This is a genomic window from Clostridium sp. AF12-41 (assembly GCF_003461685.1).
Taxonomy (GTDB): Bacteria; Bacillota; Clostridia; order Lachnospirales; family Lachnospiraceae; genus Otoolea; species Otoolea fessa.
Genome location: NZ_QTXO01000003.1, coordinates 288,357 through 346,027, shown reverse-complemented (window position 1 = coordinate 346,027; position 57,671 = coordinate 288,357). Strand labels below are relative to the sequence as shown.

Below are 57,671 nucleotides of genomic sequence, written 5' to 3'. Positions count from 1 at the left end.
ACAGCGACACTGCGATTGTCGTGCCGGAGCAGGAGACATTTAAGATTCAGGAGCTGCATCTTCCGGTGTACCATGCACTGTGCCTGATGCTGGAAGAATATTTCTTTTAAGATATATTTTGTTTCATGGAAAGGAAGTAATGATTCAGCAGGTTCATGAAGAAAACTGGATGATTACAAGGGAAAAGTATGTTATTTGGAAACAGGCCGGCAGACAAAACGGCAAAATGGAGAGTCAGTACCCGCAGTTTTGCAGTGCTGCTTGCCTATACGCTTTTTATCTGGTGGCTGGAAGTGCTGGATCTTCTGGCATGGCTTTTACATGTACCACAGGGAACGATTTTGTCGCGGGCGGCAGCGCTCGTTTTATGCGGTGCAGTCATGGCGGCAATCGGAAGATTTGAACGGGACCATGCGGGAGTGAGTCCGTTTTTTATAGCGGGAAGTTTGTTCATCCTGGCATTTTTTTCGGTCAAGGGATTTGCCCCGGATCAGAGCTATGATACGCAGAACTATCACCTGCTGTCGCAGATTCCCGGATTTGTGGACAACCTTCATTATCATGTGATACCGGGACGGTTCCAGATGTTCGGTTTCCGGCTGGGCGACCGGATGTTTTATCCATTCCGGGCGCTTCTGGGGCTTCGGATGGGGACATTGTTAAATGCGCTGGCGATGCTTGTGATTTATCGGCAGGTAACGGTGTTCCTGAGCATGGAGGCAGGCCGGCTGGAAAGAACATGCAGCTGGTTGAAGCATCTTGCGCCGGTACTTGCATTTCTGATTGTCAGCCGTCTGGAGCTGATTCAGGAGAGTGGCAGCTACATGGTCGAGCTTCTGGCACTGCCGTTTCTGCTGGAAATGGTATTTCTGCTTCTGCGCGGTCTGGATGAGGCGAAGTGGGAGCGCGAGGCGGTTTTATTCTGCCTGTTTGGCGGAATCCTGTTCTGCCTCAAGATGACGAATATCGTGTATCTGGTACCGCTTCTGCTTCTGTATCTGTGGAAAATCCGGAAGTATCTGACGCCGAAGCTGTTTCTGGGATGCCTGGTGACGGGGATGATTCCCGTCAGTGTGTACCTGATTTACAATGGGATAGCGATGAAAAATCCGGTTTATCCTTATTACAACAGCCTGTTTCATTCGCCATATTTTGGGGAAATGGACTTTAAGGATCCGAGATGGGGACCCAGCAACATAAAAGAGTTCCTTTTGTGGGCATATTCGATGATCCGGCATCCAGATTACCGCCTGAGTGAGCTCCCGGCGAAATACAACCTGGATCTGGCGCTGATGTATCTGGGAGCGGCGGGAGCCGGGCTCTGCTGGATTTGGAAGCGGGTCAGCAGCAGGACGGGAACCCTATTTCTGCTGTATGCCGCATCCTTTATTCTCTGGGCGGCAACGACGGGACACAGCCGCTATTTTATGGGCGGAATCTTATTTGCCGGAATGCTTTGCGGGTGCCTGGTGCTGCAGGGAATGGCTTCCATTTCTCCCAGGCTGACAGGCGGCGTTGTATTTGCGATTATGTTTATAGTTGTTTACGCCGGGCGCGCTTACGATGCTTATACCTGTGTCTGGAACGGCGGGGAATGGGCGATGCGGGCGGTGAGCCGTGAGAGTATCCGCAGCAACCTGCCTTACGTATTTCACGATCATCAGCTGTTTACACCGGAAGAACGTTCCAAGATTGACCGCATTTTCCTGACCTGGTCGGATGTGGGAAGTTATGCGCGGCTTGCGGGCGAAGATGTGCCGGTCTGGAACCGGTATTCGATCGTCAATGAGCTTTCGGAGCAGAAAGACGCCTATATCGATGAAATCGAGGCGGCGATGGAGGCAGGCGAGGGCGTCTATGACATGATCCCGCAGGGACTTGAGACGTTGGAAAGCTATCTGGAATGGATGAATGAGGCGGGATGGTACGTGCATGATATGGAGTATCAGGAAACAATCCTGCAGGGCAGCCAGTCCTTTACGCTGGCAGGGCTTGAGATGGCGCATGGACGCGAAAACTGCTGGTACCGCACACAGGAGATTTTCATGGATGCACAGGAATCGGAAAAAGAAGTACCAGAATGGCGCTGGGAGAATACCAGCGGGGACGATCATCCGACTATTCGGGCGGTTCTGTGTGATCCGGACTACTGGGTGCTGAAGCAGCCATTTGAAGTGGAAATCATCGCCTCGGATGGGACAAACAGCCGGACGGCTGCTGTGATCCAGGCGGGACAGAAGGAATATGAACCGATGGAAGTACAGCTTGATCTGACAGGGCTTCAGAGAGAGATAAAATTGGAATTGGTAAGTACAGCTGAGACAAAACGGGCTGTTGTGATCAATCCGGAATGGTCCGCCAAAACGGTGGAAGAGTGAAAACGGGAGGAGAAAAATGGACAAGATAGCGGTATTAATTCCGTGTTATAATGAAGGCCAGACGATTGCCAAGGTGGTCAAGGACTACCGCGAGGCATTGCCGGAGGCAACGATCTATGTATATGACAATAATTCATCGGATCACACGGATGAGATTGCCAGGGAGGCAGGCGCGGTTGTGCGCTATGAATACCAGCAGGGCAAGGGAAATGTCATCCGCAGCATGTTCCGCGATATTGACGCGGAGTGCTATGTCATGACGGACGGCGATGACACCTACCCGGCGGAGGACGCGAGAAAGCTGGCAGACCAGATTTTACAGGGAAAAGCGGATATGGTCATCGGCGACCGCCTTTCTTCGACGTATTTTACCGAAAATAAGCGTCCGTTCCACAATACGGGAAATCGTCTGGTGCGTGGGCTTATCAACCTGATTTTCAAGAGCAATATCAAGGATATCATGACAGGCGCGCGCGCATTTAACTATGAATTTGTCAAGAGCTTCCCGATTCTTTCAACCGGATTTGAGATTGAGACGGAGATGAGCATTCATGCGCTGGACAAGAACTTTAAGCTGGTGGAGATCCCGGTTGGATACCGTGACCGCCCGGAGGGAAGTGTGTCAAAGTTAAATACGTTTTCGGATGGATTTAAGGTGCTCCGCACGATCGCGAGACTCTTCCGGGATTACAAGCCATTTGCGTTCTTTGGATGGCTGGGACTCATTTGTTTTGCGATTGCAACGGCATTTTTCGCGCCGGTGCTCAGCGGCTATCTGGCAACCGGCATGGTGCCGAAGTTCCCGACCCTGATCGCGTGTTCCGGGCTTTATGTGATTTCGTTCCTGCTGTGGATCAGCGGTGTGATTCTGGAGGTTATCACGAAGAAACACCGTCAGTTATTTGAACTTTACTTGAACCAGCTGAGCATTTTAAAGAGGAGAGACGGATGAAACGCCGTGTATTTTTAGGGCTTCCGGTTATTTTGGGGATTTTATTTTATATCTGGTATATATTTCATGCCTCAGACAATGTGGCGTATTCGGATTATATCCGGCTGATCAATTCATATCTGCCGGATGTGACAAATCCGGCGAAATTCTTTGTACCGGATATCCTGACGCGCGTTCCGATCACGTATCTGGGGCGCATCATCAATGTGAAACTATTTGGCTATAATGCGTATTTTGACATGATTCTGGGTGTTTTGAGCCTGGGTGCGGGCGCGGCGGTGCTGGCGCTCTACGCAGAGCGGAACCGCTCGGTCGGCTATCTTTCCTTCCTGTTGATTCAGTTTGTATATTTCAGCCTGAATAAATGGGAAATGATGACGAACGGGACCGGCTGGGTCTGCACTCTGTCGATCTCCGGATTTTTATTCCATTTTGCAGTCCTCGACCATGCAGCGGCGACCCGGTGCCGGAATATGTCTGACCGGGTGCTTCTGGCAATTCTGCCGATCCTGCTGGTCGTGCTGGTGGCAGGACCGTACAGCGGCGGCTATGCGGTGATTCTGGTGCTGGCATACGGCGCACTGTGGCTGGCGGATGGGCGCGGGGGTGCTGAAACAAGCAGCCGCTCCTGGAGCCGAAAGTGCCGGAGAACCTGGTGCATCGGGGCATTGACAACGGTTCTTGCGATGGTATTATATCTTTGGAGCAGTTCACAGGCAGTTTACGTACACCGTGGAGCAGTGACTGATGTTTCAATCGCTCAGGAATTTGCCGCCCAGCCGTTCTTTTTCCTGCGGTTTCTGCTGAAAGCGGTGGCATCGTCGGTGATCGGCGTGGCGCAGATTCAGGAGCTGGAGGCAGGAAGCCCCTGGTTTGTCCGGCTGCATCTGGTGTATCTGCTGGGGCTGGCAGTGTTTGTTTCGTATCTGCTGGCACTGTATCTGAATGTGCGGTTTCAGCTTTATAAAAAGACTATTTTTCCGCTTTTGCTGGTTCTCAGCGGCGGCTGTAACCATCTGCTGGTGCTGGCGGCGCGGTGGATTTTCCTGAAGGACGAGTACGGGATGTCCTCGCGGTACGAGATACAGTATCAGATGGGAATTGTAGGAATTCTGCTTACGTTTGCACTCGTCTGGAGTATGTGCCGGGAAAAGGCGCAGGAAACAGAGGCAGATAAGGCGAAAACACGCGTGCCGGAGAAACGGGCAGCCCGCACACTTTTAAAGGTCTGTATGCTGGCATTTACCGTGCTGACGGTCTTTGGAAATGCATGGACAACCCGGGCAGAAATCCGGACAGCGCCGTACCGGAAAGCATATTTACAGGTATCAAGGGAGCTGGGACGGAATTACCGGACGGCAAGCGATGAGGATCTGGAGACCTACCTGCATAACGACCCGGATGCAGTGCGGGATGCGATGAGAATTTTGGAAGAAAACCATTTGAATATATTTCGATAAAAACGATGGACAGAAGGAGAAGTGCAATGAAAGTTGTAATATTAGCGGGTGGATTCGGCACACGAATCAGCGAGGAAAGCCATTTAAAACCAAAGCCAATGATCGAGATCGGAGAACAGCCGATTCTCTGGCATATCATGAAGCACTATTCCCAGTATGGGTTCAATGATTTTGTGATCTGCCTGGGCTACAAACAGTATGTAGTAAAAGAGTATTTTGCTGATTATTTCCTGCATACGTCGGATGTGACCTTCGATCTGGCGAAGAACGAGATGCAGGTGCATAACAACTATTCCGAGCCGTGGCGCGTGACGCTGGTCGATACCGGACTGCACACGATGACGGGCGGTCGTATCAAACGTATCCGCGATTACATTGGGGATGAGACGTTCATGCTGACCTACGGCGACGGCGTTTCCAACGTGGATCTGGACGCGCTGGTGGCATTCCACAAGCAGCATGGCAAGATCGCGACCCTGACCGGCGTCAACATCGGACAGCGTTTCGGTGTCATGGATGTTGACAGCGACGGACACATCCGCGAGTTCCGTGAGAAGAACGATGATGACGGCAAGATCGTCAACGGCGGCTTCATGGTACTCGAACCGGGCGTCTTTGACTATATCGAGGGCGATGATACCGTCTTTGAGAAAGCGCCGTTGGAGCAGCTTGCCAAGGACGGACAGCTGATGGTATACCGCCACGACGGTTTCTGGAAATGTATGGATACCCAGCGTGACAAGATGCAGCTGGAACAGATGTGGCAGGAAGGCAATGCACCCTGGAAGCTGTGGAAATAATATGTTACTGTACACGCATACGTGCCCAGTAACGGAATGTGCCGTGGCTTCGCATTTAAATACGGCAAATTCCTGCTGCCACCACGTTTTCTTACGGCACTTTCGGTTCCAAAAGTGCCTACCCGTGAACAGTAACAATAATATACTGTAAGGGAAAATTCAAGGAATATACACAAATCCTGTAAGAAAGTATGGTATAATGAGCGCAGAAGAAAAGAATGCGGCTGCGAAGCAGACATATTCTTTTCTTGCGGCATTAACGAACGAACACGAAATAATTAAAAAGAGGAAAAACATGGAACTTCTTGATTTTTATAAAGGAAAACGGGTCCTTGTGACCGGTGACACAGGCTTTAAGGGAAGCTGGCTGGTCCGCATCCTACATCTGGCGGGGGCGGAGGTGACCGGCTATGCGCTGAAAGCGCCGACCGAGCCGTCGATGTTTGAGATCCTGCATCTGGGGGAGACGATTCACCATGTGGATGGGGATGTGCGCGATTTCGCCCATTTAAAACAGGTGTTTGATGAGACGAAGCCAGAGATTGTACTCCATCTGGCAGCGCAGCCGATCGTGCGCGAGTCGTACCGGGATCCGGTCGGCACGTATGCGGCGAATGTCATGGGTACGGTTCATGTGCTGGAATGCGCCAGACAGTGTGAATCCGTCCGCTCTCTCGTCAATGTGACGACGGACAAGGTTTATGAAAATAAGGAATGGGAGTACGGTTACCGCGAAAATGACCCGCTGGACGGCTACGATCCGTATTCCAATAGCAAATCCTGTTCGGAGCTGGTGACACACAGCTATAAGCAGTCGTTCTTCACGGACGGCCGCTGCGCCGTCTCAACCTGTCGTGCTGGCAATGTGATCGGCGGCGGTGATTTTGCGGCGGACCGGATCGTGCCGGACTGCGTGCGCGCAGCGGAAAAGAAAGAGCCGATCATCGTGCGGAATCCGCATTCGACGCGCCCGTTCCAGCATGTGTTAGAGCCGCTGTTTTTGTATCTGACGGTGGCAAAGGCGCAGTGGGAAAATGCGGAGCTGGCGGGCTGCTATAACGTCGGACCGGATGACTGTGACTGCGTCAATACAGGACGTCTGGCGGATCTGTTCTGTGAAACATGGGGCGGCGGGATGCATTGGATCAACCGCTATGATGGAGGTCCGCATGAGGCGAATTTTCTGAAACTGGATTGTTCCAAAGTGAAAAAGGTATTTGGCTGGAAGCCGCACTTCCATGTAGAAGAGGCGATGGCTGCGACGGTGGAATGGTCGAAGAAGTGGCTTGCCGGAGCGGATATGCGCGAGGTGACGGATGAGCAGATCCGGGCGTATGCGGCTCGGTTTGAAGAAAAACAGATAGATGCAGGCGGCTGCACGAAAGGTGTGTCTGGCAGCAGGCAGATCTGATACGGCTGCGGCAGAGAACGGTAGCAAAAGCAGGAGGAGAAACATGGCAGAAGAAAAAGTAACCCTGTCGGACGGAAAAGAGGCTGCGCGTCAGCAGATTCTCGATCTGGTGGCAGAGTATTGTGATAAATATCATAATCAGAAAAAAGAATTTACCGAGGGACAGCGGATTCCGTATGCGTCCCGCGTTTACGATAACCATGAGATGGTCAATCTGGTAGACAGTGCGCTGGAGTTCTGGCTGACCTCCGGACGTTACACCGATCAGTTTGAGGCGGGGCTTGCGAACTACCTGGGCGTCAAATACTGTTCCCTTGTAAACTCCGGTTCCTCCGCGAACCTGATCGCATTTATGGCGCTGACTTCCCCATTGCTGGGAGAGCGCCGGGTGTGCCGCGGCGATGAGATTATCACGGTTGCGGCAGGTTTCCCAACGACGGTAACCCCGGCGATCCAGTATGGCGCAGTTCCAGTGTTTGTGGATGTGACGATTCCACAATACAACATCGACGCCGATAAGCTGGAGGCGGCGCTTTCAGAGAAGACGAAAGCGGTTATGATCGCCCACACACTGGGAAATCCGTTTGATTTACAGAAGGTAAAAGAATTCTGTGACCGTCATAACCTGTGGCTGGTGGAGGACAACTGTGATGCCCTCGGAAGCCGCTATGAGCTGAACGGCGAGTGGCATTTTACCGGTACGATCGGAGATATCGGAACGTCCAGCTTTTATCCGCCGCACCACATGACGATGGGCGAGGGCGGCGCCGTGTACACGGACAATCCGCTTTTAAACAAGATTATCCGCTCCTTCCGCGACTGGGGACGCGACTGTGTCTGCCCGTCCGGCTGCGATAACCTCTGCGGTCATCGATTTGACCGCCAGTATGGTGAGCTGCCGCTTGGCTACGACCATAAATATGTATACTCCCATTTTGGATATAATTTAAAGGCGACCGATCTGCAGGCGTCGATCGGCTGCGCGCAGCTTGAAAAGTTTCCATCCTTCGTGGAGCGCAGAAAACACAATTTCGCCCGCCTGAAAGCGGGACTTGCCGGAACCGAGGACGCATATATCCTGCCGGTTGCCTGTGAGCATTCCGATCCGAGCTGGTTTGGTTTTCTTCTGACCTGCCAAGAGGGTGTAGATCGGAACAAGGTAGTCAAATATGTCGAGGAAAAGGGCGTGCAGACGCGTATGCTCTTTGCCGGAAACCTGATCAAGCATCCGTGCTTTGATGAGATGCGGAAAGAAAACTGCGGCTACCGCGTAGCCGGAACTCTGGAAAATACCGACCGTATCATGCGCGATACCTTCTGGGTCGGCGTTTATCCGGGCATGACAGATGAAATGATTGATTATATGGCAAAGACACTTCGTGAGGCATGCCGTCAGTAGGGACGGGGACCGCGGCAATTCACAGGCGGGGAGATACTCTGCCTGTAAGAAAATGCCTGTGAAAATGAGCAGCTGTGACAGAGAATGAGCAGTTGCAGGAGAAAATGAGGGGACAACCATCATGAATGAGGAAAAATCAGAGAGCCGCAGGGCGGTCAAACTGCCGCCGTATCCGGGGCTTGAGAAGGTTCACCGGGCGAATCTGCGCCTTTTGAAGGAGATAGACCGGATCTGCCGGAAATACAAGATTTCCTATATGCTGGATTCCGGGACACTTTTGGGCGCAGTGCGTCATGAGGGATTTATCCCGTGGGATGATGATGTCGATCTGGCATTTACACGTGCCAATTATGAGATGTTTTTGAAGGTAGCGCCGCGGGAGCTGCCGGAGGGAATGTCCCTGCTGCGCCCGGAGGAGATCCGGGGTGGCAAGGTGTTTTATGATTTTACAACGCGCGTCATCTATGACAACAGCCGCGTCCATGAGGACAATGAGCAGATGCAGTTTTATGAGGGAAAATTAAACCATCTCTGGGTGGATCTGTTCGTCCTTGACCGCCTGCCGGATAGTAAGGTGGGCGCGTGGAACGCAAAATTTCTTCAGAAGGTTATTTATGGAATGGCGATCGCACACCGTGATCAGATTGATTTCAGCAAATACAGCCTGATGGATAAGCTGCGGGTTGGTGTGCTGGCAGGTGTGGGGCACCTTGTCCCGATGCCGGTTTTATTTAAGCTGCAGAGACTTGCAGCGGCGAAGGATCGCAAAAAGAAGACGAAACACTGGTATTACAGCAATTACCAGCCGGATTATCTCTATGTAACGCTGGAGGGCGCATGGTGCGAGCGCGCGGTGGATCTGCCGTTTGAGGACACAAAGCTGATGGTGCCGGTGGGCTATGAGCATGTGCTGGAGTGGATTTACGGCGATTATATGACGCTGCCGCCGGTGGAAAAACGGGTTCCGGCACATTCTTCGATAGCGATCGAAATTTTGGATGACCCGGATGCTTAATTGAAAGATGAAATATGAGTAAGAAAGATAAGAAAAAACGGACAGACAGCATGGAAGATAAGAAGAAAAATGAAACCAGACAGTCGACCATGCAGAACAGGATGGAAAATATGAACGGACAGAAACCAAAGACGATCTCGATCGTGATTTCTGTTTACAACGAGGAAAAGGCGCTGCATGAGTTCTATCGGGAGGCAACTCCGGTTTTTGAGGCGCTGCCGTGGAATTACGAACTGATTTTTGTCAACGACGGAAGTGCGGACGCCTCGGGGCAGATTCTGGCAGAACTGGCAGCAGCGGATCCGCGGGTACGTGTGATCAACTTTTCCCGTAACTTTGGCCATGAGGCGGCGATGCTTGCGGGGCTGGACCACAGCAGCGGGGAGGGCATCGTGTGTATGGATGCCGATCTGCAGCATCCGCCGGAATGTGTGGCGCAGATAATCGAAAAATTCGAAGAGGGCTATGAGGTTATCAACATGGTCCGGACGAAAAATAAATCGGCTGGATTCATCAAAAACCTGACGTCTTCTGCTTTTTATAAATTTTTGAACAAGATTTCAGATGTGAAGCTGGAAAATAACGCATCCGATTTCTTTGCGCTGACTGCCAATGCGGCGCAGGTGTTAAAGACCAATTACCGGGAAAAAGTGCGTTTCCTGCGCGGCTATGTGCAGAATATCGGATTTAACCGGACGACCATCGAGTATGAGGCGAGAGCCAGGGTGGCGGGCGAGAGCAAGTACAGCATCCGGAAATTATTTAAATTTTCGATCAATACGATTCTCTGCTTTTCGGATCTGCCGCTAAAGCTCGGCATTTACTCGGGAATTATTGTGGGCTTTCTGGGGCTGCTCGTGATGCTGGAAACGATTTATGAGTGGGCGGTCAAAGGAACGCCCAATGGTTACGCGACGATCGTAGTGCTTTTATGCTTTATGTTCGCGATGCTGTTCGTGATTGTGGGAATTATCGGGGAGTATATCGCGATCCTGTTTACAGAATTGAAGGATCGTCCAATTTATATCGTTCATGATACAAAAGGATTTCCGGAAAAGGAAAGCTGACAGGAAGGAATCGTATGAAGAGATTAAGACGTTTACTGATAAGTTTGATGATTACGGCACTGATGGCTGCCGGAATGCCGATGACGGCATTTGCAAAGCCGGACTGGCCCTCGGATACGGGGATCGAGTCGGAGGCAGGCATTGTCATGGATGCGGACTCCGGGGCGGTTTTATTTGGGCAGAACATCCATGTGCAGAAGGCGCCGGCAAGTATCACGAAAATATTGACGGCGCTCGTAGTCATTGAGAACAGCAGTCTGGATGATACGGTCACATTTTCCCACGATGCCGTTTACAACGTGGAAGATGGCAGCGGAAACAAGAACGCCATCGAGGAGGGCGACACGCTTTCGGTGCGCGATTGTCTCTACCTGCTGCTGATGCGTTCTTCCAACCAGGCGGCGAATGCGCTGGCGGAGCATGTGGGCGGAAGCCGCGACGGTTTTGTGAAGATGATGAACGAGAAGACGGCGGAGCTTGGCTGTGAGAACAGCCATTTTGCGAATCCGTCCGGTCTGAATGACGACACACAGCTCACTTCGGTGTATGATATGGCGCTGATCGCATCGGCGGCGTATAAAAATGACACGCTTTTAACGATCAGTAAGGATAAGAGCTACCGATTACCGGCGACGAAGAACAATCCGGACGGTGTGACCATCCAGCCGGAGCACAAGCTTCTTATCACGACTGACACAGAGAGTCCGAACTATTATCCATATGCGGTGGCCGGAAAGACCGGTTACACATCCGTTGCGGGGCAGACGCTTGTTACCTATGCGATCAAGGATGACAGACGCCAGATTGCGGTCACGATGAAGAGTACGCAGGCGACCCATTATCAGGATACGATTGCATTGCTGGATTTCGGCTTTCTACGGTTTGAAAATGTAAATATTTCGGAAAATGAGACGGCATACACAAGCGGCGATCAGCCGGTGCAGATCGGAGACAATAGCTATCAGCCGTCCGATTTATCGATGGATACGTCGGCAGTCATCACGATCCCGAAGGATGCTTCGTTTGCGGATGCGGAGAAGACGGTGGTAACGGATCTGCCGGAGGATGCACCGCTGGGCGCGGTGGCACTGCTTTCTTACAAATACAACGACCGCAAGATCGGACAGGTGTATCTGATCAGCGCATCGGCGGCAGAAGCGGCAGCAAACGGGGAGACGGCTCCGGATGACGGAAATACGGCATCGGATCCGGCAGCATCCAATACAGGCGCGTCCGGAAAACCGAAGCAGGCGAAATCTTCGTTCCACCTGACCCTGCCGAAACTTCCGAAAGTATCGGTGAGAACGGTGCTGATTGTGGTCGTCAGTGTGCTTCTGGCAGCGGCGTGTGCGGCGCTTGTATGGTTGTTCTACCAGCGTCATCAGGAAGAAAAGAGACGCCAGGAGGAGCGGAGAAAACGGAGAAGACAGCGTCTGCAGGAGATCGGCTGTTCGCGGGAAGAGTTTGAAAAACTGCTTGAAAAGCGGATGGGCGCGTCCTACAGGGCGCCTGGCACAGCGGAGGCAGATGAGAGCACAGAGCAGGCGGAGTCTGACATGGATGTGCGATCTGGTTCAGGACAGGTTCCGGCGGCAGATGCAGCCGCGTCCCGGCTGGCAGAGAGTGGAAAAGTAAGAACTGGTTCCACGGAAAAGAAGCCGCTGAAAGAAAAACCTGCACAGAAAGAGGCAGAGGATGCCAAAACACAGCAGGGTGTGCAGGAGGATGACACAGAGCTTACGGTTGAGGATTTGGATTGACAACCTGGATGCGCTAAATGGCGGTAAAATGGTCCAGATGGATTGTTTACGGGAAATTTTGGAAAGTATGAAGATTTTTTGAATTTTTCTAAAATGACTACAAAAACAAAAGGCGATATTATATAATAGCCATGCGGTTCGGGCTGGTTCCGGCTGTGAATGAGTGAATGAAGGGATAGAAGAACACGATGAAAAAACTTCTGATAATGATGGTTGCGTGTATGGCGCTGCTCAGCGGATGCACGGAGAGTACGATTGTAAAACCGACTTCTGAGACGGTAGTCGGAGATCCGAATTTTGAGACCCAGGAAAATGTTGAGATCGACTGGACACAGGTCAGCACGGACGCGGAAGACATGTTCAAGGATACAAGTACCTACGAGTACGGCCGCGATTTCCATTTCTATATGGAGCCGAACAAGAAACAGATCATGCTGATCTGGGTAGTGGCAGATGATCTGCCGGATGATCAGATAGGAACCTATGCGGAAGATTTAATCAAGGGATTCAACGACATTGTCCACACCCAGGACTTCTCGATTGAGATGTCCGGTGAAGATTCCTACGGCGGACTGTGGAAACAGTATGCACTGTCCTACAGCATCGTTCCGGAGAGCGACCAGGATAACGAGGACGCATGGTTTATCAGTGGTTCCTATGAGGCTGGCGCAGATTTCAAACTTCCGGATACCAAAGAGCTGATTTCCAAGGTGAAAGAGAAAGAAGCAGCAGGCGAGTACGATACGACTGAGGCGGAGGAAGAGACAGAGAACGCAGAATAAGAGGTTGTCTGCACAGACACGGGATATTTTCTGTGTATAATTAAGAGAAAAGTGATCAAAAAAGCTGTCATATGAGAAACAGATGAGTGTTCTTCATATGACAGCTTTTATTTACCAGGAACCGGAGTACGTGTTTTCACTCAACAGGTAGTCCGCTGTGATAAGACTCATTCCCCAGTTCAGCCAGAAGCGGCGATAAATCCTGTTTATCTAACGGCATGTTGTCTGTGACGGCGCTGTTTAAAAGCGCATAGACACGGCTGCATTTGTCCAATGTTTCATGGAAGAGATCAACAAACGAGGCGGTTGAGACGCGGGTCGGATCCCACGGGTTGCCCCATGCTTCGTGGTTTAGGTTACAGCTGCTCCGGTAGTCGGTTACGGAGTCCGTTACCATTTTCGCGGAAGCAACTGGGTGGTTGACGAAGATGGATTCGACCTGTGCAATGCCGAATTTTTTCTTGCCGTTCTTGTCCGAGAGTGTCCGGCAGCCGAAGCGCAGCGCCCAGATGGAGCGGTGCACCATCGCCGGAGTAACCTGGAAGTTGTTGCGGTAGGTGATCGGATAATAGGTTTCGTTGATGCAGGAAGCCAGGAAATGGGAAATAAACTGGATTTCCTGTCCATTTAGACAGATCGTGGCGGTCTGGTTAAATTCGGACGGCTTCTTTTTTTTATATTTCCAGAGCAGGATCGCGTCGAGCTCGTTTTCCAGATGTGCGTGCATCCCGTGATGCATGGAGGTCGGGGCATCCACTGGATAGCCGATGCGCCCGTACACGTAAGGATGACAGATCGAATCGGCAATGTAATGGTTTATAAATCCGGCCAGATAGGAGATGGCTTCCTCCTGCTGCTGGCGCGAGCGGATGGTTCCAATACGGCGCAGACAGCACTCAAAAAAGGCGTTTACCTTGTGTTCGTGCATATAGGAACCGACGTTGCGGTAATCGCGGTGGCGCAGGATCGGGATATTATAGAAAAACATATCCGGTCCCTGCAGACCGAGCTGGTAGAGCCAGCGGTATTTGGCGATCGTGTGTTTTAAGGGTGTGAACGGCATATCGTTGTATGCTTTCATGCCGAATATATAGTGCGTGGTAAAACCTGGCATATTGTTTTCATCCTTTCCAGAAGGACAGAGATTTGGAAATTTGTCCGCCTGCCCGATATGCTTATTGTAGCACTGCCGGTCTGGTTTGTCATGGGGTTTGCGGATGTTTACAGAAAGTGTAAGAAAATGTGGTTACTGGACACGGGTAGGCACTTTTGGAACCGAAAGTGCCGTAAGAAAACGTGGTGGCAGCAGGAATTTGCCGTATTGAAATGCGAAGCCACGGCAAATTCCGTTACTGGACACGTATGCGTGTACAGTAACAAAATGTGGATGGAAAGAGAGTTCTAGGAAGGCAATATCACGGCTTGGAGAATAAAATATCATAGTAAATCATAAGATTGGTTTGATAGAGTGAAAATAGATATAGAAAGGTGCTCGGATGGAAGCGCTCAGAATCGTACAGAAAATGGTGTGGGGACCGTGGCTTCTGGGACTGTTTCTGGCGGTTGGAGTCCTCTGCATGGTGCGTCTGCGGGGATTTCCGATCCGTCATATCAGAGTCTGGTGGGGAGAGACGGTTGGGAGCGGCGGGAAAGGACAGCTTTTGACGACCTGCACCGCGCTGGCGGCGACGGTCGGAACGGGAAATATCACGGGCGTGGCAGCCGCGTTGGCGATCGGTGGTCCGGGTGCTGTGTTCTGGATGTGGGCGGCGGCATTTCTGGGGATGGCGCTGGCATATACGGAGGTTTATCTGGGAATTTTGTATGGGGGCGGACCTTATGTCTATCTGGAAAATGGGGTTGGAAGCTGTTTCGCTGGAAAATGCTATGCCCTGTTTTGCGTGCTGGCGTCGCTTGGAATGGGATGTATGGTACAGGCGGGGGCTCTGGCGGATAGTCTGCGCTATGCAGCATCCCTGCCGCCGCTTGGAACCGGTATCATACTGGCAGTTTTGACTGCCGTGGTGCTCTTTGGCGGGGCAAAACGCATCGGATGGACGGCTTCGGTGCTGGTACCGGTATCGGCGGGGCTGTATCTGCTGGCAGGTGGAATCGCCGTGTTCAGCTTTTATGATCAGATACCGGAAGTATTGGTGAAAATTGTGGGCGGGGCATTTGGACTGGCAGATAATGCAGGACAGACGGATGGAAGCAGTATTTTGAATTTTTCAGGAATTTCGGGCGGGATGACCGGGTACGGAATGGCAGCGGCGATCCGGAGCGGGGTATCGCGCGGTGTGTTTTCCAATGAGGCGGGCCTGGGGAGTCTGGCGGTGCTACATGGGATGAGCGAGGGAAAGGGGAGGCTAAGACAGAGGCAGGAAGCGCAGAAACAGGGAATGTGGGCGATTTTCGAGGTGTTTTTCGATACGATCATAGGGTGCAGCCTGACCGCTTTTTTACTGCTCTGTGTATTTCCACACAATCTGACCGAGAAGATCGATTCCCTGGGCGGCAGCGGCGCGGTGGCGGCGGCTCTGGCAGCCCGTTTTGGAAATGCAGGCGGCATAGTGACGGCGGCGTGCATGGTGCTGTTTGCCTTTGCCACGATCCTTGCCTGGTTTTACATCGGCGATCAGGCACTTGGATGGCTGATGCGGGATGTCCCACAGAAGCGTGCCGACAAAATATGTATTTTGTATCACGGAGGTTATCTTGCCTCAGTCTTTCTCGGCTGCGTCAGCCGGATGGAAGCCGTCTGGGCGGTATCTGATATTTTCAATGGGCTGATGGCGGTGCCAAACCTTGCAGCGCTGGTGGTGCTTGGCAGGAAGGTACGAAGACCGGAACAGTGAGAGAATTGAGGGATTCAGATACAACAAAAGACCTCTCCAGCAGTGAGAGGTCTTTTGGTATTGAAAAAGGGAGGAGAGCTGATATAAACTCAGCTCGGTATTATGAAAAAAATTTGTAAGCATTGCTTGTTGCTATGGTTATAGTATAGGGAAAAATCGTGAAGAAACCATGTTAATTGTGTAAAAGGTTTTTTAATGAAGTGTGAACGAAATATGAACGCGGAACATGGATTCCATGATCCTGGTAAGTATGTTTTATGTTCAGAGGATCGAAAATGGCAGCCTGGGCAGGAAGCGCAGATATTTTGCGTGCTTCGTCTGTCAAGACTGCCATAAAAAATACGGGTATAAAGTGTGTCAACAATCTTTATTCCGCTTTTTTGACGGATAAAACGGTTCCGCTGAATGCATCCACCTCACTGACGGTTCCCGTATACGTTACGGTAACTTTATCCCCATCTTTTACATCAGAAAGCCCGTCCGGTTTCTGATCCTGCTCGAAGCTGAATTCATAATCGGTTCCGTCGGCGGTGATCGTAAACATAAAGTCTTTGATGTCGCTGATCGTACCAGTTATTGTGGACTGTTTTGCATCGGCAGTTCCCTCGGATGGAAGAAGGGTGTCTTTGGCGTCTTCTTTTAAATCATCCATCGGGCTGCTTTCGTCCATGCCATTCGAGCTGGACTCGGAGGAGGCGGACTGGGACGATTCATTAGCAGTCGGTTCATTCACGTTTTGGGAAGAGCAGGCGGTTGCGAGCGAGAGGATCGCAGCCGCGCCCAGGATAGCAAAATATGTTTTTTTCATAGTACATTACCAACCTTTCTTTTGACTTAGTTTGCTCACAGATGTATGATGCAGGACAGATGATGATTTCTGAGCGCAACATTCATCTTTTCGCATAGAATGTCCATTTCGACATTGTGCTATACATCTTAATCCATAAATGTGAATGAATTGTGAGGAGAAACTTACGAAATGTAAAGAAAATGGACAAATATGGAACGAAAAACAGTCGATTTTCGAACGTTCTTATGGTATAATGTGACCACTTAATGAGGTGTTTTTTAAAATTCAGGAGGAAACATACATGAAAAATCCAGTTGTTACCATTGAGATGGAAAATGGTGATATCATGAAGGCAGAGCTCTACCCAGAGATTGCGCCGAACACAGTCAACAACTTTATCAGCCTGATCAAGAAGGGCTTTTATGATGGTCTGATCTTCCACCGTGTCATCAAGGGCTTTATGATTCAGGGCGGATGCCCGAATGGAAATGGTATGGGCGGTCCAGGGTATACCATCAAGGGTGAGTTCAGTCAGAATGGTTTTACGAACAATTTCAAGCACACCAAGGGCGTTCTCTCTATGGCGCGTGCGATGGACCCGAACTCCGCAGGTTCCCAGTTCTTCATCATGCATGAGACTTCCCCGCATCTGGATGGTCAGTATGCATCCTTCGGGAAGATAGTTGAAGGTCTGGATATCGTGGACAAGATTGCCGGCGTCCGCACCGACTGGGGCGATCGTCCGCTGAAAGAGCAGAAGATCAAAAAGATGACCGTTGACACCTTCGGCGAGGAGTACCCGGAGCCGGAAAAAGGAAAAGAAAGATAATCTATGACAATCGAACGAGAAGTAACCATTGCGGGACAGACATACCCGGTGATTCTCTCCGATGAAAACGAAGCTCTTCAGGCTGCGAAAGCAGCCGGGAGAGCTATTGTTGGCTTATGGAGGGAAAACGAGGAAAAACAGCCGGCCGACTATTCATCTTGCCTTTACCTTATTACAGACCCTGAAGACGCCGATGAAACATTCCTGGAACGCGTCGTCCGCCGCCACCTGGCTCTCCCGTGGCTCATTGCTGAAACTGACCGCCTCATCATCCGTGAATTTTCCCAGGACGATCCGTTGGAACCGGCATCCGCTGAGGATGCTGACGGAACTTTTTCTGATTGGAACAAGCGCGAGGAATACCGGAAACACCAGTACCGCTTTGCCGAGTGCGGTTTGTGGGCGCTGGAACGCCGCGCGGACGGTGTGCTGGTTGGAAAGGCGGGGCTGACGGACGGAGAGCTGGGATATCATATTTATGAACCGTTCCGCCGTCAGGGATATGCGCTGGAAGCCTGCCGGGCGATTGTGAAATATGGGTTTGAAACGCTGGAGCTGGATAAGATCCGGATTTGCACGAAGCGTTCCAACACGGCTTCACGGATATTGGCGGAAAAAATGGAATTCGTTCAGGTACCTTCATCCTGCAAGGATTCTATTGTATTTTGTATGCAAAAAGGATATAATAGCTTGTATACAAAATAATGAAAAAATACAATCTAGTGTGATTACACTAAGGGAACGATGGGAGGAATGACCGATGATCAGGCATCTGGAGCTGAAAGCATATGGAAAGATCAATCTCGGTCTGGATGTAGTCCGCCGGAGAGAAGACGGCTACCACGAAGTGCGGATGATCATGCAGACGGTGCGCGTGTACGACGCGATCGAACTGAACCGGACGGAGGAAGAGGGAATCCGTCTTTCAACGAACCTTTATTATCTGCCGGACAATGAAAATAACTTAGGTTACCGCGCGGCGAAGCTTCTGATGGATGAGTTTGGAATCCGCGACGGTGTGGAGATCAAGATGAAGAAATTTATCCCGGTGGCAGCCGGGATGGCAGGCGGCAGCAGCGATGCGGCCGCAGTCCTGTTTGGTGTCAACAAGATGTTCGGACTGGGGCTTTCGAAACAGGAGCTGATGGAGCGCGGCGTCCGTCTGGGGGCGGATGTGCCGTACTGTATCATGCGGGGAACGGCTCTTTCGGAGGGAATCGGGGAGATCCTGACACCGCTTCCGCCGATGCCGCAGTGCCGCGTGCTGATTGCCAAACCGGCGGTCAGCGTTTCGACGAAGCATGTGTACGAGAGCTTAAACCTGCCGTCTCTGGGCGCAGAGGCGCATCCGGATATTGATGCGATGCGGGCGGCGATCGAGAAAAAAGACCTCTCCGGCGTCGTTTCACAGCTTGGAAACGTGCTGGAAACGGTGACGATCCCGGAAAATCCGGTGATTCAGACACTCAAAGATAAGATGATGGAGATGGGCGCGGACGGCTCTTTGATGAGCGGAAGCGGTCCAACCGTATTTGGCTTGTTTACGAACCAGACGGCGGCGCAGGCGGCGTATGAGGAACTCCGCTATGGCAGCAGCCAGGATCTGGCGAAACAGGTATACCTGACTAGTTTTTACAACAGGAAGGGGCACGCAGATGGGGAACAATTTTGAGGTTAAAATGAATGAATATCTCCCACTCAGGGATGTGGTATTCAACACACTCCGACAGGCAATCTTAAAGGGAGAGCTGGCACCGGGTGAGCGCCTGATGGAGATCCAGCTGGCACAGAAGCTGGGCGTCAGCCGCACCCCGATCCGTGAGGCGATCCGCAAGCTGGAGCTGGAAGGACTCGTTCTGATGATTCCGCGGCGCGGCGCGGAGGTGGCGCGGATTTCGGAAAAAAGCCTGAAAGATGTGCTGGAAGTGCGCCGTTCGCTGGAGGAACTGGCGATTGAGCTGGCGTGCCAGCGCATGACGGAAGAAGATATGCAGGCATTGGAAGAAGCACAGAAAGCATTTAAAGCGGCGATTGATCAGGGCGATGCGATGAAGATCGCGGAGACGGACGAGGCATACCATGACGTGATCTACCATTCGACCCGCAACAAGCGTCTGGTGCAGATTTTGAACAACCTGCGTGAGCAGATGTACCGGTTCCGTCTGGAATACATCAAGGACGAGGATAAACGGCAGATTCTGCAGTTAGAGCATGAAAAAATATTGGCGGCACTGCGTCTGCGCCATATGGCGGAGGCAAAGGCGGTAGCCAGGGGGCACATAGATAACCAGGAAATCACGGTACTTAAGAATTTAAAGGAGCGGAAGGAAGTATGACATTTAAAGAATTGTACCTGTCCGGACAGGTTCCATTTGAGGAAATCGATCGCTATATTTCCCGTTGGAACCGGTCGGATGATGAGCGGACACTGGCAAAATATCTCGGTCTCAACGCCGATGAGGAGGATGTCTGGATCGATGACAGCGACGAGGCGCTGAAAGAGATGCTGGACGCAAGAGAAAGGGTAGCCGGTACGCCGGTTACCCTTGGAAAGACGGATATTATCGTCAATAAAAATGGATTTGGCGCGCTGCCAATCCAGCGTATTTCTTTTGATGATGCGAAGGTACTGCTTCGCAAGGCGTATGATGCGGGTGTCCGTTTCTTTGATACGGCGCGCTTTTATACGGACAGTGAGGAGAAGATCGGCTATGCGCTGAGCGACGTGCGCGAGCATATCTATATTGCGACCAAGACAGCGGCAACGACGGCGGAAGGCTTCTGGAAGGATCTGGAGACGAGTTTACATAATTTAAAAACAGACTACGTGGACATTTACCAGTTCCACAATCCGGCAGTCTGTCCGAAGCCGGGAGACGGAAGCGGTCTTTATGAGGCGATGCTCGAGGCAAAAGAGCAGGGGAAAATCCGTTTCATCGGCATCACGAACCACCGCATGAGCATTGCGGAGGAGGCGATCGAGTCGGGGCTTTACGATACCCTGCAGTTCCCATTTAATTATCTTTCCACCGAGCGGGAGATCGCGTTGGCGAAGGCCTGTGCGGAGCACGAAATGGGATTTATCGCAATGAAGGGTCTGTCGGGCGGTCTGCTGACCAATTCGGCTGCGATCTATGCCTATATGGCACAGTTTGAGAATGTACTGCCGATCTGGGGTGTACAGAAGGAAAGCGAGCTGGACGAATTTTTAAGCTACATCGGCAATCCACCGGAACTGACGGACGAGCTGAAAGCTGTTATTGAAAAAGACCAGAAAGAGCTGGCAGGTGAATTCTGCCGGGGCTGCGGCTACTGTATGCCGTGTCCGGCAGGAATCGAGATCAACAACTGTGCGCGTATGTCCCTGCTTCTGCGCCGTTCTCCGTCAGCGAGATACCTCTCCCCGGAGGGACAGGCGAAGATGAAGAAGATAGAGGACTGCCTGCACTGCGGACACTGCAAGTCGATGTGCCCGTATGGTCTGGATACGCCGAAGCTTTTGGAGGAGAATTATAAGGATTATAAAGAGGTTCTTGCAGGGAAGAGACTGTAAAGAGAGGATAAATGCAAGAGGCATTTTTCCGTTACTGGGCACGTATGCGTGAACAGTAACTAGAAATGTGGTGAAATAGACCAGGGAGGCGGAAACAATGGATATAAATCAGAAACAGAAAGAACGTCTGGAGCAGCAGTTTGCATTTATCCGGGAGATAGACAAGGAGAAATTTATTGGTCGCCAGACGTATCTGACAGACGGCGAGCGGAAGGAAAATGACGCGGAGCACGCATGGCATATGGCGATCATGACGGTGCTTCTGGCGGAGTATTCCAATGAGCCGATCGATGTGCTGAAAACGGTTACCATGCTTCTGATTCATGATCTGGTCGAGATCGACGCCGGCGACACGTATGCCTATGATGAGGAGGCGAAGAAAACCCAGCGGGAGAGAGAATTAAAGGGTGCAGAGCGCATTTTCGGAATGCTGCCGCCGGATCAGGGCGAAAAACTGCGCGCTCTCTGGGATGAATTTGAAGCCGGGGAGACGCCGGAAGCACGGTTTGCACATACGATGGACAACATCCAGCCGACGATGCTCAATGATGCTTCCAAGGGAAAGGCGTGGGCGACGCGCGGCGTGCACCTGAGCCAGATTCTTGGAAGAAATAAGAATACCGCCAAGGGCTCGGAGACGCTGTGGAACTATTCCTATGAGAATTTCATCACTCCGAGCCTCCGGGAAGGAAAGATAAAAAACGACACGTTACCCGAAGAGTAATCGAATTGTCGGAGGAAGCATGAGCTTTATCCGGCAGACTGCTGTCAGCGGAAACGGCGTGCGTGGCTGCTATTTTTGAGTTCGAAGAAGATTCTGTCGGTTCGGTGGTTGTTTTGGAAGCTGAAGCTGTTCCAGAACGTTTCGAGTGATTGGAGCAAGTCATCGGGTCAGCTTTAGAGGAAATCAGAGAAGTAGATTTCTTGTTTACATCAAAAATGATATGTTTCTTTTGCGACAGCCAGTTCATATCGTTATCAAAAATCAGAGCATCAGAGACGGAATCGGCGCTCTGATTTTTTGAGTTTTCTTCTGGCATGACACCTCCGGACAGGGCGGGCGGCGGATAGAGAACACCCCACCAGTTGTCGATCACATGAGTCTGCAGGATCGGCGGGGCGATCGCGTACGCCAGGACTTTCTGCTGAATCTGGTTTCTGGTAAAAGTAAGAAGAGGCAGGCAGAAAAGCAGAAATAAGAGCATGGAACATAATGCGAGAAGCGGGAGTATTCCATCGTAGATATGGGAAAACTTGCAGGAACCGGTGGAAAAATGGCGGCATTTATTGGTAACAGGTGGATGAATCCTGGATGCGGATGACAGAGAATTTTCAGACTGGAACGAAATCACTTGATTTAACATAATGGCTCTCCTTTTACTGAAAGAAATCGAATCTTCTTGTCGCAAGTATTGACAGTTATGGTATAATCTAAACTATATTTTGGAATAGCATTCCGGCGTGTGGTGAAGCTTCCCACACCCGGCAGAAAGGCGGATATTATGAAAAAGAGTGTACTTGTGGTATTTGGCGGACAGTCTTCGGAACATATTGTTTCATGTATGTCGGCAATCAATGTCATTAAAAATATAGATACAGAGCGCTATGATGTAACCCTGATCGGCATTACCGAAGAGGGAAAATGGCTGCTGGTTGACTCGGTCGAGCAGATCGAGGATGAGAGTTGGAGAAAGAACACGACGACCGCGATCCTTTCCCCGGATGCAACGGAGAAATCCGTGATCGTCCTGAAAGATGGTAAGGCGGAAATGATCCGCATTGATGTGGTATTCCCGGTTCTGCATGGACTCTGGGGCGAGGACGGCACCATTCAGGGCATCTTTGAGCTGGCAAAAATCCCGTATGTCGGATGCGGTGTGCTGGCGTCCAGCGTTTCGATGGATAAAGTGTATACAAAACAGATCGTTGACCACACAGGCGTGCGCCAGGCGGCATATGAGCTGGTCATCCGCAAAGAACTTGAAAAGATGGATGAGGTTGTGGCACGCATCGAGAACCGGTTCGCATATCCGGTATTTATCAAGCCGTCCAATGCAGGTTCTTCCAGAGGTGTCAGCAAGGCATCGGATCGCGAAGAGCTGATTGCAGGCTTAAAGGAGGCGGCGCACCATGACCGCAAGATTCTGGTTGAGGAGACGATCGTCGGCCGTGAGATCGAATGTGCGGTCTTTGGAAATGGCACAGAACCGGTCATCGCTTCCGGTGTTGGTGAGATTCTGGCAGCAGCCGATTTCTATGATTTCGATGCGAAATATTACAACGCAGAGTCCAGAACCGTGGTAAATCCAGAGCTTCCGGGCGATGCGACCGAGCGTGTGCGTCAGGCGGCGAGACGTATTTTCAAGGCGGTAGATGGCTATGGTCTGTCGCGTGTCGATTTCTTTGTGACGAAGGACGGCGAGGTTATCTTCAATGAGATCAATACCATGCCGGGCTTTACCGCGATCAGTATGTACCCGATGCTCTTTGAGGCGGCCGGAATCCCGAAGCCGGAGATGGTGACAAAGCTGATTGAACACGGACTGAAACGCTACGAAGCCTAGAAATAAATAAAAATGTTTCAGAATCCTGAAACAGTGTGTGAGAATCTACTTTTGGACGTTATATGATTCGATATACACAGAAGTTCGGGAAAGAATGGAAACATGACCATAAGAATTTTGCCGAAAGGAAGGTAAACATGGATAGAAATGCCCCGATCGGAGTTTTTGATTCAGGCATCGGCGGTCTGACGGTAGCCCGTGAGATCATGCGCCAGATGCCGCAGGAGCGCATCGTATACTTTGGAGATACGGCGCGCGTTCCATATGGAAGCAAATCGCAGGAGACGGTGCTGCGCTATTCCCGCCAGATCATCCGTTTTCTGAAAACACAGGGAGTCAAGGCGATCGTGATTGCCTGCAACACGGCCTCGGCGTGTGCACTGGAGACGGTCAAACAGGAATTGGATATCCCGATCATCGGGGTTATCTACGCGGGCGCGCGCACGGCCGCCGAGGCAACCCATAATGGAAAGATTGGCGTGATTGGAACCGAGGCGACCATCCGGAGCGGTATTTATACCAGAGAAATGCAGAAGCTGCGCCCGGATATTGAGGTCATTGGAAAACCGTGTCCGCTCTTTGTGCCGCTGGTGGAGGAAGGACTCTTCCATGATTCGGTAACAGACGAGATTGCCTCCCGGTATCTTTCTTCGCTGAAAGAAAAATACATTGATACGCTGGTTATGGGATGTACGCATTATCCGCTGCTGCGTTCGACGCTGCACCGGCTGATGGGTGACGAGGTGACTTTGGTAAATCCGGCATATGAGACGGCGGTTGAACTTAAAACTCTGCTGCGGGACATGGATCTGACACGCAGTTCGGAGGATCTGGAACGTTTTTCGGAGGAAAACAGCCGCCGCGCTGCTGCCGGGGAGCCGATTCTTGACCAGTATCAGTTCTTTGTCAGCGACCGGGCGGAGAATTTCACGCGTTTTGCCAAGGCGATTCTGCCAAAAGAGGTAAAAGACACGAAACAGATTAACATTGAGGAGTATTAAAATATGACGAAAGATGTGCTTGTATCCGTGCGCGGTGCCCATATTGCGGACGGGGAGACGAATAACCTGGAGGTTATCACGGCAGGCAGCTATTATTTCAAAAATGGCAAGCATTATATCATCTATGATGAGATACTGGAGGGCGAGGAAGGAAGCATTCGCAATACCATCAAAGCCAATGCGGACAGCGTCGATATGATCAAGGGAGGCGATGCGCGGGCGCATATGATTTTTCAGGAGAACCGTCCGAATGTCAGCTGTTATGTGACTCCATACGGTCAGATGATCGTGGGCGTCACGACCGACCGCATCAAGATCAATGAAGGTCCGGATCATCTGAAAATCCAGATTGATTATACGCTGGAACTCAACTATGAGCAGACCAGCCAGAGCCATATTGAAATTGATGTGAAATCGAAGGCGACGGCGAAATTGAACCTGAAAGAGCAGTAAATATAAAAGAATATAGAAACAAAGAAATAAAATCGATGAATCAAAAATCCCGGAAACGTGCAATCAGTTACATTTCCGGGATTTTAAGATCCATTATTTATTTTTCTTGGACTTGGAAGCTTCTTTCTTTGCTGCCTCTTCTGTATTTTTCTTGAAACGGTCAAAGAATTTTTTCTTCTTCGGCAGCGGCGGGATGCCTCCGCGCACGCTCTTGATCTCTGTGATATAAAGACCGCTGATGACAACCTTTGCCTCGGTGCGGAGCGGTAACTGAAGGAATACCTTCTCATCCGCGATCATGGTCACAACCTTCGGTCCGATCTTAGCCTTTACGATCGGGAGCTTCGCCCACTTCATATACCATGGAGTCTGGTCAATAACCATCTTCGGGAGACCGGAATCTCCGATTTTCAGTTTCTTTTTGTCAATCGCCAGAATCGAAACAGTCTGTTTCGAAGCGTCGATCATAGTCTGCTGCTCTGCCTGACGTTTCTGCATCCGGGAACCCAGAATATACAGTACGACAAGAAGGATAGCCAGAATGACGATAATAACTAGCAGTACATTCCAAAATGACATATATATATACCTCCGTTGTAGATAGCGGCGGGACACAAATCCAATCCCATTTCGCAGAAATAACGAAAATAGCCGCGCAATTACTATGTATTATAGCATTGGAGAGGGGAAATGGCAAGAAAAATAGACGGGTAACTATGGCTTATTCCAAATCCATCAAAAAACCACTTGACACCCATCAAATCCCATGCTAAGATGGAGAATGCACTATTGTGGAAAACTGTGTTTTCCGGGTATTCGTATGCCCAAATGACAGTGCAGCTCCGTCGGCATGAAACAAGGCTGGTTCGGAGATGGAAAAATGCAAACCATAGAGATAGAAAGAAAACAGGGGTGAAACATCGAATGGAGAAAAGCAGGATGCGTCCGGTAAAAACCGGTAAAGGTGTAAGGATGACCTTCTCAAGACAAAAAGAAGTTCTGGAAATGCCGAATTTGATTGAGATTCAGAAAAACTCGTATCAGTGGTTCCTGGATGAGGGACTGAAAGAAGTGTTTGCTGATATCTCCCCGATCACGGATTTCGCAGGTCACTTGAGTCTGGAATTTGTGGATTTTACACTGTGTAAAAACGATATCAAATATACGATCGAAGAGTGCAAAGAGCGCGATGCGACCTATGCAGCTCCTCTGAAGGTAAAGGTAAGACTTTGCAATAAAGATAAAGATGAGATCAATGAACATGAGATTTTCATGGGTGATCTTCCACTTATGACCGACACCGGCTCCTTCGTTATCAACGGAGCGGAGCGAGTTATCGTCAGCCAGCTTGTTCGTTCCCCTGGTATTTATTATGGAATCGCGCACGATAAGATCGGTACAGAGTTATACAGCTGCACCGTTATCCCGAACCGGGGTGCCTGGCTGGAGTATGAGACAGATTCCAACGACATTTTCTACGTGCGTGTAGACCGGACCAGAAAAGTTCCTGTTACTGTTCTGATCCGTGCTCTTGGTTACGGTACTAACGCCGAGATCATTGACCTGTTCGGCGATGAGCTGAAACTGGAGAAGAGCTTTGAGAAGGATCCGTCCAACAACTACCAGGATGGTCTTCTGGAATTATATAAGAAGATTCGTCCAGGTGAGCCGCTTTCCGTAGACAGCGCAGAGAGCCTGTTAAACAGCATGTTCTTCGATCCGCGCCGCTACGATCTGGCAAAGGTAGGTCGTTATAAATTCAATAAAAAGCTTCACTTTAAGAACCGTATCGTAGGTCACGTTCTGGCTGAGGATGTGGTTGATACAACTACCGGAGAGATTCTGGCGGAGCAGGGAACAAAGATTACCAAGGACCTTGCTACTGACATCCAGAACGCAGGCGTTCCGTTTGTATGGATTCAGGGTGAGAAGAAGAATCACAAGGTTCTTTCTAACATGATGGTAGATCTGGGCGCTTATGTGAATTTCGATCCGGAAGAAGTAGGCGTCACAGAGTTAGTATTCTATCCGGTTCTCCAGGGTATTCTGGAAGAAAATGCCGGCGCTTCTGATGAGGAGTTAAAAGAGATTATCCGCAGAGATATCCATGACCTGATTCCGAAGCACATTACGAAGGAAGATATCATCGCTTCCATCAACTACAACATGCATCTGGAAGGTGGCATCGGCAATCCAGATGATATCGATCATCTGGGCAACCGTCGTATCCGTGCGGTCGGCGAGCTGCTTCAGAACCAGTACCGTATCGGTCTGTCCCGTATGGAGCGTGTGGTACGTGAGCGTATGACAACACAGGACATGGAAGGTGTTTCTGCCCAGTCCCTGATCAATATCAAGCCGGTTACAGCAGCAGTCAAGGAGTTCTTCGGAAGTTCCCAGCTGTCCCAGTTCATGGATCAGAACAACCCGCTGTCCGAGCTGACCCATAAGAGACGTCTTTCCGCCCTGGGTCCTGGCGGTCTGTCAAGGGACCGTGCCGGATTCGAGGTACGAGATGTACACTACACACACTATGGCCGTATGTGCCCGATCGAGACACCTGAGGGACCGAACATCGGTCTGATCAACTCCCTGGCATCTTACGCACGTGTCAATGAGTACGGTTTCATCGAAGCTCCGTACCGTGTAGTAGATAAAACCGATCCGTCCAACCCGGTTGTTACGGATGAGGTTGTATACCTGACAGCAGACGAGGAAGATAACTTCGTTGTTGCACAGGCAAACGAGCAGTTAGACGAAGAAGGACACTTCGTCCACAATAACGTATCTGGTCGTTTCCGTGAGGAGACCTCCGAGTTCCAGAAGAAGAAAATCGACCTGATGGACGTATCCCCGAAGATGGTATTCTCCGTAGCTACTTCCATGATTCCGTTCCTGCAGAACGACGATGCGAACCGTGCTCTGATGGGATCGAACATGCAGCGTCAGGCGGTACCGCTTCTGACCACCGAGAGAGCCGTTGTCGATACCGGTATTTCCGCGAAGGCAGCTGTTGACTCCGGTGTGTGTGTCGTTGCAAAGAATGCCGGTGTGGTTGAGCGCTCCGCTTCCAACGAGATCATCATCAAGAGAGATTCCGATGGAAACCGCGATGTATACCATCTGACAAAATTCAAGAGAAGTAACCAGTCCAACTGCTACAATCAGAAACCGATTGTATACAAGAATGACCATGTCGAAGCTGGCGAGGTTATCGCAGATGGTCCGTCCACCTGCAACGGTGAGATCGGTCTGGGCAAAAACCCGCTGATCGGCTTCATGACCTGGGAAGGCTACAACTACGAGGATGCCGTTCTTCTGTCTGAGCGTCTGGTTCAGGAGGATGTATATACCTCCGTCCATATCGAGGAATACGAGGCAGAAGCACGTGATACCAAGCTGGGACCGGAAGAGATCACAAGAGATGTTCCGGGTGTCGGCGAGGATGCACTGAAAGATCTGGACGAGCGCGGTATCATCCGCATCGGTGCAGAGGTTCGTGCCGGTGATATCCTGGTAGGTAAGGTTACTCCGAAGGGAGAGACCGAGCTGACCGCAGAAGAGCGCCTGTTACGTGCGATCTTCGGTGAGAAGGCAAGAGAGGTTCGTGATACCTCCCTGAAAGTACCGCATGGTGCATACGGTATCATCATTGATGCGAAGGTATTTACAAGAGAGAACGGCGACGAGCTGGCTCCGGGTGTAAATAAGACCGTTCGTATCTACATTGCACAGAAGAGAAAGATTTCCGTCGGCGATAAGATGGCTGGTCGTCATGGTAACAAGGGTGTCGTTTCCCGTGTGCTTCCGGTTGAGGATATGCCGTTCCTTCCGAATGGCCGTCCGCTCGACATCGTACTGAACCCACTGGGCGTACCGTCCCGTATGAATATCGGACAGGTCCTGGAGATTCATTTAAGCCTTGCTGCCAAAGCACTTGGTTTTGATGTGTCCACCCCGATTTTCGACGGTGCAGACGAGAAAGATATTCAGAACACTCTGGAGATGGCAAATGACTATGTCAACACCTCCTGGGAAGAGTTCGAAGCAAAATATAAAGATATTGTAGATCCGGAAGTTATGGAGTATCTGGGTACCCATCTGGAGCACAGAAAACTCTGGAAGGGCGTTCCGATCGGACGCGATGGTAAAGTCCGCCTGAGAGATGGACGTACCGGCGAATACTTCGACAGCCCGGTTACAATCGGACACATGCATTACCTGAAACTGCATCATCTGGTTGATGATAAGATTCATGCACGCTCCACAGGTCCTTACTCCCTCGTTACACAGCAGCCGCTGGGTGGTAAAGCTCAGTTCGGTGGCCAGCGTTTCGGAGAGATGGAGGTTTGGGCACTGGAGGCGTATGGCGCATCCTATACGCTGCAGGAGATCCTGACCGTGAAGTCCGATGATGTGGTAGGTCGTGTGAAGACATACGAGGCAATCATCAAGGGCGAGAATATTCCGGAGCCGGGTATTCCGGAGTCCTTCAAGGTACTCTTAAAAGAGCTTCAGTCCCTGGGTCTGGATGTCAGAGTTCTGGCAGAAGACGGTTCCGAGATCGAGCTCAAGGAGAACATCGACGAAGGCGATACCGATCTTCGTTCCGTCATCGAGGGTGACAGCAAGCGTTACTCTCAGAATGAGTCCTTCGGCAACTACGGTTACCAGGAGCAGGAATTTAAAGATGGTGAGCTGACCGATGTAGAGCATGATGAGTATACAGCAGAGGCAGACGGCTATACAGACGATGACTATGCAGACGTTTCCGATGATAATGGATCTGACGACGAAGAATAATCGATAGGAGGGAGTACCGCTCATGCCAGAGACAAATGAAACATATCAACCATTGACATTTGACGCAATCAAGATCGGTTTGGCATCCCCTGAAAAGATTCTGGAGTGGTCTCACGGCGAGGTTAAAAAGCCGGAGACCATCAACTACAGAACATTAAAGCCGGAGAAAGACGGCCTGTTCTGTGAGAGAATCTTTGGACCGAGCAAGGACTGGGAGTGCCACTGTGGTAAATATAAAAAAATCAGATATAAAGGTGTTATCTGTGACCGCTGCGGCGTTGAGGTTACAAAAGCCAGCGTCCGCCGTGAGCGCATGGGTCATATCGAGCTTGCAGCTCCGGTTTCCCACATCTGGTATTTCAAGGGAATTCCGAGCCGCATGGGTCTGATTCTGGACATTTCTCCGAGAACTCTGGAGAAGGTTCTGTACTTCGCTTCCTATATCGTGCTGGATCCGGGACAGACCGGACTGCAGATGAAGCAGGTTCTGTCTGAGAAGGAGTACCGTGACGAGATCGAGAAATACGGTTACGGTTCTTTCCGTGTCGGCATGGGTGCCGAGGCGATTCAGGAGCTTTTAAAGGCGATCGACCTGGAGAAGGATTCTGAGGATCTGAGAAACCAGTTACAGGATGCAACCGGACAGAAGCGTGCCCGCATCATCAAGCGTCTGGAAGTCGTAGAGGCATTCAGAAATTCCGGCAACAAACCGGAGTGGATGATCATGACCGTTGTCCCGGTTATCCCGCCGGATATCCGTCCGATGGTACAGCTGGATGGCGGACGTTTCGCAACTTCCGACTTAAACGACCTGTACCGCCGTATTATCAACCGTAACAACCGTCTGGCAAGACTTCTGGAGCTCGGCGCACCGGATATCATCGTGCGCAACGAGAAACGTATGCTTCAGGAGGCAGTTGACGCATTAATTGATAATGGCCGCCGTGGCCGTCCGGTTACCGGTCCTGGCAACCGTGCCCTCAAGTCCCTTTCCGATATGTTAAAGGGTAAACAGGGACGTTTCCGTCAGAACCTGCTGGGTAAACGAGTTGACTATTCCGGACGTTCTGTTATCGTCGTAGGACCGGAGTTAAAGATTTACCAGTGCGGTCTGCCGAAAGAGATGGCGATCGAGCTGTTTAAACCGTTCGTTATGAAAGAGTTGGTTTCCAACGGAACCGCTCATAACATTAAAAATGCAAAGAAGATGGTAGAGCGCCTTCAGCCGGAGGTTTGGGACGTTCTCGAGGATGTAATCAAAGAGCATCCGGTTATGTTAAACCGTGCTCCTACACTGCATCGTCTGGGTATCCAGGCATTCGAGCCGATTCTGGTAGAAGGTAAGGCAATCAAGCTGCATCCGCTTGTTTGTACCGCATTCAACGCCGATTTCGATGGCGACCAGATGGCGGTACATCTTCCGCTTTCCGTGGAGGCACAGGCAGAGTGCCGTTTCCTGCTGCTTTCTCCGAATAACCTGTTAAAACCGTCCGATGGTGGTCCGGTAGCCGTTCCTTCTCAGGATATGGTACTTGGTATTTACTATCTGACCCAGGAACGTCCGGGCGCCAAGGGCGAGGGCATGGCATTCAAGAGCATCAACGAGGCGATTCTTGCATACGAGAACAAGGTTGTTACCCTGCATTCCCGTGTCAAAGTAAGAGTAACCCGCACGATGCCGGATGGCACAACGAAGACTGGTATCATCGAGTCTACCGTTGGACGTTTCATCTTCAACGAGATCATCCCGCAGGATCTGGGCTTCGTAGACCGTTCCCAGAAAGAGAACGAGCTGAAACTGGAAGTTGACTTCCACGTAGGCAAGAAGCAGTTAAAGCAGATTCTGGAGAAGGTTATCAATGTCCATGGTGCAACCCAGACAGCGATCACCCTGGATGATATCAAGGCGATTGGCTACAAGTTCTCTACACGTGCAGCCATGACCGTATCGATTTCCGATATGACCGTACCGGCAAGCAAGCCGAAGCTGATTGCTGACGCGCAGGCAACGGTTGACCATATCGCAAAGAACTTCCGCCGTGGTCTTATCACAGAGGAAGAGCGTTACAAAGAAGTTATCGAGACCTGGAAGGCAACCGATGATCAGCTGACTCACGACCTGCTGACAGGACTTGACAAATATAACAACATCTTCATGATGGCTGACTCCGGTGCGCGAGGATCGGATAAGCAGATTAAACAGCTTGCTGGTATGCGAGGACTGATGGCAGATACGACCGGTCATACGATTGAACTTCCTATCAAGTCCAACTTCCGTGAGGGTCTGGACGTACTGGAGTACTTCATCTCCGCACACGGAGCTCGAAAAGGTATGTCCGATACGGCTCTGCGTACTGCCGACTCTGGTTACCTGACCAGACGTCTGGTAGACGTATCCCAGGATCTGATCGTCCGCGAGGAGGACTGCTGCTGGGATAAGCCGGAGATTCCGTATATGGAGATCAAGGCATTCATGGATGGTCAGGAGACCATCGAGACATTGCAGGAGCGTATCACAGGACGTTTCATCGCTGAGACAATCACAGACCCGGATACAGGTGAAGTGGTGATCGAGAAGAACCATATGTGTACGCCGAAGCGTGCAGCGGCTGTTATGGAAGCATTGAAGAAACAGGGCAGAGATTCCATCAAGATCCGTACCGTCCTGACCTGTAAATCCCATATCGGTGTGTGTGCGAAGTGCTACGGTGCCAACATGGCAACCGGTCAGCCGGTCCAGGTCGGTGAGGCAGTCGGCATCATCGCGGCACAGTCCATCGGTGAGCCTGGTACACAGCTGACCATGCGTACGTTCCACTCGGGCGGCGTTGCCGGTGGCGATATCACACAGGGTCTTCCGCGTGTCGAGGAGCTTTTCGAGGCACGTAAGCCGAAGGGACTTGCTATCATCGCTGAGTTCGGCGGTGTGGCAACCATCAAAGATACCAAGAAGAAACGTGAGATCATTATCACGGATAATGAGACGGGCAATTCCAAGACATACCTGATTCCTTACGGCTCCCGTATCAAGATTCAGGACGGCGCGGTTCTGGAGGCTGGTGACGAGCTGACCGAAGGTAGCGTGAACCCGCACGATATTCTGAAGATCAAGGGCGTTCGCGCCGTACAGGATTACATGATCCAGGAAGTACAGCGTGTATACCGCTTACAGGGTGTAGAAATCAACGATAAGCATATCGAGATGATCGTACACCAGATGTTAAAGAAGATTAAGATTGAGGAAAGTGGAGATTCCGACGTACTGCCGGGCGTATCCATGGATGTACTCGATTTCAACGAGATGAACGAGGCGCTGGAAGCCGAGGGCAAAGAGCCGGCGATCGGACGTCAGGTTATGCTGGGTATCACCAAGGCATCTCTGGCAACCGACTCCTTCTTATCCGCTGCATCCTTCCAGGAGACAACCAAGGTTCTGACCGAGGCTGCCATCAACGGAAAGGTAGATAAGCTGATTGGTCTGAAGGAGAACGTTCTGATTGGTAAGCTGATTCCGGCTGGTACCGGTATGAAGCGTTACCGCTCCATCAAGCTGAACACTGATGTTGAGGAAGAGGATGATATCGATCTGGCAGAGGACGACTTCAACGAGCCGGCTGAACTGGACGAGGCAGACAAGATTGTACTCAACGAGGATGAGCTGAGTGAAGAATAATTAAAAATGAAAAACGGAATCGTTTTTTGGAGATCGCCGCAGAGATGCGGCGGTCTTTTTTTGTGCCAATGATGCGCACTCGCGCGAAGCTGTAGGTTGTCGCAAGCGACCGCGCGAGACGCCCGAATGTGCCAAGGCACATTCGTTCCTGCCATATCATAGACAGAAAACCGTAAGAAATAGAAGCGCGGGATTGGTTGAATCGAAGGGGAAAATCCGTTATACTTATAAAGGAAATGTTTAAAATCCAAAGTAATGTGATTAAATTGTATAAATTTAAAGAACAAATTTAACGATTTTAGACTTTCAAAACAGAAACAATTATTTTAAAAATAGAGACATTGGAAGGAGATTATATAGATGAAGAGACACAATTGGCTCAAAAAACACACACTGGGACTGGCGGCGGCTCTGCTGATGACAGCCGGTATGTCGCAGATCGCGCTGGCAGGTGACTCGGTGTATGTCAATACGTCTTCCCTGCGCTACCGGACATCGGCGCAGATCAAGGACAATAATATCGCGGGCAATCTGTCCTACGGTCAGAAGCTGGAGCGCGTGGGAACCAGCGGGCAGTGGACGATGATTCTTTTGAATGGAAAGAAGTATTACGTTTCATCCGCCTATGTGACAAGCAAAAAACCGGCATCCGCAGGTGCTGTCCAGACAACCAGCCAGACAGCAGCGGGAGCGCAGACATCCGGCGGCACGGCGATCGCACTTTCTTCTAATTATAAATACGCAAATTATTCAAAGATCAACAGCGGAACTGCGACCCTGTACCGCTCGACGGCTTCCAACAAGAAAAATAAAGTGGTCTGTGTCAATGCCGGACATGGAACAAACGGTGGCGGAAGCGTCAAGACCCAGTGTCATCCGGATGGAAGTGCGAAAGTAACCGGCGGCACAACCGGAGCCGGTGCTACCTCAGCAGTGGCAGTTTCCAGCGGTATGACCTTTGCAGATGGAACAGCAGAGAGCAAGGTAACACTTGCTATGGCAAAGGTGCTTAAGACAAAACTTCTGAATGCAGGCTATGATGTACTGATGATCCGTGAATCAGATGATGTACAGCTGGATAATATAGCCCGTACGGTCATTGCGAATAACAACGCGGACTGTCATATAGCCTTGCACTGGGATTCAACCAGCAGCAACAAGGGTGCTTTTTTCATGAGCGTTCCAAGCAATGCAACCTACCGTGCGATGGAGCCGGTTGCCTCTCATTGGAAGCAGCACAACCAACTGGGCGAGTCGCTGATCAGCGGCTTAAAGAGCGCGGGTGTGAAGATTTATTCCAAAGGCAGCATGGAGATGGATTTGACCCAGACTTCCTATTCGACGATTCCGAGTGTGGATATTGAGCTGGGAGATAAGGCGTCCGATCATTCGGGTGCGACGCTTGAGACGCTGGCGAACGGACTGCTGACTGGCGTGAATACGTTTTTTGGACAGTAAAAACTGAAAGGAGGAAAGCGTATGGGATTGGTGGCGTTTATTATGGCATATGCATTATTTGCGTTTATCTTTTATATTCTGCAGGTAATTGCATACTGGAAGATCTTTACAAAAGCCGGGGAAGAAGGATGGAAATCCATCATTCCGATTTACAATGGCTATGTACAGTACCGACTGACCTGGGATGTGCAGTATTTTTGGGTGGCACTGGGACTGGCGGTCGGCGGAGGTATTTTAAATTCCTTCGGCGGAATCGTGGGAGTTATCGGTTCGCTTGCGCTTCTGGGAACAGCACTCATGAATGTGGTGGCACTCTATAAGCTGGCGTGTGCCTATGGTCACGGGATAGGATTTACGATTGGTTTATTTTTCCTGAATCCGCTTTTTATGCTGATTCTTGGTTTTGGTGATTCGGAGTACATGGGACCGCAGGAGTAGCGGAAATGAAGTTCCGGGATATTTAAGATATTTTCCAGACAAAAAAGAGTCAGACGAGACAATAGAGGGTTTTGCACTGTACCTGGCTACAGCACAAAACCCTTGTTACTGCTCACAGGTAGGCACTTTTGGAACCGAAAGTGCCGTAAGAAAACGTGGTGGCAGCAGGAATTTGCCGTATTTAAATGCGAAGCCACGGCAAATTCCGTTACTGGGCACGTATGCGTGAACAGTAACAAACCCTTTATTTTACGGGAAAAATTTGCATTTTATACCTTGACAGTGCAACTCAAACTAGCTATAATAAGTAAGCGTGCAAAATTCAAGGAATTTCTGCGCGGAAATACAAGCTTAAAAAAGCAACCACAGACAATATCACAGGAGGTGAAAAGGATGCCTACATTTAACCAGTTAGTAAGAAAGGGAAGACAGACATCTGAAAAGAAATCAACAGCTCCGGCTCTGCAGAAGGGATACAACTCTTTACAGAAGAAAGCTATCAACGTTTCTGCACCGCAGAAGAGAGGCGTGTGTACAGCCGTTAAGACTGCAACACCTAAAAAGCCTAACTCTGCTCTTAGAAAAATCGCCAGAGTTCGTCTTTCCAACGGTATCGAAGTAACAAGCTACATCCCGGGTGAGGGACACAACTTACAGGAGCACAGCGTTGTTCTGATTCGTGGTGGTCGTGTAAAAGACTTACCAGGTACCAGATACCACATCATCAGAGGTACTCTTGATACTGCAGGCGTAGCCAACAGAAAACAGGCGCGTTCCAAATACGGCGCTAAGAGACCGAAAGACAAGAAATAATTTTAATTAGGTAGAAGTTCTATTAGATTTAGAATGAATGTGCCGGACTTTGATATTGATCCTGTAGGTTGCAGGGAATCATAGAACCGCGCACGAGACGCAGGTTGAACTTAGAGAGAACCTGCCGAGTAGGAAGAGAGGAAGCACCATGCTCAATGTCGCGCTGAAAGACGCGCTCGTTTCGCAGGTGCGCTTTCACACTAAGCTCGTGAGGAACCTCGCTAAGTGTTCAATGCGAGTACCTAAGATCTAATGAATGGCTCCCGCGGCTCCCCGCCGGAGCAGATATTAAGGAGGGAAGTAACGTGCCACGTAAAGGACATACTCAGAAAAGAGACGTATTAGCGGATCCGCTGTACAACAACAAGGTTGTTACTAAATTAATCAACAACATCATGCTGGACGGCAAAAAGGGCGTTGCTCAGAAGATCGTATACGGCGCGTTTGATCGTGTCGCTGCAGAATCCGGTAAGGAAGCTGTAGAGGTTTTCGAAGAGGCAATGAACAACATCATGCCGGTTCTGGAAGTTAAGGCAAAACGTATCGGTGGTGCTACCTATCAGGTACCGATCGAGGTTAAGCCGGAAAGAAGACAGGCTCTTGCACTTCGCTGGATCACTCTGTACTCCCGTAAGAGAGGCGAGAAGACTCAGGAAGAGAGACTGGCAAAAGAGATTCTGGATGCAGCTAACAACACTGGTGCATCTGTGAAGAAGAAAGAAGATATGCATAAGATGGCAGAGGCTAACAAGGCATTTGCTCATTACAGATTCTAATAGGAGGAAAAAGCTTTGGCTGGAAGAGAATATCCGTTAGAGAGAACCAGAAATATTGGTATTATGGCTCATATCGATGCTGGTAAGACTACCACTACTGAGCGTATTCTGTATTATACTGGTGTTAACTATAAGATCGGTGATACTCATGAAGGTACTGCTACCATGGACTGGATGGCTCAGGAGCAGGAGAGAGGTATTACCATCACTTCTGCAGCGACAACCTGTCACTGGACTCTGCAGGAAAACTGCAAACCGAAACCAGGCGCTCTGGAGCATCGTATCAACATCATCGATACTCCAGGACACGTTGACTTCACGGTTGAGGTTGAGCGTTCCCTGCGTGTACTGGACGGTGCTGTAGGTGTATTCTGTGCTAAGGGTGGTGTAGAGCCGCAGTCTGAGAACGTATGGCGTCAGGCTGATACCTACAATGTACCGCGTATGGCATTCATCAACAAGATGGATATCCTGGGTGCAAACTTCTATGGCTGTGTAGAGCAGATCAAGACCAGACTTGGTAAGAATGCTATCTGTTTACAGCTTCCGATCGGCAAGGAAGATGATTTCAAGGGAATTATCGACCTGTTCGAGATGAAAGCATACATCTACAATGATGATAAGGGTGAGGACATTAGCATCCTTGATATCCCGGAGGATATGAAGGATGACGCTGAGCTTTACCACACCGAGCTGGTAGAGAAGATCTGCGAGCTGGACGACGATCTGATGATGGCTTACCTTGAGGGTGAAGAGCCGTCTGTAGATGAGTTAAAGAAAGTATTAAGAAAAGCAACCTGCGAGTGTCAGGCAATCCCGGTATGCTGTGGTACTGCATACAGAAATAAGGGTGTTCAGAAGCTCCTGGATGCAATCATCGAGTTCATGCCGTCTCCGCTTGACATCCCGCCGATCAAGGGTGTTGACCTGGATGGCAACGAGACTGTAAGACATTCTTCCGACGAAGAGCCGTTCTCCGCTCTTGTATTCAAGATCATGACCGACCCGTTCGTAGGTAAGCTGGCTTACTTCCGTGTGTACTCAGGTGTTATGAACTCCGGTTCATATGTACTGAATGCAACAAAGGACAAAAAAGAGCGTGTTGGACGTATCCTTCAGATGCATGCCAACAAGCGTCACGAGCTGGAAAAGGTTTACTCCGGTGATATCGCAGCAGCGATCGGATTCAAGTTCTCCACCACAGGTGATACTATCTGTGATGAGCAGCATCCGGTAATCCTGGAGTCCATGGAGTTCCCGGAGCCGGTTATCGACATCGCTATCGAGCCGAAGACCAAAGCTGGTCAGGACAAGATGGGCGAGGCTCTTGCAAAACTGGCAGAGGAGGATCCGACCTTCCGTGCTTATACAAACAAAGAGACTGGTCAGACAATCATCGCTGGTATGGGCGAGCTCCATCTGGAGATTATCGTAGACCGTCTGCTTCGTGAGTTCCACGTTGAAGCTAACGTAGGTGCTCCGCAGGTAGCTTACAAAGAGACCTTCACAAAGGCTGTAGATGTAGACAGCAAGTATGCAAAACAGTCTGGTGGTCGTGGTCAGTACGGTCACTGTAAGGTACACTTCACTCCGATGGATCCGAACGGCGAAGAGACCTTCAAGTTTGAGTCCAGCGTTGTCGGCGGTGCTATCCCGAAAGAGTACATCCCGGCTGTAGGCGAAGGTATCGAAGAGGCTGCTAAGGCAGGTATCCTCGGCGGATTCCCGGTACTCGGCGTTCACGCTGACGTATACGATGGTTCCTACCATGAGGTCGACTCTTCTGAGATGGCTTTCCATATCGCAGGTTCCATGGCATTCAAGGATGCTATGCGTAAAGGTAACCCGGTACTGCTTGAGCCGATCATGAAGGTTGAGGTAACCATGCCGGAAGAGTATATGGGTGATATCATCGGTGATATCAATTCTCGTCGTGGTCGTATCGAGGGTATGGAAGACATCGGCGGCGGCAAGCTGGTTAAGGCTTATGTTCCGCTGGCAGAGATGTTCGGTTATTCTACCGACCTTCGTTCCAGAACTCAGGGACGTGGTAACTACTCCATGTTCTTTGAGAAATATGAGCAGGTTCCGAAGAGCGTTCAGGAGAAAGTTCTTGCTGGAAAAGCTGAGAAATAATTAAAAATGTAACTATATTGCCTTTTCCGGGCAGATAACTGCCCGGAAAAGCAATATTAGGCTTGAAAAAACGGCTCTAATCGAATATAATTAGAGTCAGCCTAACATAAATTGAGATACCCGTATTGGGTGTAAATTAAGGAGGACGTCTTAAAATGGCAAAAGCAAAGTTTGAAAGAACTAAACCGCATTGTAACATTGGTACTATCGGACACGTAGACCATGGTAAAACAACCCTGACAGCAGCTATCACAAAAGTTCTGGCTGCAAGAGTAGCTGGTAACACAGCTGAGAACTTCGAGGATATCGATAAAGCTCCGGAAGAGAGAGAGCGTGGTATTACTATCTCTACTGCACACGTTGAGTATCAGACAGAGAAGAGACATTACGCACACGTTGACTGCCCAGGACATGCTGACTACGTTAAGAACATGATCACTGGTGCTGCTCAGATGGATGGCGCTATTCTGGTTGTAGCTGCTACCGATGGTGTTATGGCTCAGACAAGAGAGCACATCCTGCTTTCCCGTCAGGTAGGCGTACCGTACATCGTAGTATTCATGAACAAGTGCGATATGGTAGACGATCCGGAGCTGCTTGAGCTGGTTGAGATGGAGATCAGAGACCTGCTGAACGAGTACGAGTTCCCGGGCGATGACACACCGATCATCCAGGGTTCTGCTCTGAAGGCTCTTGAAGATCCGAACGGCGAGTGGGGCGACAAGATCATGGAGCTCATGGACGCTGTAGATTCCTACATTCCGGATCCGGTACGTGCTACTGATAAGCCGTTCCTGATGCCAATCGAGGACGTATTCACCATCACAGGTCGTGGTACTGTTGCTACCGGCCGTGTTGAGCGTGGTACTCTGAAACTGAACGATGAGGTTGAGATCGTTGGTATTCACGAGGAGACTCGTAAGACTGTTGTAACTGGTATCGAGATGTTCCGTAAGCTGCTTGATCAGGCTGAGGCTGGTGATAACATCGGTGCTCTGCTTCGTGGTGTTCAGAGAACTGACATCCAGCGTGGTCAGTGTCTGGTTAAACCGGGCTCTGTAAAATGCCATAAGAAATTTACTGCTCAGGTTTACGTTCTGACAAAAGACGAGGGTGGTCGTCATACTCCGTTCTTCAACAACTATCGTCCGCAGTTCTACTTCAGAACCACTGACGTAACAGGCGTTTGTGAGTTACCGGCTGGTACCGAGATGTGTATGCCGGGCGACAACGTAGAGATGACTGTAGAGCTGATTCATCCGGTAGCTATGGAGCAGGGTCTTCGTTTCGCTATCCGTGAGGGCGGCCGTACAGTAGGATCTGGTAGAGTTGCTACTATCATCGAGTAATCAATGAATTAAACAAAGGTGCTTCTTGTATGCGCAGCAGGCAAGAAGATGTACCGTATATATATTATAAAGTCGCTTCCAGGAAGCGCATTGTGTCCAGACGTAAGAGATACCCCGGAACCGTAAGGTTTCCGGGGTTTTTCTGTTGTTTCATAGGAAATTGCGTTCTATGAAACAACAAACGCTCCGCGAGGATGCGTACTCGCGCGAAGCAGAAACATGTCGCAAGCGACCGCGCGAGACGCCCGAATGTGTCAAGGTACATTCTTTTTCACAGAATTTCAGCCTTTTACGCATTGTCGGTTGCCAGAAGTCCGGCGGCACGCAGGTTGGCAAGAAGTTCATTGAAGCGTTCAACGACATCTTCAGCACTTGTTGCATCTGCGACGGGAACAGCGGCGGTAACGGTGGCGGCGGGACCGGTAGGACCTGTAGCGCCGGTAGGACCCGTTGCGCCGGTAGCTCCTGTAGCGCCGACAGCTCCTGCAGCGCCGGTAGGACCTGTAGCGCCAGTCGGACCCGCAGCGCCGGTAGCTCCTGTAGCGCCAGTTGGGCCGGTAGCGCCGTCAGCCCCGGTCGGCCCAGTCGGACCCGCAGCCCCGTCAGCGCCAGCCGGCCCAGTCGGACCCGTAGCGCCCGCAGCCCCGTCAGCGCCAGCCGGCCCAGCCGGACCCGCAGCGCCGGTAGCGCCGGTCGGCCCAGTCGGACCAACAGCCCCGGTAGTGCCGGTCGGCCCAGCTGGACCCGCAGGACCGGTAGCGCCGGTCGGCCCGGTCGGACCAGTCGGCCCAGCCGGACCCGTAGCGCCGTCCAGTCCATCGAGTCCGGCAGCACCAGTGGGACCGACAGGTCCGATCGGTCCGGGGCAGCCGCGTGGTCCTATGGGACCGGGACGACAGCAGTTGTAGGGTTCAAAAGAACCGGGACAGCCGCGATCGCGTCCGCAGCGCCCATAGCCGTTATTTTCATAGTCACTATCATCAAAATAGTAGGGAAAATTACATGAATGACGAAACATAAAAAACTCCTTTCCAGATTTAGGACATCCATCCTGATGTAGTATATGTGTGCGATGAAAGAGATGTGCATTAGCAGAAAGGGGCGGGGAAATTGAGGGTTGGGAACTGTGGAATATTATAAGTGTGGAAGACGGTAAGAATGAATGTAGAAAGTGTGGATGCCGCTGGATGGAACGACTCCCAGTCCGCTGCTCAGACCACTGCAGAGGTCGGAGCGAATGTCACAAGATAGGTAATCCGTTTGTTTTATGGTTTGAGGATATGGTTTGAAAGTATTCTTCATTTGTCAAAACCGCCGGAGAATCCGGGCGGATTTTTTTTGTTTCCTTATGATAATACAGTGCCTTATCATAGTTTCCCATCCGATCATAGCAGACGCATAGCTGGATTAAAGGAATGAAATCATAGTAATCGGCTTCGATAAAGGCATTTGGATGATATTCTGGCCGGTCTTTGAGGGCAAGCTGGTACCAGAAAACAGCCTGGGAAATTTCTCCGAGGGAAAGTTTCAACCGTCCGATCTCACAGCAGGTTTTAGCACGTGGGCGGTCGTAGAGAAAACTCTGGAACAGAGAAAGCTGGCTGGCAGCCGTATTTCTGAGCATTTCATGGCAGCGCGCCAGAAGCAGACAGGCGTCCGCCTTATTTTCATACCACCCGTCCGGTTCGTTTAGGAAATGTTCCAGAACCGGGCGGGCTTTTTCGTATTGTTTGTGGTCGATGAGTTCGCGGGCGTAGTAGTATTGATGGCGCGGATCGAGCAGTTCGCCGTCTGCAAGCATTGTTTCATAGATTTTCAGGTTCCGGTCAGAATGGGTGAGAGCGGAAGCAGGCTTCCGGTGTTCGATCTGAATAGGAGAATAGAGAATTCTGCCGCGTGGCGCGATGGCTTCGTGGACGCGTCCTTTCCAGCGAAAATGCCGGTCCGTTCGCAGAATCCGTTCGCGATCGTAGGTAAATGCAGGTGTGCCGTCCGACTGGAATCCAGCGATGTATTTCATCATGACAACGTCGGGCTGCGGGGATTTGCTTAAAGTTTCTTTCAACTTTAAAATCGCTGTAATCGATTCTGCGGGAACGACATCGTCGGCGTCGAGCCACATCCAGTATTCGGTTGTGACCTTTTCACAGATGAAATTGCGCGCGGCGGCGAAATCATCGTTCCACGGGTAGTGATAAATATGTTTGGTGTATTGCCGGGCGATTTCTACAGTTCGATCGGTGGAACCGGTGTCGGCGACGAGGATTTCATCCGCAAATTGTATGGCAGATGCTAAAACACGCGTCAAAACGGCTTCTTCATTTTTGACGATCATACATAGGCTGAGGCGGATCATGGGATCTCCAAAATCAATATCAAATTGATATTAATATATGAAAGAAGTTTTTAGATGTGTACAGACATTATATATATAATTATATAAGGATAAACAGGAGAAAAGTAACGTACTTTTCTCCTGAAATGATGGCTGCAATTCACTCTGCGCTATTTAACAGCACTTGAAAAAATATTATAGAGCTTCAAAAAAAGCATTGGTCAATTTCTGTATATTCAGATACGGGTTCTCATAATCAAAACTACGCATCCGTCCCTTGGCAGCCAGAACACCGAGCTGGATCGGCTCAGCGATATCCGAATTGAGCCGATCATCGAGCATACCGCTGATGAAACCGCCGGCAAAGGAATCACCGGCGCCGGTATCGTTGTTTAACTGGTACTGGTAGAGCTTTTTGTGGCGGACTGTGCGGATCTGACATACGCCGTCCTTAAAATGGATCAGCTCATGGCGGTCATCGTGCTTGACAATGAGGGTGCGGGTGGGATCCGGGTTGATCGCAGAAAAATACTCACAGAGGTTCGCGTAGAGCGGACGGGCGCTGCGGGCATTGAAGCCGAGGTTTTTCTTTTCGGATTTATTTAAGAAAACATAATCGGCATATGCGATCAGTGGCTGTAAGCGCTCACGGCGCAGCGATGTATACTCAAAACCAGGATCCATGCTGACTTTCATGGCAGGATTTAAATGTTTTGCCTGGATGACCGATTGCATGATTGCCTCGAATTGGTCGAAATCAGACAGGGATGACAGGTGGATCCAGCGGGCCTGCGCGAGGTACTCCGCCAGTGTGGTTCCCGTCCGGGCTTCCTGTTCATGGATGCGGTCTAAGAGAGTGTTGTTGGCACACGGCGCGATCTTGATGCAATTGCGCGTGTGATTATAAAGGCGGACAATCGATTTGGCAATCGCTTTGGAATATGGATCGTCGAAGCGCTCGCGCGTGGTAAACAGCCAGTCACGGTTATCCAGGTGCGCCAGCTCGGCGTCAATGTCATTTGTCTTGCCGAAGCGCAGATCGAATGGACTGGGCGTGCCGCACACGCCGACGTAAGCGACCTGCAGGTTAGGGAGAATATGCTTTGCCACTTTCAGGGTGATGAAAGCAGAACCGCCGATCTGGGTTGTGTATTCCTTGCCTTTTATCGCCAGCTCCTGAATATCGTTTTCCACATCGGAAATCGGGTTGCTTAAGTTCTCGTCGCCTCCACCGGCGGATGTCTCCACCAGATCAAGCCCGGTGCAGTGAAACATATAGTCATAATTGATAGCGCCAATGCAAATAATATCTAAACCTGCCATGAGATTCTACCTCTTTTGTCCGTGTATTTTTTAGTATTTAAAATGAAGAGCGGTGCGGGATTTTTGCTTTTTCAGCAGGATCTCGCACCAGCACCATTTACAGAATATAACACGGTTTTTCGTTTGTCAAATAAAATGTAAAATTAGTGTAAAAAAGACGCGGAAAAGTGCCAAAAAGCCTTTATTTATAAGGAAAAACTACATTTTTTATTAGAGAAAATAAAGAAAAAAGATGGGGAGAAAGAGTGGAAAATGAGAATGGGAAAATAGGGGAAATGGAGAAAAAGGGAATGGAAAAGTGCGGATGGACAGCGGGTGAAATGTTCAGTATAATTTGATGGAATAGAGATAGAATGGACAGGAAACGAAGGGAGGAGAGTGCGATAAAAGATCGAATCAAGGAAAAGCAGAATGAGAAATCAGAGGGGATGGAAAGAGTGGTTTTAACCCGCCTCCATCTCAGCGCCTCCGCCCTTAAATATTTAGCACTCCTGGCGATGACGGCAGACCACATTGCGGTGATCTGCAGACCGGTTCCGGGATTCCGGACATTTGGGGATCTGGCGTTTCCATTGTTCGCCTTTTTATTAGTAGAAGGTTTTTTTCACACGCGGGATCGCAGATGTTATGGACGGAGGCTGCTTTTGGCGGCGGTTGTGTCGGAGATTCCGTATGATCTGGCATTTTCCGGACGGTGGATGGATGCACAGCACCAGAATGTCTGCCTGACCTTTTTTCTGGCGCTGGTTGCGATGGAGCTGTTAGAGCGGTATGGAAACGGTATCTGGGAGAAGCTGGTGCTAACGGCAGTGTTCTGTACGCTGACAGAAGCGGCGGGAGCAGACGGCGGCGCATGGGGGATGGGAATGGTGCTGGCATTTTATTTTTGTGTAATAGGAAATTCCTTGGAATTCCCTATTACACAAAAAGGCACTAACGTGCCAAGGAACATTCTCTTTCATGAGAAAACGGCAGGGGTGTTTATGAAGATAATCGTTGCCGTCCTCATCGGAGCGTTCGCGTGGCAGGAATCCCTCTGGGTGCTGGCGCTCACGGCTGTCTGCTTCATGTTATATGATGGCTCCAGAGGTCGGAGCAGATTTCGTTCCTTCTTTTATGTCTATTATCCGGCGCATCTTTTGACGCTGTATTTTGTGGGAAAATGGCTGGGATGACTTTTATCCTATGGGAATTTTTGACAATTTTCGGGCGTAAAACACGCCCTTTTTTTATTTCCAGGTCAGGCAAAAAAACTTGACAATAAAGTTAGCATGTGCTAACCTTATGTATGGGTTAGGAGAAACTAATGAGAATTAGTCTCATCTAATGAAAATTAGCTCTCTCTAACAACTGTTAGCAGGCACTAATGAAAATTAATGTACGCGAATCAATTAGATTACCGGCAGATGAAAACAGCCGTTTCCGCCAAGTGAGACATCATGACGGGCAGAAGGTGGAAAAACAGAGGAAGGAGAATCGTATGCAGGGAGCAATGCCGATTTCGATGGCAACCGTAGGAACCGCCTATACGATCAAAAAGATCAGCGGAAACACAGAGGTTCGTTCTCATTTAAAATCCATGGGATTTAACGAGGGAACCGAAGTAAAATTGATAACCCAGCTGGACGGAGACGTGATTATTCACGTAAAGGAGTCCAGAGTGGCTATAAATAAGGATCAGGCAAGACACATTCTGGTCTAAGACAAGGGAATGGGGATATTCCGGAGCAGGTTGTATGGTAGAAAAGCAGACGGAATCCCGAGTGAAAAATTGGAATGGTTAGGAGGAACAGAGAATGACGCTTAAAGATGCACAGGTTGGATCTACCGTCAAAGTTGTCAAGATTCATGGCGAAGGCGCATACAAACGCCGCATCATGGATATGGGCATCACGAAGGGAAGCGAGATTTTTATTCGAAAAGTAGCTCCGCTGGGCGACCCGGTAGAGGTTACGATTCGTGGATATGAGCTTTCACTTCGTAAAGCCGATGCTGAGTGCGTAGATGTTCAGACAGTTTAATAAGTTTGATTAAAAAAGCAGGAGGATGAAAAATGGCAATTCATATTGCTTTGGCGGGTAACCCGAACTGCGGTAAAACAACCATGTTTAACGCACTGACGGGTGCAAACCAGTATGTAGGTAACTGGCCGGGTGTTACAGTTGAGAAGAAAACCGGTAAATTAAAAGATGCTTCGGGAGAAGAGGTAAATGTAACGGACCTTCCAGGAGTTTATTCCCTTTCTCCGTATACACTGGAGGAAGTTGTAACCCGTGATTTTATCTTAAAAGAGAATCCGGATGTCATCGTAGACTTAGTCGATGCAACCAACATTGAGCGTAACCTGTATCTGACCACACAGCTGATCGAGACAGGTATTCCGGTTGTTATCGCTTTAAATATGTGCGATCTTCTGAAGAAGAACGGCATCAACATTGATGTAAAGGCACTGTCCAAGAAACTTGGCTGCCCGATCATTGAGACTTCCGCGCTGAAGAAAACCGGTCTAAAGGAAGTTATTGCAGAGGCAATCAAAGTTGCAAAGAGCCATGCAACAGGCACTGTAAGCGCTATTTTCGAGGGCAGCGTAGAGGATAAAGTAAGCGCAATCGAGGCAGAGCTTCCGTCCAGTATTCCGGAAGCAGAGAAGAGATGGTACGCAATCAAAGTTCTCGAGAATGACAGCAAGGTTGTAGAGCAGCTTGGTCTTAGTGCAGACAACCGTTTCTCCCGTTACACCAAGGAGCTGGAGAAAGAGTTTGATGATGACGCTGAGTCCGTTATCACTGACCAGAGATATGTATACATCCAGAAGGTTATCGAGGAGACCGTAAAGAAACCGGCTCAGAAGATGAGTCTTTCGGATAAGATCGATAGCATCGTAACCAACCGTTTACTTGGTATTCCGATCTTTGTTCTTGTTATGTGGGCGGTTTACTATGTATCCGTTACTACCGTTGGTACATTCGTAACAGACTGGACCAATGATACATTTGTTGGCGCAATTCAGGGCTGGGCTGGCGATGCACTGGCAGCAGCAGGCGCTTCTGACCTGATTGTAAGCCTTGTAGTGGATGGTATCATCGGCGGTGTTGGTGCCGTTCTTGGTTTCGTTCCGCAGATGGCTATCCTGTTCCTCTTCCTTTCCATTCTGGAAGATTGTGGTTACATGGTACGTATCGCATTCGTTATGGACCGTGTATTCCGTCACTTCGGATTGTCCGGTAAGAGCTTCATCCCGCTGCTGATTTCTTCTGGCTGCGGCGTTCCTGGTATCATGGCGTCCAAGACCATCGAGCAGGACAACGACAGACGTCTTACCATCATGACAGCAACCTTCGTTCCGTGTGGTGCGAAGCTGCCGGTTATCGCTCTGATGGGCGGCGTTATGGCTGGTTATATGAGCGGCGACATGGATCTGGCTACTATGATGGCTCCGATCATGTACTTTGTAGGTATCGCTGCGGTTCTTGTATCCGCGATCATGTTAAAGAAGACCAAACCGTTCTCCGGCAAACCAGCTCCGTTCGTTATGGAGCTTCCGGCGTACCACATTCCGTCCGCTAAGACCGTTCTCCTTCATGTTTGGGAGCGTCTGAAGGGATTCATCATCAAGGCTGGTACAATCCTGTTCCTGGCTTGCGTTGTTATGTGGTTCCTGTCCTCCTTCGGATTTGTAGACGGTGGATTTGGTCTGGTAGAAGAATCTGCTGATTCTATCCTGGCTATGCTGGGCGGCGCTATCGCAATCCTGTTCCGTCCGCTTGGTTTCGGCGAGTGGCAGCCGGTTGCAGCTTCCATCACTGGTTTCACCGCAAAAGAGGCTATCGTTTCCACCATGGGCGTTCTGGCAAATGTATCCGAGGATCTGTCTGAGGAGACCGATGTCGTAGCAGCAGCTATCCAGACATGGTTCCCGACAACCATCGCAGCCTTTACATTCCTGCTGTTCAACCTGCTTGACTCTCCGTGTCTGGCAGCTATCGCAACGATGGCACAGCAGCTCCAGTCCAGAAAATGGTTCTGGTTCGCTATCCTGTATCAGAATCTCTTCGCTTACGCTGTATCCCTGATTGTATATCAGTTAGGTGGTCTGGTACTTGGCGCAGTTGCATTCAACGTATGGACTATCGTGGCAGCAGTCCTTCTTGTACTCATGCTGTTCATGCTGTTTCGTCCGGATCCATACAAGGATCAGAAGAGCTACACAAGAAGCTCTGTAGAGGCAGCTTCATAAGTTAGTTTCTAAATGAAAAATAAAACAGGTTCTGCCGTCCGGCCGGTGGTTTTGCGTTTCCGCTGACCGGGCATCGGCAGGTGCCTGTAATCATAAGTGATAAAATTAATCCTTTATAAGGCTGCCTCGGATAGCAGGATGAAAGTCTGCTGTTTGGAGGCAGTTTTATTCGATTTCAAAAAAGAAAAGGAGAAAGCATAGATGGGGGATTCATCCGGATCCATGTTTTATGGTGTGATTGGTTTTCTGGTAGTTTATTTTGTAGGATATTTTATCTGTCGTGTGTATGATAAAATAAAAAAGATACTCCGAAGCCATTCATCGAAAAGTCAGAGAAGAGAGGACGATAACGTATGAGACCGATTGATATTGGAATTTTAATTGTAGTAGCGATTTTGCTTTTGCTGGCATTACGTTCGGCGATCCGTCATTACACGGGAAAGGGCGGCGGATGCTGCGGATGCTCCGGTGGAAGCTGCGGTTCCTGCGGCAGCGATGGGAATGCTGGTGCGCGCGGCGAAGATCTTTCCAAGAAAGCGGTTACAGCGGGTACCCCGTCCAAGATCATGCGGATCGAGGGTATGCACTGTGCAAACTGCAAGAAATCCGTTGAAAAAGCCCTGACCGCCCAGAACGGCGTCATCCGTGCAGATGCGGACGTAGACAGAGGCATTGCCCGCGTGTTCTATGAGAATGGCGTGGACGATGCGAAGCTGCAGGAAGCGGTTGAAAAAGAGGGATTTGTGGTTAAGAATATTGAGACGGTTGTCTAAGAGAAAAAGTGTGATCCTGTTCTGGTGTTACTGTTCACGCAAACGTGCCCAGTAACGGAATTTGCCGTGGCTTCGCATTTAAATACGGCAAATTCCTGCTGCCACCACGTTTTCTTACGGCACTTTCGGTTCCAAAAGTGCCTACCCGTGTACGGTAACGTTCTGGTTTCAGATGTGCTGGATAGGTTTATTTTGTATCGCAAAATAAAAAGACTTGTGGTATACTTGGAAAAAATGATAAAACTTATACAGAGAGGCAGAACGTATGATCAAGATTATAAAAGAAGCACAGGTTCGAAGCGAGGAAGATAATCGGAATCTGCGAGAGACCGTGGCGGGGATTATTGGTGAGGTCCGGGGGCGCGGGGACGCGGCTCTGAGGGAGTACAATGAGAAGTTTGACGGATGTACCCGTGAATCGCTGCGGGTCAGCCGGGAGGAGATTGATGCGGCTTATAAGGAGCTGGGCGAGCAGGAGCTGGCGGATCTGAAAGCGGCGCATCACAATATCGAGGCATTTGCGAACGCGCAGAGACAGACCGTGAAACCGCTTGACAATTTCAGCCCGGAGCCGGGAGTCTTTTTAGGACACCGCATCATTCCGGTGGAGTCCTGCTGCTGTTATGTGCCGGGCGGCAATTATCCGCTGTATTCGACGGCGCTGATGTTAGCGACTCCGGCGAAGGCAGCGGGTGTAAAACGTATCACCGCCTGCTCTCCGGTAGTGCGGGGAACGGGTCATATCAATGCCAAGACGCTGGTAGCGATGGATCTGGCTGGTGTGGATGAGATCTACGCACTGGGCGGTGCACAGGCGATCGCAGCATTTTCCTATGGAACTGAGAGCATCAAGCCGGTGGATATTATTGTAGGGCCGGGTAACCGCTTCGTAACCGAGGCGAAACGTCAGTGCTACGGGCAGGTCGGCATCGACTTTGTAGCCGGACCGAGCGAGGTCCTGGTAATCGCGGACGGAAAAGCGAGCGCGAAGGTGGTAGCGGCAGATCTGCTGGCACAGTCCGAGCATGATGTCAATGCGAAAGGCATTCTTCTGACAACCGATGAGGCATTTGGAAAGAGCGTGATTGAGGCGGTAGAGGAAGAGCTGAAGATTCTGGATACGGCAAAGATTGCGAGACAGTCTTGGGATACGTTTGGAGAGATTGGCGTGGTAGACAGCCTGGACGAGGCAGTTCAGTATGCGAATGAGTACGCACCGGAGCATCTGGAGATCAACGTGGAAGATCCGGATGCACTGATTCCGAAGCTGGTTAATTACGGTTCCCTGTTTATCGGTCAGAATACGGCGGAGGTATTTGGTGATTATGCTTCCGGAACCAACCACACACTTCCGACTCTTCGGGCGGCACGTTATACCGGCGGCGTCTGGGTTGGTACATTCTTAAAGACCTGTACCCACCAGAGCATGACCCCGGAGGCATCCGCGCGGATCGCACCGCTTGTATCGCGTATGGCGCATGGAGAAGGATTATCTGGACATGCAGCGGCTGCGGATGCAAGAAAATAGGAAAAATAGAAAATAATAGAATAAAACCCCTCAGATGCTGCAGCATCTGGGGGTTTTGTGTTTCAAAGCATACCGCCTGCTATTCTTGTCTTTTATTCCGGATAAACCAGTCTCTCCGGACCAATTCCATCTAAGACTTCGCGCAGAAAGCGGTCAGCCAGCCAGTTTGCCATCGGCAGGTTCATATCGAGGTAGTTGCCGCAATCTTTTGCACAAGCACCCGGAACCTCGTCTTTGTAGTCGCGCATGAAAGTAAAGAGCCCTTTCATCAGCGGCACGATCTCCTCGGATGTCAGGTCGCCTGCGAGAAGCAGGTAGAAGCCGGTGCGGCAGCCCATCGGTCCGAAGTAGAGGACGCGGTCTTTCCATTCCTCGTTATTTCGCAGCCAGGTGGCAGCCAGGTGCTCAATGGTGTGAACCTCGGCAGTATTCATGACTGGCTCATAGTTGGGGCGTGTCATGCGGATATCAAAGGTGGTGATGACCTGATCGCCCACGCGATCCTTGCGGGACACATAGACGCCAGGGAGCAGTTTCAGATGGTCAATGGTGAAGCTTGTAATTTTATCCATGAAAATACCTCCAAGTCAGTTTCATTCATCCTTATTATAAGGAAATAACGCGGATCAGACAAGGGCTTTATTTACCCAGAACCGACAAGATTCTACATGTTAAATGCATAAAAATGCATAAATCATGCATAAACCATCCGAAAATGAATAAAAAACCTCTTGACGCATAGAACCTACCTATGCTATAATCTTTCAGAAAATGAACAAAGGCGTTCATGGGCTCTGCTCATGGACGCCTTTGTTGCAGAATCAGACAATTTATAAAATATGTCTCTAATGATGTAAAAAACGCATCTGAGGAAAAACAGATTTGCTCAAATGTGAGGCTATTGAGAATGAAAAAGTAAACTGCCTGCATGAAGCTATTCACAGGCGGGGTACGAGAGAGAAAGGAATGGTGACCAGATGGAGAAACCGGTATATCTTCTGTTGGAAAACGGCGACTATTTTGAGGGAAAAAGCTTTGGCGCTCCTTTACGTGAAGTGACCGGAGAAGTCGTATTCACAACCGGTATGACAGGATACCTTGAGACGATCACAGATCCCAGCTATTTTGGACAGATTGTCGTTCAGACATTTCCGTTAATCGGAAACTACGGAGTGATTCCGCAGGACTTCGAGAATGAAGAGGTATATTTATCAGCCTATATCGTAAAAGAGTGGTGTCAGGAACCTTCCAACTTCAGATGCAGTGGGGATCTTGACACCTTTTTTAAAGAAAGAAACATCCCGGGCGTCTATGGAATCGATACGAGAAAGCTGGCAAAAACCATTCGTGAATCCGGTTCGATGAACGGCTGGCTGACCGAGGTGAAGCCGCCGTATGACGCGAAAAAGCTGGAGGAAGTGAAAAACTTCCACATTACAAAGGCGGTTGAAACCGTTACACCAAAGAAATGTGAGATCAAACCGGCGGATGAGAAAGAAGAGTTCCAGATTGTGCTCTGGGATTTCGGCGCAAAGGAAAATATCATCCGCGAGCTGACCAGGCGCGGATGCCGCGTGGCTGACCTTCCGGCAGGTACGACGGCGGAGGAGATTCTTAAGATGAATCCGGACGGAATCATGCTTTCCAACGGTCCAGGCAACCCAGAGGACAACCCGGAGATCATCGAGGAGATCCGAAAGATTACGAAGGCTGGAAAACCGATGTTCGGCATCTGCCTGGGACACCAGCTGCTGGCGATTGCCAAGGGCGCGAAGACTGGAAAGATGAAATTCGGTCACAGAGGTGCGAACCAGCCGGTCAAGGATCTGACGACCGGACGCGTCTACATCAGCAGCCAGAACCACGGCTATGAGGTACTGCGCGATACGCTGCCGGAGGGCGCGGAGGAGACATTTATCAATGTCAACGACGGCACCTGCGAGGGCATCACCTACCACGATATGCCGGCATTTACCGTCCAGTTCCATCCAGAGGCTTGTGCAGGTCCGAAGGATACGGAAGAGCTGTTTGGGCGTTTCATTCAGATGATGAGAGATTATAAGAAAAAGGAGGGCGCGTCATGCCGTTAAATAAATCCCTGAAAAAAGTTATGGTAATCGGTTCCGGCCCTATCGTCATCGGTCAGGCGGCAGAGTTTGACTATGCAGGAACGCAGGCGTGCCGGGCTTTAAAAGAGGAAGGTCTGGAGGTCGTTTTAGTAAACTCCAACCCGGCAACCATCATGACGGACAGCGCCATTGCGGATCACGTATACATCGAGCCGCTGACCCTGGAATTTGTCAAGAGAATCATTGAAAAAGAGAAGCCTGACAGCATCCTGTCCACCCTGGGCGGACAGACCGGACTGACACTGTCCATGGAGCTTGCCAAAGAAGGTTTCTTAAAGAGCCACAATGTAACGCTTCTCGGCGCGTCCCCGGAGACCATCGATAAGGCGGAGGACCGCCAGTGCTTTAAAGACACGATGGAAGCTATCGGTGAGCCGGTCATTCCGTCCAAGGTTGTCACCACCATTGAGGATGCGCTTGATTTTGCCGAGGTTATTTCTTACCCGGTTATCGTGCGTCCGGCCTTTACCCTGGGCGGTACCGGCGGCGGTATTGCGGCAAATAAAGAAGAGCTTTACAACATCGCGGAGGCGGGTATCCGCCTGTCACCGATCAATCAGATTCTGGTTGAGAAATGTATTTCCGGATGGAAGGAGATCGAGTTTGAGGTAATGCGCGATGCCATCGGCAACGAGATTACGGTCTGCTCGATGGAAAACTTTGACCCGGTCGGCGTCCACACCGGCGACTCCATTGTTATCGCACCGGCTGTGACGCTGGCGGATAAGGAATACCAGATGCTTCGTTCTGCAGCGCTGAATATTATCCAGGCGATGGGCATCGAGGGCGGCTGCAACTGCCAGTTTGCGCTGAATCCGGAGAGCTTTGAATATGCCGTTATCGAGGTAAACCCGCGTGTATCCCGTTCTTCCGCCCTTGCTTCGAAAGCAACCGGATATCCGATTGCCCGCGTGGCAACCAAGATTGCGATCGGTTATCATCTGGACGAGATCCCGAACGAGGTAACCGGCGAGACGATGGCATGCTTCGAGCCGGCCCTTGACTATGTAACGGTTAAATTCCCGAAATGGCCATTTGATAAATTCGTTTACGGACGCCGGAAGCTGGGTACCCAGATGAAGGCAACCGGCGAGGTTATGGCGATCGGCCGCAACTTTGAGCAGGCGCTCATGAAAGCAGTCCGCGGCGCAGAGATCTCCCAGAACAGCCTGAACATGAAGAAACTAGCGCCGATGAGTGTGGAAGAGCTGAGAGAAAAAATTCTGGCGCAGGATGACGAGCGTCTGTTTGCAATCTATGAGAGCTTCAAGCGCGGCGTGACCGTTGCCGAGATTCATGAGCTGACCAAGATCGACGAGTGGTTCTTAAATAAACTGATGCATATCCTGTCCCTGGAACGCCGGATGCAGTCTGAGACTCTGAGCGATGCGCTTTATATGGAAGCCAAACAGAACGGATTCCCGGATGCAGTCATCAAGGAGATGACCGGGCTTTCGGAAATCAAGCATGTTCCGGCATGCTACCGCATGGTTGATACCTGCAGCGCTGAGTTTACGGCAAGCACCCCTTACTTCTACAGCACCTTCGGCGAGGAAGATGAGGCAGAAGAATTTATTAAAGAGAATGCAAGCGGAAAACCGGTTGTTATGGTATTTGGTTCCGGTCCGATCCGTATCGGTCAGGGTATCGAGTTCGATTTCGCCTCTGTTCACTGCGTATGGTCGTTAAAGAGAGCCGGTTATGAGGTTGTCATCGTAAATAACAACCCGGAGACCGTTTCCACCGACTTCAACGTAGCAGACCGTCTGTATTTTGAGCCGCTGACACCGGAGGATGTGCTGGATATTATCCGGATCGAGAAGCCGATCGGCGCAGTTGTGGCCTTTGGCGGACAGACAGCGATCCGTCTGACAAAATGCCTTGTAGAGAACAATATTCCGGTTCTCGGCACTCCGGCAGACAGCATCGATATGGCGGAGGATCGCGGACGTTTCGCAGCCCTGCTGAAAAAATTAAATATGAAACAGGCAGCGGGTCAGACCGTTTACACTGAGGATGAGGCAATCCAGGCGTCAAATCATCTGGGCTATCCGGTTCTGATGCGTCCGAGCTATGTATTAGGCGGACAAAACATGATTATCGCGTACAACGACGCCGATATTCATGAGTATATGAAGATTATTCTCTCACACAAGATTGAGAATGCGATCCTGATTGATAAATACCTGATGGGTACCGAGCTGGAGGTCGACGCGATCTGCGACGGCGAAACGGTTCTGATTCCGGGTATCATGGAGCACATCGAGCGTGCGGGCGTCCATTCCGGCGACTCCATCGCGGTATATCCGGCATTTATGCTGACCGAGAGCCAGAAAGACCGTCTGGTGGATTATTCCATCCGTCTGGCGCTGTCCATGAATACGAAAGGTCTGATCAATATCCAGTATGTCCTGCATGAGGATACGATCTATATCATCGAGGTCAACCCGCGTTCGTCCCGTACCGTGCCGTACATCAGCAAGGTAACTGGCGTGCCGATGGTCGATCTGGCAACCCGCATCATGATGGGCGAGAAGCTGGCTGACATGGGCTACGAGACAGGTCTGTATCCGTGCTCTCCGTACTACGCAGTCAAGGTTCCGGTCTTCTCCTTTGAGAAGCTGTCCAACGTAGATACACAGCTCGGACCGGAAATGAAATCGACCGGCGAGGTACTGGGTATCGCCCGGACGATGGAGGAAGCGCTGTTCAAAGGCCTGGTAGCAGCCGGATATACGATGAAGCGCGAGGGCGGCGTCTTAATCAGTGTCCGCGATACCGATAAGAGCGACCTGCGCGAGCTGGTCAAAGAGTACGTGGCGATGGGATTCCACATCTACGCGACCTCCGGTACTGCAAGCCGGTTAAACAGCGTTGGCATTTCTTCAACGTTAGTCAAGAAGCCGAAGGAAGCCAAAGAGGGCGAGGAGACGACCATTTCCCTGCTGGAAGAAGGAAAGATCAGCTATGTAATTTCCACTTCCAAGACGGGACGCCAGCCGGGACGCGACAGTGTCCGCCTGAGAAGAAAGGCGGTCGAGCTTGGTATTCCGTGCCTGACATCGCTTGATACCGCGGCTGTCCTGGCGCTGACACTGGAAAGCCAGTACAACGAGGACAACGTTGAATTGGTGGACATCGCGCATATTGCACATGGTGCAGCTGCTAGAAAAGAGCTGAGCCAGATGGAAAAACCGGAAGAAATCCAGATTCCGGGTTATGTGCTTCAGGAGCATGAGAACGACTAAAAAGAACGATGGTCTGCATGGATTCTGCGTTTTGAGGGTTGCGGAATCCGTGCAGGCTGAAATCTTTTGCGAAGGCAAAATTTGACAGAATCATATATGACGGAAAAAGTGGATTAATATTTTAAAGAAAGGAAGAGGAGGAAAAGCAGATGGCAAAATTTATTTTTGTGACAGGCGGTGTTGTATCAGGATTGGGGAAGGGTATTACAGCAGCGTCCCTGGGACGCCTTTTGAAGGCACGGGGATTTAAGGTAGCAGCGCAGAAGCTGGATCCGTATATCAACGTCGATCCGGGAACCATGAGCCCGTATCAACACGGCGAAGTATTCGTAACAAACGACGGTGCGGAGACGGATCTGGATCTGGGACATTATGAGCGTTTTATAGATGAAGATTTAAACCGTTATTCTAATCTGACGACCGGTAAGGTCTACTGGAATGTGTTAAATAAAGAGCGCCGCGGCGAATATCTGGGCGAGACGGTACAGGTAATTCCACATATCACAAATGAGATAAAATCATTTATCTATTCCGTGCAGGAAAAGACCGATGCGGACATCGTTATCACAGAGATCGGCGGAACGACCGGCGATATTGAGTCACAGCCGTTCCTGGAAGCCATCCGCCAGGTGTCCTGCGAGGCGGGACGCAGCAACTGCCTCTTCATCCATGTAACCCTGATTCCATATCTGGAATCTTCCGGCGAGCATAAATCAAAACCGACGCAGCATTCGGTTAAACAGCTGCAGTCCTTTGGTATCATGCCGGATATCATCGTGGCGCGCTGTGACCGTCCGGTGGACGATCCATCCATTTTCCGCAAGATCGCACTGTTCTGTAACGTCAAAGAGGACTGCGTCATCGAGAACCTGACCCTTCCGGTTCTCTACGAGGCGCCGATCATGCTGGAAGAAGCAGGACTTGCCAAGATCGTGCTTCGCGAACTTGGCATCGAGAAAGCGCCGCAAGAGTGCGATCTGGCGGAGTGGAAACATATGTTGGACCGAATCAAGAACAGCAGCAAGACAGTCAAGATTTCCCTGGTCGGCAAGTACGTCAAACTGCACGATTCTTATCTGTCGATCGTAGAATCCCTGCACCATGCCGGATGGGAAAATGGCGCGCAGGTGGAGATCAACTGGGTGGATAGTGAGACGATCACTCCGGAGACAGCGCCGGAAATTCTGGGCGGTTCAACCGGTATCATCGTGCCGGGTGGCTTCGGCATCCGAGGCATCGAGGGCATGATTGCGGCAGCTGATTATGCGAGAAGAAACAATATCCCGTACTTTGGCATCTGCCTTGGTATGCAGATCGCGGCGATCGCATTTGCCAGAGGCGTGTTAGGCTATGAGGATGCGAACTCAACCGAGTTTGCGCCGGACAGCAAGCATCCGGTCATCGCTCTGATGGAAGAGCAGATGGATCTGGCTGACATGGGCGGAACGATGCGTCTGGGTGCATATCCGTGCCGCATCAGTCCGGATACGCTGATGATGAAAGCCTATGGAAAAGGTCTGATCGAGGAGAGACATCGCCATCGTTATGAATTTAACAACAAGTTCCGGGAAGTTTATATGGAG

General features: G+C 50.3%; 46 protein-coding genes (2 of these 46 cut by a window edge). 38 read left to right on the top strand and 8 right to left on the bottom strand.

All coding sequences use genetic code 11. From position 1 onward, the window contains the following. The 11 genes from DWV73_RS07410 to DWV73_RS07360 form a co-directional block, all read left to right on the top strand. On the top strand, positions 1-110 hold the final stretch of the coding sequence (locus DWV73_RS07410; RefSeq protein ID WP_117796295.1) for an SIS domain-containing protein. Its footprint begins 526 nt before the window's first position; only the last 110 of its 636 coding nucleotides appear in the window; its start codon lies beyond the left edge, outside the window; it ends in the stop codon at positions 108-110. Positions 111-188: 78 nt separating this feature from the next. Continuing rightward, positions 189-2,378 (top strand): hypothetical protein, encoded by a 2,190-nt coding sequence (locus DWV73_RS07405; protein WP_117796294.1) that lies wholly within the window; start codon positions 189-191, stop codon positions 2,376-2,378. 16 nt (positions 2,379-2,394) lie between these two features. Next, complete coding sequence (locus DWV73_RS07400) at positions 2,395-3,330, top strand: glycosyltransferase family 2 protein (RefSeq protein WP_117796293.1); 936 nt, start codon at positions 2,395-2,397, stop codon at positions 3,328-3,330. Further along, on the top strand, positions 3,327-4,790 hold the full coding sequence (locus tag DWV73_RS07395) for a hypothetical protein (protein ID WP_117796292.1): 1,464 nt from the start codon (positions 3,327-3,329) through the stop codon (positions 4,788-4,790). Before DWV73_RS07400 ends, DWV73_RS07395 begins: the two co-directional genes overlap by 4 nt. Before the next feature lie 26 nt (positions 4,791-4,816). Continuing rightward, positions 4,817-5,590: a glucose-1-phosphate cytidylyltransferase gene (gene rfbF, locus DWV73_RS07390; RefSeq protein WP_022360069.1), complete on the top strand. Its 774-nt coding sequence runs from the start codon at positions 4,817-4,819 to the stop codon at positions 5,588-5,590. A gap of 295 nt (positions 5,591-5,885) precedes the next feature. Beyond that, complete coding sequence (gene rfbG, locus DWV73_RS07385) at positions 5,886-7,001, top strand: CDP-glucose 4,6-dehydratase (protein WP_117796322.1); 1,116 nt, start codon at positions 5,886-5,888, stop codon at positions 6,999-7,001. A gap of 43 nt (positions 7,002-7,044) precedes the next feature. Beyond that, entirely contained in the window at positions 7,045-8,400 is a 1,356-nt protein-coding gene (gene rfbH, locus DWV73_RS07380) for a lipopolysaccharide biosynthesis protein RfbH (RefSeq protein ID WP_117796291.1), read from the top strand. A gap of 121 nt (positions 8,401-8,521) precedes the next feature. Beyond that, on the top strand, positions 8,522-9,415 hold the full coding sequence (locus DWV73_RS07375) for a LicD family protein (RefSeq protein ID WP_117796290.1): 894 nt from the start codon (positions 8,522-8,524) through the stop codon (positions 9,413-9,415). A 110-nt stretch (positions 9,416-9,525) separates the two neighbouring features. Then, positions 9,526-10,482, top strand: coding sequence for a glycosyltransferase family 2 protein (locus DWV73_RS07370; protein ID WP_117796321.1), 957 nt, complete (start codon positions 9,526-9,528; stop codon positions 10,480-10,482). A 14-nt stretch (positions 10,483-10,496) separates the two neighbouring features. Next, positions 10,497-12,242, top strand: a complete 1,746-nt coding sequence (locus DWV73_RS07365) for a D-alanyl-D-alanine carboxypeptidase family protein (protein ID WP_117796289.1) — start codon at positions 10,497-10,499, stop codon at positions 12,240-12,242. A 188-nt stretch (positions 12,243-12,430) separates the two neighbouring features. After that, entirely contained in the window at positions 12,431-13,024 is a 594-nt protein-coding gene (locus DWV73_RS07360; protein ID WP_181357194.1) for a hypothetical protein, read from the top strand. A gap of 136 nt (positions 13,025-13,160) precedes the next feature. Here DWV73_RS07360 and DWV73_RS07355 read toward each other — a convergent pair whose 3' ends face one another. Further along, a complete protein-coding gene (locus DWV73_RS07355) occupies positions 13,161-14,138 on the bottom strand; it encodes a zinc dependent phospholipase C family protein (protein ID WP_117796288.1) in 978 nt (325 codons plus the stop codon). Between the two features lie 382 nt (positions 14,139-14,520). Between DWV73_RS07355 and DWV73_RS07345 the strand changes: the two genes are divergently transcribed. Next, positions 14,521-15,879, top strand: a complete 1,359-nt coding sequence (locus DWV73_RS07345; protein ID WP_117796286.1) for an alanine:cation symporter family protein — start codon at positions 14,521-14,523, stop codon at positions 15,877-15,879. 367 nt (positions 15,880-16,246) lie between these two features. Here the strand turns inward: DWV73_RS07345 and DWV73_RS07340 are convergent, their stop codons facing one another. After that, positions 16,247-16,687 carry a hypothetical protein gene (locus tag DWV73_RS07340; RefSeq protein WP_117796285.1) on the bottom strand — a complete coding sequence of 147 codons (441 nt, stop codon included), beginning with the start codon at positions 16,685-16,687 and terminating at the stop codon, positions 16,247-16,249. A gap of 283 nt (positions 16,688-16,970) precedes the next feature. Here DWV73_RS07340 and DWV73_RS07335 point away from each other — a divergent pair, with 283 nt between their 5' ends. The 6 genes from DWV73_RS07335 (at position 16,971) to DWV73_RS07310 (ending at position 21,775) form a co-directional block, all read left to right on the top strand. Further along, positions 16,971-17,498 carry a peptidylprolyl isomerase gene (locus DWV73_RS07335; RefSeq protein WP_022360081.1) on the top strand — a complete coding sequence of 176 codons (528 nt, stop codon included), beginning with the start codon at positions 16,971-16,973 and terminating at the stop codon, positions 17,496-17,498. 3 nt (positions 17,499-17,501) lie between these two features. Beyond that, on the top strand, positions 17,502-18,203 hold the full coding sequence (locus DWV73_RS07330; RefSeq protein ID WP_117796284.1) for a GNAT family N-acetyltransferase: 702 nt from the start codon (positions 17,502-17,504) through the stop codon (positions 18,201-18,203). A 55-nt stretch (positions 18,204-18,258) separates the two neighbouring features. Then, entirely contained in the window at positions 18,259-19,170 is a 912-nt protein-coding gene (gene ispE / locus DWV73_RS07325; protein ID WP_022360083.1) for a 4-(cytidine 5'-diphospho)-2-C-methyl-D-erythritol kinase, read from the top strand. Then, a complete protein-coding gene (locus tag DWV73_RS07320) occupies positions 19,154-19,834 on the top strand; it encodes a GntR family transcriptional regulator (RefSeq protein ID WP_107000683.1) in 681 nt (226 codons plus the stop codon). Before ispE ends, DWV73_RS07320 begins: the two co-directional genes overlap by 17 nt. Next, complete coding sequence (locus tag DWV73_RS07315) at positions 19,831-21,051, top strand: aldo/keto reductase (protein WP_117796283.1); 1,221 nt, start codon at positions 19,831-19,833, stop codon at positions 21,049-21,051. Before DWV73_RS07320 ends, DWV73_RS07315 begins: the two co-directional genes overlap by 4 nt. Before the next feature lie 97 nt (positions 21,052-21,148). After that, on the top strand, positions 21,149-21,775 hold the full coding sequence (locus DWV73_RS07310) for an HD domain-containing protein (protein WP_107000681.1): 627 nt from the start codon (positions 21,149-21,151) through the stop codon (positions 21,773-21,775). Here DWV73_RS07310 and DWV73_RS12660 read toward each other — a convergent pair. Then, positions 21,720-22,091: a hypothetical protein gene (locus DWV73_RS12660; protein ID WP_147341932.1), complete on the bottom strand. Its 372-nt coding sequence runs from the start codon at positions 22,089-22,091 to the stop codon at positions 21,720-21,722. The genes DWV73_RS07310 and DWV73_RS12660 overlap by 56 nt on opposite strands. 462 nt (positions 22,092-22,553) lie before the next feature. Here DWV73_RS12660 and DWV73_RS07300 point away from each other — a divergent pair, with 462 nt between their 5' ends. The 3 genes from DWV73_RS07300 to DWV73_RS07290 all read left to right on the top strand — a co-directional run bounded on the left by DWV73_RS07300 (position 22,554) and on the right by DWV73_RS07290 (position 25,069). After that, positions 22,554-23,615 carry a D-alanine--D-alanine ligase family protein gene (locus tag DWV73_RS07300; protein WP_022360088.1) on the top strand — a complete coding sequence of 354 codons (1,062 nt, stop codon included), beginning with the start codon at positions 22,554-22,556 and terminating at the stop codon, positions 23,613-23,615. Positions 23,616-23,752: 137 nt separating this feature from the next. Then, positions 23,753-24,616 carry a glutamate racemase gene (gene murI / locus DWV73_RS07295; protein WP_117796281.1) on the top strand — a complete coding sequence of 288 codons (864 nt, stop codon included), beginning with the start codon at positions 23,753-23,755 and terminating at the stop codon, positions 24,614-24,616. A 3-nt stretch (positions 24,617-24,619) separates the two neighbouring features. After that, positions 24,620-25,069, top strand: a complete 450-nt coding sequence (locus tag DWV73_RS07290; RefSeq protein WP_022360090.1) for a DUF1934 domain-containing protein — start codon at positions 24,620-24,622, stop codon at positions 25,067-25,069. 93 nt (positions 25,070-25,162) lie between these two features. Here DWV73_RS07290 and DWV73_RS07285 read toward each other — a convergent pair whose 3' ends face one another. Continuing rightward, positions 25,163-25,648 carry a hypothetical protein gene (locus tag DWV73_RS07285; protein WP_022360091.1) on the bottom strand — a complete coding sequence of 162 codons (486 nt, stop codon included), beginning with the start codon at positions 25,646-25,648 and terminating at the stop codon, positions 25,163-25,165. Between the two features lie 345 nt (positions 25,649-25,993). Here DWV73_RS07285 and DWV73_RS07280 point away from each other — a divergent pair, with 345 nt between their 5' ends. The 8 genes from DWV73_RS07280 to tuf all read left to right on the top strand — a co-directional run bounded on the left by DWV73_RS07280 (position 25,994) and on the right by tuf (position 40,515). Further along, complete coding sequence (locus DWV73_RS07280) at positions 25,994-29,872, top strand: DNA-directed RNA polymerase subunit beta (protein WP_117796280.1); 3,879 nt, start codon at positions 25,994-25,996, stop codon at positions 29,870-29,872. 22 nt (positions 29,873-29,894) lie between these two features. Further along, positions 29,895-33,545, top strand: coding sequence for a DNA-directed RNA polymerase subunit beta' (rpoC, locus tag DWV73_RS07275; protein ID WP_117796279.1), 3,651 nt, complete (start codon positions 29,895-29,897; stop codon positions 33,543-33,545). Positions 33,546-33,905: 360 nt separating this feature from the next. Beyond that, on the top strand, positions 33,906-35,003 hold the full coding sequence (locus DWV73_RS07270; RefSeq protein WP_117796278.1) for an N-acetylmuramoyl-L-alanine amidase: 1,098 nt from the start codon (positions 33,906-33,908) through the stop codon (positions 35,001-35,003). A 21-nt stretch (positions 35,004-35,024) separates the two neighbouring features. Next, a complete protein-coding gene (locus DWV73_RS07265; RefSeq protein ID WP_022358471.1) occupies positions 35,025-35,441 on the top strand; it encodes a DUF5684 domain-containing protein in 417 nt (138 codons plus the stop codon). A 393-nt stretch (positions 35,442-35,834) separates the two neighbouring features. Then, the gene (gene rpsL, locus DWV73_RS07260; RefSeq protein WP_022358472.1) at positions 35,835-36,254 is read left to right on the top strand and encodes a 30S ribosomal protein S12; all 420 of its coding nucleotides are present in this window, start codon (positions 35,835-35,837) and stop codon (positions 36,252-36,254) included. Between the two features lie 305 nt (positions 36,255-36,559). Beyond that, positions 36,560-37,030 (top strand): 30S ribosomal protein S7, encoded by a 471-nt coding sequence (gene rpsG, locus DWV73_RS07255; protein WP_022358473.1) that lies wholly within the window; start codon positions 36,560-36,562, stop codon positions 37,028-37,030. A 15-nt stretch (positions 37,031-37,045) separates the two neighbouring features. After that, a complete protein-coding gene (gene fusA, locus DWV73_RS07250) occupies positions 37,046-39,166 on the top strand; it encodes an elongation factor G (protein WP_107000673.1) in 2,121 nt (706 codons plus the stop codon). A 155-nt stretch (positions 39,167-39,321) separates the two neighbouring features. Next, positions 39,322-40,515, top strand: a complete 1,194-nt coding sequence (gene tuf, locus DWV73_RS07245) for an elongation factor Tu (RefSeq protein ID WP_107000672.1) — start codon at positions 39,322-39,324, stop codon at positions 40,513-40,515. A gap of 289 nt (positions 40,516-40,804) precedes the next feature. Here the strand turns inward: tuf and DWV73_RS07240 are convergent, their stop codons facing one another. From DWV73_RS07240 to DWV73_RS07230, 3 genes are all read right to left on the bottom strand, one after another. Then, entirely contained in the window at positions 40,805-41,533 is a 729-nt protein-coding gene (locus DWV73_RS07240) for a hypothetical protein (protein ID WP_147341931.1), read from the bottom strand. A gap of 222 nt (positions 41,534-41,755) precedes the next feature. Beyond that, positions 41,756-42,850 carry a glycosyltransferase family 2 protein gene (locus DWV73_RS07235; protein WP_347472255.1) on the bottom strand — a complete coding sequence of 365 codons (1,095 nt, stop codon included), beginning with the start codon at positions 42,848-42,850 and terminating at the stop codon, positions 41,756-41,758. Between the two features lie 195 nt (positions 42,851-43,045). Beyond that, complete coding sequence (locus tag DWV73_RS07230) at positions 43,046-44,173, bottom strand: carbohydrate kinase family protein (protein ID WP_117796276.1); 1,128 nt, start codon at positions 44,171-44,173, stop codon at positions 43,046-43,048. Between the two features lie 428 nt (positions 44,174-44,601). On the opposite strand from DWV73_RS07230, the gene DWV73_RS07225 reads away from it, so the two are divergent. The 6 genes from DWV73_RS07225 to hisD all read left to right on the top strand — a co-directional run bounded on the left by DWV73_RS07225 (position 44,602) and on the right by hisD (position 50,711). Then, on the top strand, positions 44,602-45,348 hold the full coding sequence (locus tag DWV73_RS07225; RefSeq protein ID WP_207661066.1) for a TraX family protein: 747 nt from the start codon (positions 44,602-44,604) through the stop codon (positions 45,346-45,348). Positions 45,349-45,539: 191 nt separating this feature from the next. Beyond that, positions 45,540-45,875 carry a FeoA family protein gene (locus tag DWV73_RS12990; protein ID WP_242995768.1) on the top strand — a complete coding sequence of 112 codons (336 nt, stop codon included), beginning with the start codon at positions 45,540-45,542 and terminating at the stop codon, positions 45,873-45,875. A 94-nt stretch (positions 45,876-45,969) separates the two neighbouring features. Beyond that, positions 45,970-46,194, top strand: coding sequence for a ferrous iron transport protein A (locus DWV73_RS07215; protein WP_022359013.1), 225 nt, complete (start codon positions 45,970-45,972; stop codon positions 46,192-46,194). Positions 46,195-46,226: 32 nt separating this feature from the next. Continuing rightward, positions 46,227-48,410: a ferrous iron transport protein B gene (gene feoB, locus DWV73_RS07210; protein ID WP_117796274.1), complete on the top strand. Its 2,184-nt coding sequence runs from the start codon at positions 46,227-46,229 to the stop codon at positions 48,408-48,410. 353 nt (positions 48,411-48,763) lie between these two features. Further along, on the top strand, positions 48,764-49,183 hold the full coding sequence (locus DWV73_RS07205; protein WP_107000658.1) for a heavy metal-associated domain-containing protein: 420 nt from the start codon (positions 48,764-48,766) through the stop codon (positions 49,181-49,183). Positions 49,184-49,448: 265 nt separating this feature from the next. Next, positions 49,449-50,711 carry a histidinol dehydrogenase gene (gene hisD / locus DWV73_RS07200; RefSeq protein ID WP_333549865.1) on the top strand — a complete coding sequence of 421 codons (1,263 nt, stop codon included), beginning with the start codon at positions 49,449-49,451 and terminating at the stop codon, positions 50,709-50,711. A gap of 92 nt (positions 50,712-50,803) precedes the next feature. On the opposite strand, the gene DWV73_RS07195 is transcribed toward hisD, so the two are convergent. After that, positions 50,804-51,283, bottom strand: a complete 480-nt coding sequence (locus DWV73_RS07195; protein ID WP_022359008.1) for an S-ribosylhomocysteine lyase — start codon at positions 51,281-51,283, stop codon at positions 50,804-50,806. 405 nt (positions 51,284-51,688) lie between these two features. On the opposite strand from DWV73_RS07195, the gene DWV73_RS07190 reads away from it, so the two are divergent. The 3 genes from DWV73_RS07190 to DWV73_RS07180 all read left to right on the top strand — a co-directional run. Next, a complete protein-coding gene (locus tag DWV73_RS07190) occupies positions 51,689-52,801 on the top strand; it encodes a carbamoyl phosphate synthase small subunit (RefSeq protein WP_117796273.1) in 1,113 nt (370 codons plus the stop codon). Next, positions 52,792-56,088, top strand: a complete 3,297-nt coding sequence (gene carB / locus DWV73_RS07185; protein WP_117796272.1) for a carbamoyl-phosphate synthase large subunit — start codon at positions 52,792-52,794, stop codon at positions 56,086-56,088. The genes DWV73_RS07190 and carB overlap by 10 nt, the downstream gene beginning before the upstream one ends. Positions 56,089-56,237: 149 nt before the next feature. Next, on the top strand, positions 56,238-57,671 hold the 5' portion of the coding sequence (locus DWV73_RS07180; RefSeq protein ID WP_117796271.1) for a CTP synthase. The gene runs 186 nt beyond the window's last position; only the first 1,434 of its 1,620 coding nucleotides appear in the window; it begins with the start codon at positions 56,238-56,240; the stop codon falls past the right edge of the window.

Coding starts and splice junctions, on each gene's coding strand:
- DWV73_RS07405 (WP_117796294.1), top strand. CDS start 189: ATGTTATTTGGAAACAGGCCGGCAGACAAAACGGCAAAATGGAGAGTC.
- DWV73_RS07400 (WP_117796293.1), top strand. CDS start 2,395: ATGGACAAGATAGCGGTATTAATTCCGTGTTATAATGAAGGCCAGACG.
- DWV73_RS07395 (WP_117796292.1), top strand. CDS start 3,327: ATGAAACGCCGTGTATTTTTAGGGCTTCCGGTTATTTTGGGGATTTTA.
- rfbF (WP_022360069.1), top strand. CDS start 4,817: ATGAAAGTTGTAATATTAGCGGGTGGATTCGGCACACGAATCAGCGAG.
- rfbG (WP_117796322.1), top strand. CDS start 5,886: ATGGAACTTCTTGATTTTTATAAAGGAAAACGGGTCCTTGTGACCGGT.
- rfbH (WP_117796291.1), top strand. CDS start 7,045: ATGGCAGAAGAAAAAGTAACCCTGTCGGACGGAAAAGAGGCTGCGCGT.
- DWV73_RS07375 (WP_117796290.1), top strand. CDS start 8,522: ATGAATGAGGAAAAATCAGAGAGCCGCAGGGCGGTCAAACTGCCGCCG.
- DWV73_RS07370 (WP_117796321.1), top strand. CDS start 9,526: ATGAACGGACAGAAACCAAAGACGATCTCGATCGTGATTTCTGTTTAC.
- DWV73_RS07365 (WP_117796289.1), top strand. CDS start 10,497: ATGAAGAGATTAAGACGTTTACTGATAAGTTTGATGATTACGGCACTG.
- DWV73_RS07360 (WP_181357194.1), top strand. CDS start 12,431: ATGAAAAAACTTCTGATAATGATGGTTGCGTGTATGGCGCTGCTCAGC.
- DWV73_RS07355 (WP_117796288.1), bottom strand. CDS start 14,138: ATGCCAGGTTTTACCACGCACTATATATTCGGCATGAAAGCATACAAC.
- DWV73_RS07345 (WP_117796286.1), top strand. CDS start 14,521: ATGGAAGCGCTCAGAATCGTACAGAAAATGGTGTGGGGACCGTGGCTT.
- DWV73_RS07340 (WP_117796285.1), bottom strand. CDS start 16,687: ATGAAAAAAACATATTTTGCTATCCTGGGCGCGGCTGCGATCCTCTCG.
- DWV73_RS07335 (WP_022360081.1), top strand. CDS start 16,971: ATGAAAAATCCAGTTGTTACCATTGAGATGGAAAATGGTGATATCATG.
- DWV73_RS07330 (WP_117796284.1), top strand. CDS start 17,502: ATGACAATCGAACGAGAAGTAACCATTGCGGGACAGACATACCCGGTG.
- ispE (WP_022360083.1), top strand. CDS start 18,259: ATGATCAGGCATCTGGAGCTGAAAGCATATGGAAAGATCAATCTCGGT.
- DWV73_RS07320 (WP_107000683.1), top strand. CDS start 19,154: ATGGGGAACAATTTTGAGGTTAAAATGAATGAATATCTCCCACTCAGG.
- DWV73_RS07315 (WP_117796283.1), top strand. CDS start 19,831: ATGACATTTAAAGAATTGTACCTGTCCGGACAGGTTCCATTTGAGGAA.
- DWV73_RS07310 (WP_107000681.1), top strand. CDS start 21,149: ATGGATATAAATCAGAAACAGAAAGAACGTCTGGAGCAGCAGTTTGCA.
- DWV73_RS12660 (WP_147341932.1), bottom strand. CDS start 22,091: ATGCCAGAAGAAAACTCAAAAAATCAGAGCGCCGATTCCGTCTCTGAT.
- DWV73_RS07300 (WP_022360088.1), top strand. CDS start 22,554: ATGAAAAAGAGTGTACTTGTGGTATTTGGCGGACAGTCTTCGGAACAT.
- murI (WP_117796281.1), top strand. CDS start 23,753: ATGGATAGAAATGCCCCGATCGGAGTTTTTGATTCAGGCATCGGCGGT.
- DWV73_RS07290 (WP_022360090.1), top strand. CDS start 24,620: ATGACGAAAGATGTGCTTGTATCCGTGCGCGGTGCCCATATTGCGGAC.
- DWV73_RS07285 (WP_022360091.1), bottom strand. CDS start 25,648: ATGTCATTTTGGAATGTACTGCTAGTTATTATCGTCATTCTGGCTATC.
- DWV73_RS07280 (WP_117796280.1), top strand. CDS start 25,994: ATGGAGAAAAGCAGGATGCGTCCGGTAAAAACCGGTAAAGGTGTAAGG.
- rpoC (WP_117796279.1), top strand. CDS start 29,895: ATGCCAGAGACAAATGAAACATATCAACCATTGACATTTGACGCAATC.
- DWV73_RS07270 (WP_117796278.1), top strand. CDS start 33,906: ATGAAGAGACACAATTGGCTCAAAAAACACACACTGGGACTGGCGGCG.
- DWV73_RS07265 (WP_022358471.1), top strand. CDS start 35,025: ATGGGATTGGTGGCGTTTATTATGGCATATGCATTATTTGCGTTTATC.
- rpsL (WP_022358472.1), top strand. CDS start 35,835: ATGCCTACATTTAACCAGTTAGTAAGAAAGGGAAGACAGACATCTGAA.
- tuf (WP_107000672.1), top strand. CDS start 39,322: ATGGCAAAAGCAAAGTTTGAAAGAACTAAACCGCATTGTAACATTGGT.
- DWV73_RS07240 (WP_147341931.1), bottom strand. CDS start 41,533: ATGTTTCGTCATTCATGTAATTTTCCCTACTATTTTGATGATAGTGAC.
- DWV73_RS07235 (WP_347472255.1), bottom strand. CDS start 42,850: ATGATCGTCAAAAATGAAGAAGCCGTTTTGACGCGTGTTTTAGCATCT.
- DWV73_RS07230 (WP_117796276.1), bottom strand. CDS start 44,173: ATGGCAGGTTTAGATATTATTTGCATTGGCGCTATCAATTATGACTAT.
- DWV73_RS07225 (WP_207661066.1), top strand. CDS start 44,602: ATGGAAAGAGTGGTTTTAACCCGCCTCCATCTCAGCGCCTCCGCCCTT.
- DWV73_RS12990 (WP_242995768.1), top strand. CDS start 45,540: ATGAAAATTAATGTACGCGAATCAATTAGATTACCGGCAGATGAAAAC.
- DWV73_RS07215 (WP_022359013.1), top strand. CDS start 45,970: ATGACGCTTAAAGATGCACAGGTTGGATCTACCGTCAAAGTTGTCAAG.
- feoB (WP_117796274.1), top strand. CDS start 46,227: ATGGCAATTCATATTGCTTTGGCGGGTAACCCGAACTGCGGTAAAACA.
- DWV73_RS07205 (WP_107000658.1), top strand. CDS start 48,764: ATGAGACCGATTGATATTGGAATTTTAATTGTAGTAGCGATTTTGCTT.
- hisD (WP_333549865.1), top strand. CDS start 49,449: ATGATCAAGATTATAAAAGAAGCACAGGTTCGAAGCGAGGAAGATAAT.
- DWV73_RS07195 (WP_022359008.1), bottom strand. CDS start 51,283: ATGGATAAAATTACAAGCTTCACCATTGACCATCTGAAACTGCTCCCT.
- DWV73_RS07190 (WP_117796273.1), top strand. CDS start 51,689: ATGGAGAAACCGGTATATCTTCTGTTGGAAAACGGCGACTATTTTGAG.
- carB (WP_117796272.1), top strand. CDS start 52,792: ATGCCGTTAAATAAATCCCTGAAAAAAGTTATGGTAATCGGTTCCGGC.